The sequence below is a fragment of the Massilia sp. IC2-477 genome (assembly GCF_020707265.1).
Classification (GTDB): domain Bacteria; phylum Pseudomonadota; class Gammaproteobacteria; order Burkholderiales; family Burkholderiaceae_D; genus Telluria.
Map to the genome: position 1 here is coordinate 1 of NZ_JAJFEQ010000009.1, position 57,671 is coordinate 57,671.

42 protein-coding genes (1 of these 42 running past the window's edge) are annotated in these 57,671 nt (G+C 65.9%); 26 read left to right on the forward strand and 16 right to left on the reverse strand.

Features of this window, described 5'->3' with window-relative positions:
• Nucleotides 1-653 (reverse strand): hypothetical protein (locus LK542_RS18010; RefSeq protein ID WP_227812974.1); only part of this gene is annotated, 653 nt, incomplete at its 3' end.
• Between the two features lie 1,212 nt (nt 654-1,865).
• Between LK542_RS18010 and LK542_RS18015 the strand changes: the two genes are divergently transcribed.
• Nucleotides 1,866-4,712, forward strand: a complete 2,847-nt coding sequence (locus LK542_RS18015; RefSeq protein ID WP_227812975.1) for a TonB-dependent receptor domain-containing protein — start codon at nt 1,866-1,868, stop codon at nt 4,710-4,712.
• Nucleotides 4,713-4,790: 78 nt separating this feature from the next.
• Here the strand turns inward: LK542_RS18015 and LK542_RS18020 are convergent, their stop codons facing one another.
• Genes LK542_RS18020 through LK542_RS18035 form a run of 4 tightly spaced genes read right to left on the reverse strand, consistent with a single transcriptional unit; the run spans nt 4,791 to nt 7,748 of the window.
• Complete coding sequence (locus tag LK542_RS18020) at nt 4,791-5,144, reverse strand: DUF3325 domain-containing protein (protein ID WP_227802213.1); 354 nt, start codon at nt 5,142-5,144, stop codon at nt 4,791-4,793.
• Nucleotides 5,141-6,760 carry a PepSY domain-containing protein gene (locus tag LK542_RS18025; RefSeq protein ID WP_227812976.1) on the reverse strand — a complete coding sequence of 540 codons (1,620 nt, stop codon included), beginning with the start codon at nt 6,758-6,760 and terminating at the stop codon, nt 5,141-5,143. The genes LK542_RS18020 and LK542_RS18025 overlap by 4 nt, the downstream gene beginning before the upstream one ends.
• Nucleotides 6,757-7,035 (reverse strand): iron transporter, encoded by a 279-nt coding sequence (locus LK542_RS18030; RefSeq protein WP_227812977.1) that lies wholly within the window; start codon nt 7,033-7,035, stop codon nt 6,757-6,759. The genes LK542_RS18025 and LK542_RS18030 overlap by 4 nt, the downstream gene beginning before the upstream one ends.
• Nucleotides 7,032-7,748 (reverse strand): DUF4198 domain-containing protein, encoded by a 717-nt coding sequence (locus LK542_RS18035; RefSeq protein ID WP_227812978.1) that lies wholly within the window; start codon nt 7,746-7,748, stop codon nt 7,032-7,034. Before LK542_RS18035 ends, LK542_RS18030 begins: the two co-directional genes overlap by 4 nt.
• 227 nt (nt 7,749-7,975) lie before the next feature.
• On the opposite strand from LK542_RS18035, the gene LK542_RS18040 reads away from it, so the two are divergent.
• The 6 genes from LK542_RS18040 to LK542_RS18065 all read left to right on the forward strand — a co-directional run bounded on the left by LK542_RS18040 (nt 7,976) and on the right by LK542_RS18065 (nt 18,339).
• The gene (locus LK542_RS18040; protein WP_227812979.1) at nt 7,976-10,138 is read left to right on the forward strand and encodes a TonB-dependent siderophore receptor; all 2,163 of its coding nucleotides are present in this window, start codon (nt 7,976-7,978) and stop codon (nt 10,136-10,138) included.
• A gap of 457 nt (nt 10,139-10,595) precedes the next feature.
• Entirely contained in the window at nt 10,596-11,951 is a 1,356-nt protein-coding gene (locus LK542_RS18045) for a DUF1329 domain-containing protein (RefSeq protein ID WP_227802218.1), read from the forward strand.
• Nucleotides 11,952-11,953: 2 nt separating this feature from the next.
• Nucleotides 11,954-13,093: a YCF48-related protein gene (locus LK542_RS18050; protein ID WP_227812980.1), complete on the forward strand. Its 1,140-nt coding sequence runs from the start codon at nt 11,954-11,956 to the stop codon at nt 13,091-13,093.
• The gene (locus tag LK542_RS18055; protein WP_227812981.1) at nt 13,090-15,555 is read left to right on the forward strand and encodes an RND family transporter; all 2,466 of its coding nucleotides are present in this window, start codon (nt 13,090-13,092) and stop codon (nt 15,553-15,555) included. Before LK542_RS18050 ends, LK542_RS18055 begins: the two co-directional genes overlap by 4 nt.
• Nucleotides 15,552-17,141, forward strand: a complete 1,590-nt coding sequence (locus tag LK542_RS18060; protein ID WP_227812982.1) for a methyl-accepting chemotaxis protein — start codon at nt 15,552-15,554, stop codon at nt 17,139-17,141. The genes LK542_RS18055 and LK542_RS18060 overlap by 4 nt, the downstream gene beginning before the upstream one ends.
• Nucleotides 17,128-18,339, forward strand: coding sequence for an MFS transporter (locus LK542_RS18065; RefSeq protein ID WP_227812983.1), 1,212 nt, complete (start codon nt 17,128-17,130; stop codon nt 18,337-18,339). The genes LK542_RS18060 and LK542_RS18065 overlap by 14 nt, the downstream gene beginning before the upstream one ends.
• Before the next feature lie 3 nt (nt 18,340-18,342).
• Here the strand turns inward: LK542_RS18065 and LK542_RS18070 are convergent, their stop codons facing one another.
• Complete coding sequence (locus tag LK542_RS18070) at nt 18,343-19,239, reverse strand: helix-turn-helix domain-containing protein (protein ID WP_227812984.1); 897 nt, start codon at nt 19,237-19,239, stop codon at nt 18,343-18,345.
• A 180-nt stretch (nt 19,240-19,419) separates the two neighbouring features.
• Here LK542_RS18070 and LK542_RS18075 point away from each other — a divergent pair, with 180 nt between their 5' ends.
• The 10 genes from LK542_RS18075 (at nt 19,420) to LK542_RS18120 (ending at nt 30,956) form a co-directional block, all read left to right on the forward strand.
• Complete coding sequence (locus LK542_RS18075; protein ID WP_227812985.1) at nt 19,420-20,547, forward strand: lactonase family protein; 1,128 nt, start codon at nt 19,420-19,422, stop codon at nt 20,545-20,547.
• Nucleotides 20,548-20,633: 86 nt separating this feature from the next.
• Complete coding sequence (locus LK542_RS18080; RefSeq protein ID WP_227812986.1) at nt 20,634-22,214, forward strand: aldehyde dehydrogenase (NADP(+)); 1,581 nt, start codon at nt 20,634-20,636, stop codon at nt 22,212-22,214.
• Nucleotides 22,215-22,365: 151 nt separating this feature from the next.
• Nucleotides 22,366-23,337, forward strand: coding sequence for an ABC transporter substrate-binding protein (locus LK542_RS18085; RefSeq protein WP_227812987.1), 972 nt, complete (start codon nt 22,366-22,368; stop codon nt 23,335-23,337).
• A 22-nt stretch (nt 23,338-23,359) separates the two neighbouring features.
• Nucleotides 23,360-24,385: an amidohydrolase family protein gene (locus LK542_RS18090; RefSeq protein WP_227812988.1), complete on the forward strand. Its 1,026-nt coding sequence runs from the start codon at nt 23,360-23,362 to the stop codon at nt 24,383-24,385.
• A 10-nt stretch (nt 24,386-24,395) separates the two neighbouring features.
• Nucleotides 24,396-25,247 carry an amidohydrolase gene (locus tag LK542_RS18095; protein WP_227812989.1) on the forward strand — a complete coding sequence of 284 codons (852 nt, stop codon included), beginning with the start codon at nt 24,396-24,398 and terminating at the stop codon, nt 25,245-25,247.
• Nucleotides 25,248-25,284: 37 nt separating this feature from the next.
• Nucleotides 25,285-26,592, forward strand: a complete 1,308-nt coding sequence (locus LK542_RS18100; protein WP_227812990.1) for an MFS transporter — start codon at nt 25,285-25,287, stop codon at nt 26,590-26,592.
• Nucleotides 26,593-26,616: 24 nt separating this feature from the next.
• Nucleotides 26,617-27,603 (forward strand): protocatechuate 3,4-dioxygenase, encoded by a 987-nt coding sequence (locus LK542_RS18105; protein WP_227812991.1) that lies wholly within the window; start codon nt 26,617-26,619, stop codon nt 27,601-27,603.
• 26 nt (nt 27,604-27,629) lie between these two features.
• Nucleotides 27,630-28,487 carry an HpcH/HpaI aldolase/citrate lyase family protein gene (locus LK542_RS18110; protein WP_227802231.1) on the forward strand — a complete coding sequence of 286 codons (858 nt, stop codon included), beginning with the start codon at nt 27,630-27,632 and terminating at the stop codon, nt 28,485-28,487.
• A gap of 2 nt (nt 28,488-28,489) precedes the next feature.
• A complete protein-coding gene (locus LK542_RS18115; RefSeq protein ID WP_227812992.1) occupies nt 28,490-30,037 on the forward strand; it encodes an acetolactate synthase large subunit in 1,548 nt (515 codons plus the stop codon).
• Between the two features lie 22 nt (nt 30,038-30,059).
• A complete protein-coding gene (locus tag LK542_RS18120; RefSeq protein WP_227812993.1) occupies nt 30,060-30,956 on the forward strand; it encodes a phosphate ABC transporter substrate-binding protein in 897 nt (298 codons plus the stop codon).
• 130 nt (nt 30,957-31,086) lie between these two features.
• Here LK542_RS18120 and LK542_RS18125 read toward each other — a convergent pair whose 3' ends face one another.
• The 5 genes from LK542_RS18125 to LK542_RS18145 form a co-directional block, all read right to left on the reverse strand.
• Nucleotides 31,087-32,733 (reverse strand): DUF1302 domain-containing protein, encoded by a 1,647-nt coding sequence (locus LK542_RS18125; RefSeq protein WP_227812994.1) that lies wholly within the window; start codon nt 32,731-32,733, stop codon nt 31,087-31,089.
• Between the two features lie 265 nt (nt 32,734-32,998).
• A complete protein-coding gene (locus LK542_RS18130) occupies nt 32,999-34,879 on the reverse strand; it encodes a hypothetical protein (protein ID WP_227812995.1) in 1,881 nt (626 codons plus the stop codon).
• A gap of 493 nt (nt 34,880-35,372) precedes the next feature.
• Complete coding sequence (locus tag LK542_RS18135) at nt 35,373-38,414, reverse strand: sensor histidine kinase (RefSeq protein ID WP_227812996.1); 3,042 nt, start codon at nt 38,412-38,414, stop codon at nt 35,373-35,375.
• A 109-nt stretch (nt 38,415-38,523) separates the two neighbouring features.
• On the reverse strand, nt 38,524-38,994 hold the full coding sequence (locus LK542_RS18140) for a DUF2721 domain-containing protein (RefSeq protein ID WP_227812997.1): 471 nt from the start codon (nt 38,992-38,994) through the stop codon (nt 38,524-38,526).
• Nucleotides 38,995-39,070: 76 nt separating this feature from the next.
• Nucleotides 39,071-41,272 carry a bifunctional diguanylate cyclase/phosphodiesterase gene (locus LK542_RS18145; RefSeq protein WP_227812998.1) on the reverse strand — a complete coding sequence of 734 codons (2,202 nt, stop codon included), beginning with the start codon at nt 41,270-41,272 and terminating at the stop codon, nt 39,071-39,073.
• A 163-nt stretch (nt 41,273-41,435) separates the two neighbouring features.
• Here LK542_RS18145 and LK542_RS18150 point away from each other — a divergent pair, with 163 nt between their 5' ends.
• The 6 genes from LK542_RS18150 (at nt 41,436) to LK542_RS18175 (ending at nt 45,571) form a co-directional block, all read left to right on the forward strand.
• Nucleotides 41,436-42,089, forward strand: a complete 654-nt coding sequence (locus LK542_RS18150) for a MarR family winged helix-turn-helix transcriptional regulator (RefSeq protein ID WP_227812999.1) — start codon at nt 41,436-41,438, stop codon at nt 42,087-42,089.
• Between the two features lie 89 nt (nt 42,090-42,178).
• The gene (locus tag LK542_RS18155; protein WP_227813000.1) at nt 42,179-42,721 is read left to right on the forward strand and encodes a carboxymuconolactone decarboxylase family protein; all 543 of its coding nucleotides are present in this window, start codon (nt 42,179-42,181) and stop codon (nt 42,719-42,721) included.
• Nucleotides 42,718-43,245: a redoxin domain-containing protein gene (locus tag LK542_RS18160; RefSeq protein ID WP_227813001.1), complete on the forward strand. Its 528-nt coding sequence runs from the start codon at nt 42,718-42,720 to the stop codon at nt 43,243-43,245. Before LK542_RS18155 ends, LK542_RS18160 begins: the two co-directional genes overlap by 4 nt.
• 2 nt (nt 43,246-43,247) lie before the next feature.
• The gene (locus LK542_RS18165) at nt 43,248-44,066 is read left to right on the forward strand and encodes an MOSC domain-containing protein (RefSeq protein WP_227813002.1); all 819 of its coding nucleotides are present in this window, start codon (nt 43,248-43,250) and stop codon (nt 44,064-44,066) included.
• 451 nt (nt 44,067-44,517) lie between these two features.
• A complete protein-coding gene (locus LK542_RS18170) occupies nt 44,518-44,928 on the forward strand; it encodes a hypothetical protein (RefSeq protein WP_227813003.1) in 411 nt (136 codons plus the stop codon).
• Nucleotides 44,929-45,028: 100 nt separating this feature from the next.
• Nucleotides 45,029-45,571 (forward strand): carboxymuconolactone decarboxylase family protein, encoded by a 543-nt coding sequence (locus LK542_RS18175; protein ID WP_227813004.1) that lies wholly within the window; start codon nt 45,029-45,031, stop codon nt 45,569-45,571.
• Between the two features lie 103 nt (nt 45,572-45,674).
• On the opposite strand, the gene LK542_RS18180 is transcribed toward LK542_RS18175, so the two are convergent.
• The 4 genes from LK542_RS18180 to LK542_RS18195 all read right to left on the reverse strand — a co-directional run bounded on the left by LK542_RS18180 (nt 45,675) and on the right by LK542_RS18195 (nt 49,569).
• On the reverse strand, nt 45,675-46,544 hold the full coding sequence (locus tag LK542_RS18180) for an alpha/beta fold hydrolase (RefSeq protein ID WP_227813005.1): 870 nt from the start codon (nt 46,542-46,544) through the stop codon (nt 45,675-45,677).
• Between the two features lie 104 nt (nt 46,545-46,648).
• Nucleotides 46,649-48,103: a catalase gene (locus LK542_RS18185; RefSeq protein ID WP_227813006.1), complete on the reverse strand. Its 1,455-nt coding sequence runs from the start codon at nt 48,101-48,103 to the stop codon at nt 46,649-46,651.
• Nucleotides 48,104-48,172: 69 nt separating this feature from the next.
• Complete coding sequence (locus tag LK542_RS18190) at nt 48,173-49,051, reverse strand: alpha/beta fold hydrolase (protein ID WP_374040167.1); 879 nt, start codon at nt 49,049-49,051, stop codon at nt 48,173-48,175.
• Nucleotides 49,048-49,569 carry a hypothetical protein gene (locus LK542_RS18195; protein WP_227813008.1) on the reverse strand — a complete coding sequence of 174 codons (522 nt, stop codon included), beginning with the start codon at nt 49,567-49,569 and terminating at the stop codon, nt 49,048-49,050. The genes LK542_RS18190 and LK542_RS18195 overlap by 4 nt, the downstream gene beginning before the upstream one ends.
• A gap of 223 nt (nt 49,570-49,792) precedes the next feature.
• Here LK542_RS18195 and LK542_RS18200 point away from each other — a divergent pair, with 223 nt between their 5' ends.
• Together LK542_RS18200 and LK542_RS18205 are read left to right on the forward strand one after the other, a co-directional pair.
• On the forward strand, nt 49,793-50,488 hold the full coding sequence (locus LK542_RS18200; protein ID WP_227813009.1) for a dienelactone hydrolase family protein: 696 nt from the start codon (nt 49,793-49,795) through the stop codon (nt 50,486-50,488).
• Between the two features lie 227 nt (nt 50,489-50,715).
• Nucleotides 50,716-53,571: a winged helix-turn-helix domain-containing protein gene (locus LK542_RS18205; RefSeq protein WP_227813010.1), complete on the forward strand. Its 2,856-nt coding sequence runs from the start codon at nt 50,716-50,718 to the stop codon at nt 53,569-53,571.
• 34 nt (nt 53,572-53,605) lie between these two features.
• On the opposite strand, the gene LK542_RS18210 is transcribed toward LK542_RS18205, so the two are convergent.
• The gene (locus LK542_RS18210) at nt 53,606-54,931 is read right to left on the reverse strand and encodes an MFS transporter (protein ID WP_227813011.1); all 1,326 of its coding nucleotides are present in this window, start codon (nt 54,929-54,931) and stop codon (nt 53,606-53,608) included.
• A gap of 203 nt (nt 54,932-55,134) precedes the next feature.
• Between LK542_RS18210 and LK542_RS18215 the strand changes: the two genes are divergently transcribed.
• Nucleotides 55,135-57,671: the 5' portion of a winged helix-turn-helix domain-containing protein gene (locus LK542_RS18215; protein WP_227813012.1), read on the forward strand. Its footprint extends 295 nt past the window's final position; the window shows 2,537 of its 2,832 coding nt (coding positions 1-2,537); it begins with the start codon at nt 55,135-55,137; its stop codon lies beyond the right edge, outside the window.

Consider the following 57,671-nt stretch of genomic DNA (forward strand, 5'->3'; position numbering starts at 1 on the left):
CAGCAGCAGCAGCAACAGCCACCGCCATCATTTTCCCGTCCAAAACCAGCAATGAGCGTGGATACTACCGGGCTGAGCGATGCAGATGGTGTTTGCGAAAGTTGTCCCAACCGAGCAAATGAGACAGATATTTCAAACAGATGTGCACCAAGAACCTCATTGTTCTGCAATACGCTGTATATGGCCTCTCGCTGTTCGTCATCGATGTGCGCTGGAGAAGTCAAGTGTGCAAATAATTCTTGCGCATGCTCCATACTCATTTCCTTGCGGGGACGAAATGCTATCCCAGGTTCTAGCTTAAGGAAATTGTTCAAGGGCGATGACCCTGAAGTAGAAGATAAAGTGATAGCGATAGGATAATCTGGAGCTTCCCAACCACAGCAGCAGCAAGCAGGAACCATCTGTTTGGATCGGTCGGTCGCCATTGCCCACTCGTTGTGTGCGTCAACTAGACGGTCATAAACTTTCCGACTTACAACTGGATGAGAACGTAGGTATGGATAAAACTGCTTCAGTGACGAGCCAGCTAGCAAAAGCTTATCTAAGTTAGAAAAATATGAAACAACGGTCTCTATTTTTTCGTCTTCGCTCATGCTTTGATCAAAACGAATTTTTGTCAAATCCGATCGAACCGCATATTCACTATTCCGCATGCTAATCTCCTCTCTCAATGAAATTTAAGCAGCTAGAAAGCTATCTTTTCCAACTTAATATCCCGCCGCTTGAAGGATCTCGCTCAATGCAGTGAAAGTAGCATGAAATTACGAAACAAACAACATGCTAGTTATCGTAAAAAAGGGACGAAACTAATGCATCGTTATCCCTTTAGGCTCAAACTGATCCAAAAATTGCGTTCTTGCCACATTTTGATTTCCTGAGAGAAAATATGCTTTTTTGATCGGCCTCTGTCGTCCAGGCAGGGGACACACCAAAAATGAATGCATGATTAACATCCGATAACGTTCCTGTTTTGACTTGCCATTCTGTTGTGCGTACGCAAAGGTTTGAGACGTTGGCGGATCTGGGCACGAGCTTGCCTGTTAGGTCCGCTGCGTAAGCAGCCGTTAATGGTTGCCTCAACACCGTGAGTAGAGCTCACGATAGGTGCTGCTTGCGGAGATAGAAGGTTTTCAAGCGGAAAGTGAAGTGGCTATGAACCCTTATAAGTAGTAGACGCAACCAATCGTAGAATGTCCAATAGGTGTAAAACTGTGGTTTTTAGCTAAGCTGTTGATATTGTTGAGTTAAATACGCCCTGCAAAGCCGTCTAGACGGGTTCGACTCCCGTCCTCGCCTCCAAATTACATACGAACGGGCCTCAATTTGAGGCCCGTTTTGTTTTGCAATTGAGATCGCCGGCGGATTTTATTTGCTTGTGCTCATCCCACTGTCAAAGACATCGTTAACGGCCAAGCAGGCCGTTGCAACCCACGCACACAGGAATGGACTTGGTTCGCTGACCAGGATCCCGGTCCGGTAGGCGAGCGGGAAATCGAACCACGCAGTATTCTGCAAGTCATGCGCGGGAATGACGAGTGGATCGAACCCGACCGCATCCTGCCGCCGCGTACGCCGAGACGGACACCGGTCGATCGCCGGCTCTACCTTTTGCGCAAACCATCCGGCGGAAAGGTACAAGTTAACCTCATTTTTGTGTAAAGCCACACGCCCGCCGGTTCCCTACGATATTTCCATTGCAACGTTGGAGATCCCAACCGTCGGGCCTCGCACCCCCTTGGGAAGACTCGGCCCTGCATCAGGTTTCGCTTTGCGCATGCCGCATCCGGCAGCTGCGGCGGGATCAAGTTGACCATGCCGCCATCCGGCGTGCCAGCGCAGAACCGATAAAACCACAAGGAGACAATGTGAAACGATTCGAACGCGTCCTGCTTTGCGGCCTTGGACTATCGGCGGTCGCCGGTCCGGCCTGCGCGCAAAGCGACGCTGGAGTACCGGAAACCCCTGCTGAATTGAACGCAGCAGACCCGAAACCCGCGACCGTGACCGTCACCGGCTCGCGTGTCATCAAGAACGGCGACAGCAGCCCGTCGCCAGTGACCGTGATCCGCACAGACGAGCTGTTGACCGGCAAACCCGGCGCTACCCTGGCCGAGGCCCTGAATACGCTGCCGGTGTTCGCCGGCTCGCGCGGCTCCACCAGCAATCCAACCACTTCCGGCAGTGCGGCCGGCGGTAGCGGCTCAGCCAACCAGCTCAACCTGCGCAACATCGGCGCGACCCGCACCCTGGTCCTGATGGACGGCAAGCGCATTCCGCCGACCCTCTACAACGGCGTAGTCGACGTCGACCTGATCCCACAGCAGTTCGTTGAACGCGTCGACATCGTGACCGGCGGTGTGTCGGCGGTGTACGGCTCGGATGCCATGACCGGCGTCGTCAACTATGTCATCGACCGCAAGTTCAACGGCATCAAGGCGGATGCCAGCTACGGCAAATCGGCGCAGGGCGACGCTGCCCGTTCCAACGCTAGTGTGGCCTGGGGCGGCAACGTCGCGCCCGACCTGCACCTGGAAGCGGGCGTGGAACTGCGCAAGGAAGACGGGATCGACCGCCGATCCGACCGGGCCTGGCTGAACCAGGTCGGCGTCACCGGCGCCGGTACCGCCGCCAATCCCTACATCCTGCAGACCGACCTGCGCCAGAAGACCTTCCCATTCGGCGGCCTGATCACCAGCGGTGCGCTGGCCGGCCGCACCTTCCGGGAAAACGGTGTGCTCAGTCCCTTCGCGGCCGGCACGCCAACCGGCACTGCGGCAATTGAGCTTGGCGGGGAGGGAGGCTATTGGGATTCGGGACTGCTGGCGCGCCTGGAAGGAACGCAGCTGTTCGGGCGCCTCGACTATGAAGCATCGGCGACGACGCGCGCCTATCTGCAAGTGTCTGGCAACCTCAAGACCAATACTAGCTTCGCCGAGACGAACCAGCTGAACAACGTACAGCTGCGCCGAACCAACGCCTTCCTTCCCGCGCAGTATGCGGCGCTGATCCCGGTCAGCCAGACGACATTCGGCTTCAGCAAATTCATGGGCGATATCCCGCGCATCCAAGCCGACTCGGATTCGAAGCAATGGGTGCTCACGAGCGGACTGGAAGGCAAGGGCGGTGGACTGAACTGGAACCTCGATTACACCTATGGCAGATCCAGGCTTGACACGCGCCTGATGAATGCTCTCGACCGCCAGAAACTGGCGGCGGCGCTCGATGCAGTGAGCAGCGGCGGCCGTACCGTCTGCAACATCACGCTGACCAACCCGGGCCTGGCGGACGACTGCGTGCCGCTGAACGTGTTCGGGCCGAATGCTGCTTCCGCCGACGCCATCGGCTACGTGACCGACGATCTCCTGTACGATGCCACCACGACCATGCACGACATTGCGGGCCAGGTCGGCGGCAGTCCGTTTGCCACCTGGGCCGGCCCGGTGAACGCATCGCTGTCGGGCGAATGGCGCAAGCTGGGGTTCAAGTCGCACAGTGCGGCCCGCCCGACCGACCTGGTCAACTGCACCGGCCTCGCGCTGAACTGCGCCACCGGCACGCCGCGCACTGAATTCGTATTTGGCGAAAGCCCGCAAGGCGTCAGCCAGCGCGTCTGGGAAGTGGCGGGCGAGGTCGATGTGCCGCTTCTGAAGAACTCCCCCCTGGCGAGGAAACTGGATGCGAACGGGGCGGTCCGCTACACCTCCTACGACACCAGCGGACATTACGTGACCTGGAAGGCGGGTCTGGACTGGAGCGTGCTGGAGACCCTGCGCCTGCGCGCCACCCGTTCGCGCGACATCCGGGCGCCCACACTGTACGACCTGTACGCGCCGACCTCGATGGTGCAGGTGCGCCCGACCGACCTGCTGACGGGGCTCAGCCCGACTGTGCCGCAGATCGACGAGTCGAACGCGAACCTGACGGCTGAAATCGGGAACACGCTGACAGTCGGCGTGGTCTGGCAGCCCTTGCCCAAGCTGAGTTTCGCGGCAGACGCCTATCGGATCAAGATCTCGGACGCTATCACCTCGGTTTCGGGCGCGACCGCGGCCTTCCAGGCCGCCTGCTACGCCAGCGGCGGCACCTCGCCTTACTGCGCCTTGCAGCGCCGCCCCAATGGCTTCGCCGACCGCTCCGCGGCCAACGCGGTGACCAACTGGTACAACCGCAGCGTCAACATCTCCGAAATCGAAACCTTCGGCCTGGACCTGGAAGCCAATTACGCGGGCAGGCTGTTCGAGCGCCCGATGTCGCTGCGCCTCCTGACGGCCTGGCAGCCGCACGTGTATTACCGGCAGCCCGGGCTTGCGACCAGCGACCAGGGCGGCGTCGCCTTCGGTCCGCTGGGCATGGCCGCCACGCCGGCGGTGCGCGTCTCCGGCTTCCTGCGCTTCCAGCCGCTGGCGGGATTCACGGTCGACGTCACGCAGCGCTGGCGCAGCGCGATGCAGCTGAGCGGCGACCCCAACGAAGTCTGGGTCAACAATCACCTGGCCTCGTTCGCCACCACGGGCCTGAACCTGGCCTACAGGCTCGACCTGGGAACGGGGGATGCGCAGCTGTTCTTCAACATCGAGAACCTGTTCGACGCCACGCCGCCGCTGGGAGCCTTCTCGGGCAACGGCACGCGGGCCGGGCTGCGTGACGGTTTCGCCCTCGGCGACGATCCGCGCGGGCGTAGCTTCGCAGTGGGGATCCGGTCAATGTTCTAGACCCGAGGCGGGAGGACGGCATCCGCCTTCTTCCCGCCCTGCCAGGACAGCCATGTTGCTGGCCATCGATGGCCGTTTTCACCGGATGAGCATAGCGAGCGTACCGGCTGCGGCGGCGCCAAGAGCACAGAGCCGCGCGGCCTGCAAGGCGCGCCGCGGCGCATACTGCAGCCCGAGCGTCAACACGATCGCGCTGGCCGTCAGCAGGCCGCACCACAGGACCGGCCCAATGTGCCAGCCCATGGCGCATATGCAGGCCATGAAGGACAGCGCGAGCGCGAGCCACCCCGCCAGGGCGCAGCGCAGGCGATGGCGCGGGTCGGGCTCGGCGCCGCGTCCCACGATGTCGGCGTAGTGCCGGTCCATCGCGAAGCTCTTGGCCGCCAGGCCGCCATAGGCCAGCCCGGCACCCGTGAGAATCAGCAGGCTCATTTCGCCGCCTCCATGGCGTTCTGCATCGGCGCGATGCGCGGCGCCCGCGCCGCGTGGACCTTCGGCCGCATCCACCAGGCCGCACAGCCCAGCAGTGCGCCGACCGCGCACAAGACCAGGTCGACGCCGGCCAGCGCGCGCAGGCCGGGCGTGAACAAGCTGACGCCCAGGTGGGTGCCGGTCACCGCATTCAACAGCGGCACGCCTCCCAGCAGGACGGCGCCGAGCGCAAGCTGCAGTTGCCACATTCGGCGTGTGGGGCGCAGTTGCGCCAGCGCGGCGGCGCAGGCCCAGGCCGCGAAGAAGCAGTTGGCTTCCAGCGCGGCGCGGTTCTCCAGGCCGAGCGGCAACAGGCGGTTGCTCCAGAAATAGGCGCCGAGGGCGATCGGCAGGCCGGCGATGGTGCCGATGTTCAGCGCGTCGACCAGGCGCACCCCGAAGCCGGGTCGGCCGCCGCTGGCCAGCACCTTGGCACACTTCTGGCGTTCCTTCACGCCCCACAGCAGGGCGCCGGTGGCGACCATCGCGCAGCCCGCCAGGCCGCACAGGAAGAACAGCGCGCGCAGCAGCGGTTCGGCGAAGTGCGCCACGTGCAGGCCATAGAAGGCCCGGCGCATGGCCGAGACGCCGGACGGCTCGCCGCTCGCAGCGAGCAGCGCACCGCTTGCCCCGCTGAACGTGAGCGAGGGTTCAATGTTGGACAGCTGGGTGCCGGCTTGACGCACCAGCTGCACAGTGGCATTTAGGTCGTTCGGATGATTCACGATGATGCGCGCGGGAGCCTGCCCCCATGCGCCCTGCGCCTGTGCCAGCATCGGCGCCAGATCCGCCAGCGGCGTGTGGACCTTCGCGGACTTGATGCGCTCGTTGTCGGGGAAGACCTCGGCGAACATCGTCTTCTGGTCGTCGCCGTACAGGGCCTTGGTGGGTGCCGGCATGTACATGAACATCAGGGTCACGATGCCGGTGTAGGTGATCATCAGGTGGAAGGGCAGGGCCAGCACGGCGGTGGCGTTGTGTCCGTCGAGCCAGGAGCGCTGCCCCTTCTTCGGGCGGAAGGTGAAGAAGTCTTTGAAGATGCGCTTGTGGGTGATCACGCCGCTGACGATCGCCACCAGCATGAACATCGCGCAGATGCCGACGATCCAGCGGCCCCAGATGGCCGGCATGTAGTAGAGGTCGAAGTGCATCCGGTACAGGAACTCGCCGCCCCGGGTGTCGCGTGGGCCCGCCACTTCCGCGCCGGTGGACGGGTCGAGCATGACGGCCTGCCTGCGAAAGGCGGCGCGACGCTCGGCCATGCTCATGCCCTTCTTCGGCGGGTTGGTCCAGTTGGCGTTGACCAGCGGGGTACGCCCGTCCGGCAGGTCGATGATCCAGCGCGTCGCCTTGGGGGCGCGTTCCTGCAGCACCGTCACCGCATGGGCGACGGCGACGGCTGGCGCCGCGGCCGGCCGGGCGGCGGCCCCGTGCAGCTCGGGCTTCATCCACAGCGAGATTTCGTCGCGGTAATAGGCCGAGGTCCCGCAGACGAAGATCAGGAGCAGTACCCAGCATACCAGCAGGCCGGACCAGGTGTGCAGCCAGGCCATCGATTGGCGCAGTCCCTCCTTCATGCCATCCTCCCGGCCAGCCAGAACGCGGCGGACAGCAATCCGACGCCGGCACAGGCGCGCCGAGCGCTGCTGGCAGCGAACACCCACATCACCACGCAGGGATAGACCATGAAGGCCAGCATCGTGGCCAGGGTGACGGCGTCGGCGCGGTGCAGCGGCAGCAGCCTGGCCAGCAGGTAGCTTCCGGTGCTGGAGAGCAGGTAGCCGCCGCCGATAGCGGCGAGTGCGCGTGCGGCCACGCCGCCGCGGTAGCGCCAGTGCAGGGTTGCGTTCATGGCTTGCCGGCCGGGGTGACGGGACCGGCGGCCAGGGCCGGGGCGCCGTCCGGTTTATTGAAGGACAGCGAAGTCACGAAGCTGGCCGTGTCGTAGCGCTCGCCTTTGCGCTCGCCCGGCTGGCGGTCGAGGTGGCGGGCTTCCAGCACGTAGGTCCCGCGCCAGGGCAGGGCGAAACGGACCAGACCTTGCTCGTCGGTGGTCTCCTCGCGCTTCCAGCCGTTCGGGATAACCGCGCTGACCTTCGCGTTCGGCAGCGGCCGGTCCTTGTAATAGACGCGGAACTGGCCCGGCTGGCCGGTGGGCACGATGTCAAAGTCCAGTACCGGCTGCTGCGCCGCCAGGCCAGACACCCAGCGCGCGGCCGGGGTCCACATGCCGCGCACGGTCTTGCCCTCATGGGTGCTGTCGAACATCGGCCAGGCCGCATCCTCTGCCACGATCGACTCTCCCGGCGCCGCCGTCCGCGCCAGCACGAAGCCCTGCGCCGTCTTGCGCAAGGCCAGCGCTTGCACCCCATCCCTGCCGACCAGGCGCGCAGCAGGCGTCACGAATTTGTCGAGCAGTCCGGGCGTGGTCTCACGCAGGTTGTCGCCGAACTCGCCGAAATGCAGCACGGCGGCGGTCCCTCCTTGTTCGATCCAGATCTGGTGTGCGCTCGCCGGGAGGCTGGATACGAGGGCGAGGAGGGTGGTAAGGAGCAGCTTCTTCATATAGTGCTTTCGTCTTTCGATAGTGGATGGCGATCGGTCGGATTTATTTTCAACAATTTGGACATTGCAGCAATTCGTTAATGAGAATTATAATGCGAATCATTCTCATTTACAAACAGCAAAAGAAGGAGCAGTCGATGCCAGGTGCAGTTCCCCTCAATGAATTCATTCCTCTCGCACCACGCAGCCGACGTGGCCGCCGTGCCCAGGCCCTTTGCGCGGCCGCGATGCTGTTGGCTCCCGTGGCGGGGCTGGCCGCACCAGACGGCGTAGAGGCGGACGCAGCCGCGTTCGACGAGAAAGGCGAGGCGCCGGTGACGGCCGTGGTGAATGTGGTCGGCAAGAGCGATACGGCGACCGAAGGGACGAAGTCCTTCGGTGCGCGCGCGGCCACCCTGTTCAAAGGCGAGCAGGACTTGCGCGACATCCCGCAGCCGGTCACTGTGCTGACCCGCCAGCTGCTCGACGAGCGCCAGTTGCTCGACCTGCACGACGTGCTGCAGAACACCCCGGGCGTGGCGGTGGACTACACCGACAGCGAGCGGGTGTCGTACAACGCGCGCGGCTTTTCCATCGACGCGCTGCAGGTCGACGGCCTGACCATCAACCAGAGCGGTTCGTCCTTCGTCCAGCCCGACACTGCCGTGCTGGACCGGGTGGAAGTGCTGCGCGGCGCCTCCGGCATGCTGCGCGGCGCGGGCAATCCCTCCGCTACCGTCAACATGGTGCGCAAGCGTCCGGCACGCGAATTCCAGGCGTCCGCCGCCTTGAGCATTGGCTCATGGGAGCGGCGCCGGATCGAGGCCGACGTCTCGAGCCCCTTGAACAAGGCCGGCACGGTTCGTGGCCGTGTCGTCGCAGTGAAAGACAAGAAGGAGTTCTTCCAGGATGCCAAGCGCGAAGACCGCGAAGTGATGTATGCGGTGGTCGAGGCCGATCTCGGCCCCCGCACGCTGCTCGCGGCCAGCCTGCAGCACACCGACCTGGACGCCACCGGCGCCTGGGGCGGCATGCCCGGAAACCTTGACGGCACCGCGCTGAACCTGCCGCGCGAGACCTATCTTGGCTCGGACTGGAACCGCTGGAACCGCTACAACGACCAGGCCCTGGTGGAACTCACGCACCGTTTCGCCAACGACTGGACCGTGAAGGCCAAGGCCGCCTACACCCACCTGGCGCTCAAGGACAATGGCTTCAAGCAGACCTACATGGCGCGCCCGGCCGGCGCCACCAATCCCTACCTGATGACCGTCACAAGCGCCCAGTACACCGGCAACGAGAGTCACCAGCAGGCCATGTCGCTGGTCGCGGACGGCGCTTTCTCGCTGCTTAGCAGGAAACACGAACTGGTGGTCGGGATGGAGCGCGTGCGCGCCGCCACTACCGAGAGCTGGGGTGTCGGCAACCTCTATCCGCAGACGATCGACATCCGCAACTGGAATCCGTTCACCAGCTATCCGGAACAGGCGATCGCCATGCCGGCGACGCCGAACAAGCCGAACACCACGACCCAGCACGGCGCCTTTGCCACCGCACGCCTGTCGCTGGCGGCGCCGCTGACCGCCATCCTCGGCACGCGCCTGAGCTGGTGGAAGTACGATTCGGCAGGCAGCCCGGCAAGCAACTACGAGATCAGGCGCGAAGTGACGCCCTATGCCGGCCTGGTCTACGACATCAACGACGCCCTCAGCGCCTACGCCAGCTACACCGAGATCTTCACGCCGCAGAACGTGAAGGACGCGAACGGAAACATCCTCGCGCCGATCACCGGCGAAGACTACGAACTGGGCCTGAAAGGCGCATTCTACGGCGGGCGCCTGAACGCTTCGCTGGGTCTGTTCCAGATCGATAACGTCGGCCGCGCGATCGAAGATACCACCTCGCGCAATCCCTGCCTGCCTTACTTCACCAGCGGCTACTGCCGCGTGGCCGGCGGCGCCCAGCGCAGCGCGGGCTGGGAAGCGGAGCTGTCGGGCGAAGTGCTGCCGGGCTGGCAGGTGATGGGCGGCTATACCAACACGCGCACCAAGTACCTGCGTGACACGGCCGCCAACACCGGCCAGCCGCTGCGCAGCATCGATCCGCGCCACCAGCTGCGCATCTTCACCAGCTACAGCCCGGACCGTGCCGGCAAAGGCTGGACCGTGGGCGGCGGCGTGCAGGTCCAGAGCGATTCATATGTGCGCTCGGGTACCGTGACCTCCACCCAGGGCGGGTACACGGTCGCCAATGCTATGCTGGGCTACCGGTTCAGCGAGAAGCTGGGCATCCAGGTCAATGTCAACAATCTGTTCGATAAGGTGTACTACAAGAAGTTCGCGCCGACAGGAATCAGCTACTACTATGGCGATCCGCGCAACGTGACGCTGTCCCTGCGCGGCAGCCTGTAATTCGACGCCGGTCGCGCGTCCGCGCACCGTGCGCGGACGCCCGGCCTGCCGGCCACCGGGTGGCCGGCGCCAGCCTCTTCTCCCGCCGGCCCGGCTGCGGCCCTTTCCTTCGCCCCCGGAAGGAAAAATGCCAGTGAATCTCAGATTTGTGCAACGACACCTGGCCTTCCCCGAAATATTCTTGAAGCACTCAAATCGACGCTGCGCGTAGCAGGCCCCTGGGCGGAGCCTGACTGGGACGCGGCAACACCACTCGATAGAGGAGTGACGGAGACACGATGAAAGTGCTTGCTGGCGCAACCGCGTCCACACCCAATCTGGGCATTCGCCCCTGCGCCGGTCCGGCTGGGCAGCCGCTGCGCCGCCACGGCCGTCCGCATGCAGGTCCGTGGCCCGACATCTGACGCGGCTCCCACCCATCCCTTACATCCAAAAAAATACACATGGAGACAAGATAATGAAAGCGTTGTCACTCAAGAATACCAGCGCCTGCCTGGTTCTCGGCCTGGCGACTGGCCTCGGCTCTGTTGGCGCAGCCCTTGCACAGGACCTGAAATCCGGTGCACTCACTCCCTACGGCGCCGAGCGCGCCGGTAACAAGGAAGGCACAATTCCAGCCTGGGACGGGAAGCCGGTTAACACCCCGCCGGGCCCGGACAAGCGCCGCCCGGACCCGTTCGCGAACGAGAAGCCGGTAGTGTCGATCACGGCTGCCAACATGGCCCAGCATGCGGACAAGCTGAGCGACGGCACCAAAGCGCTGCTGGCCAAGCATCCAGGCATGCGCGTCGACGTCTACCCGAGCCACCGCACGGCGGTATTCTCGCAGGCGATCTACGATGCGGTCGCTGAAAACGCCAAGCGCGCCAAGCTGACCAACGGCGGCCTGACGGTGGAAGGCGCCTACGGCGGCATTCCCTTCCCGGTGCCGAAGAACGGCCATGAGGCGCTGTGGAACCACATGCTGAGCTACCGCGGCCAGCTTACCAGCTTCACTGCCGATAAATACGTGATGACCGCCAGCGGCGAACGGGTGCTGACCAACCGCCAGCGCACCAGCCTGGCCTATCCCTACTACGACCCCAAGGGCAAGCCGGAGGGTTTCAGCGGCGAGTGGGCGCGCGCCCGCCTGGACGTGACCGAGCCGCCGGCCAATGCTGGCCAGGCCCTGATGACCATCGACTACGTCGACAACTACAGCCGTCCGAAGGATGGCTGGCAGTACGTGCCGGGCCAGCGCCGGGTGCGCAAGTCGCCCTCGCTGGTGTACGACACCCCTGACGCGTCGGCCGCCGGCCTGGCCAACTTCGACGACGTGAACCTCTTCATCGGCGCCCAGGACCGCTATAACGTCAAACTGGTCGGCAAGAAGGAGTTGTACATCCCGTATAACAACAACGGCCTGTTCCGCAAGCCGATCAAGGACGTTATCGGCAAAGGAACGCTCAACCCGGATGCGGTACGCTGGGAGCTGCACCGGGTCTGGGTGCTGGAAGCCACGCTGCGCGATGGCAAGCGCAACGTGGCGGCCAAGCGCCGCCTCTACCTGGATGAGGACACCTGGCAAGCGGTGCTGGCCGACAGCTGGGACGCCCAGGGCAAGCTGTGGAAGACCGGCCAGGCCTACACGCTGCTGGCGGGTGACGAGCCGTCGGCGAGCACCCTGAGCTATACCTGGTTCGACCTGCTGTCGGGCGGCTGGGTCTACGCCGCCGCCATCAACGAGACCGGCGGCGTGAATTACGCCGACTACGACAGCAAGCAACTGAGCCGATTCACCTCGAGCGCCCTGGCCAGCGGCGGCGTGCGTTGATCATGGCACAGATGAAGTATGCGGCGGCTGCGCTGGCGGCCACCCTGGCCGCGGACGCGGCGCAGGCTGCTGCTGCGGTGCCGGCCGCGCTGCAGCGCCCGGCCCTGGCGGTGGCCCAGCCGGCACGCGCCAACCTGCAGGCGATCGAGCGCGTCGGCAAGCGGCTGGTGGCGGCCGGCGAACGCGGCCTCGTGATCTACTCGGACGATGGCGGCAATCACTGGAAGCAGGCCCGCGTGCCGGTCAGCGTGACGCTGGCCGCGCTGCGCTTTGCGAATGAACGCGAGGGCTGGGCGGTCGGGAACATGGGCGTAGTACTGCGCAGCAGCGACAGCGGAGCGTCCTGGCAGCGCGTGTTCGACGGCGAGACCGGCGCGAAGCTGGCGCTGCAGGCGGCCCAGCAGGCCTGGGATGCGGCCAGACCGAACCCGGACGACGCCGAGCACCCGCTGAACGTCCTGCTGGACGAAGCTCGGCGCCTGGTCGACGAGGGCGCCGACAAGCCCCTGCTGGGGATCGACCTGCGCGCCGACGGCTCGGTGATGGTCGCCGGGGCCTACGGCATCGCATTCTCGACGCTCGACGGCGGCCGGACCTGGCGCGCCCACATGGCGGAGTTGCCGAATCCCGAGGGCGCTACCTACTACGGCATCGCGCGCCGTGGCCAGGAACAGTACCTGTTCGGCGAGCAGGGCCTGATCCTGCGCGCCGGCGCTCCGGGCGCACCCTTTGCCGCCACCACATCGCCCGCATCCGGGAGCCTGTTCGGCGGACTCACGCTGAAGGACGACGCACTGCTCGTATTTGGCCTGCGCGGGAAGGTCTACCGCAGTGCCACGCCCGGCGCGCCATGGGTCGAAGTCCAGACCCCGGTCGACGCGTCGCTCATCAGTGGACTACAGGCCACCGACGGGACGGTGCTGCTGCTCGGTGCGGCAGGCCAGGTCGTCGCCAGCCGCGACGGCGGCCAGCGTTTCTCGGCACTGCCCCTGAAAGAGCGATTCCCCTTCACCGGCGCCGCCGTTGCGCCGGACGGAAGCCTGGTGCTGGTCGGCACGCGCGGCCTGCTGCGCATGCCCATGCCCGGCCGCGACGCCGCACCGAAGCTGCAGGCTTCCATCAAGTCACCCACGAAACCATGAACAAGCATCACGCATCATCCCAGGCAGACGCGATCTTCGAGCCCGCCAATTTCGATCCCGATTCCGGTAACCGCATCGAGCGCTTCGTGTTCGGCCAGCGCGGCTGGTTGCTGCTGTTGTGCCTCCTGACCACCTTGTTCCTCGGCTGGCAGGCGCTGCGCATCGTGCCCAACGCCAGTTTCGAGAGCATGCTGCCAATGACCCACCCCTACCTGGTCAACTACGAGACCGAACGCAAGAAGCTGGTCTCGCAGGCCAACAGCTTGCGCATCGTAGTCGAGCACAAGGGCGGCGCGGGCATCCTCGACAAGCGCTACCTCGAGACGCTACGCCGCGTCAATGACGACGTGTTCCTGCTGCCTGGGGTGGTGCGAGGCCAGATGCGCTCCCTCTGGACGCCGTCGACCCGCTGGACCGCCGTGACCGAGCGTGGCTTCGAGGGGGGCACCGTGATTCCCGACGACTACGACGGTTCTCATGCCGCGCTCCAGCGCGTGCGCCTGAACATTGAGCGCTCGGGCGAAGTAGGGCAGCTGGTGGCGCGCGATTTCCAGTCCAGCGCCCTGATCGTGCCCCTTGCCGAGCGCGACGAGAACGGCCGCGAACTTGACTACGCGGCGCTATCCGCAAGGCTGGAAGAGCTGCGCGCTAAGTACGACAGGCAGGGCGTCGCAATCCACGTCACCGGCTTCGCCAAGGTGGTGGGCGACCTGCTCGAAGGCTTGAGCCAGGTGCTGGCCTTCTTCGGCGTGGCCGCGCTGATCGTCACCGCGATCGTATTTTGGTACACCGGCTGCCTGCGCAGCACCTTGCTCGTGGTGGCCTGTTCGCTGGTGGCTGTGCTGTGGCAGCTCGGGATGCTGCCGCTGCTCGGATACGCGCTCGACCCCTATGCGGTGCTGGTGCCTTTCCTGGTGTTCGCCATTGGCATGAGCCACGGCGCCCAGAAGATGAACGGCATCATGCAGGACATCGGCCGTGGCATGCCGCGGCTAGTGGCGGCGCGTTTCACCTTCCGGCGCCTGTTCGTGGCCGGCTTCACGGCCCTGGCCTGCGACGCAGTCGGCTTCGCGGTGCTGATGATGCTCGATATCGAATCTATCCGGCGCCTGGCCATTACCGCCAGCCTGGGTGTGGCGATCCTGGTGCTGACCAACCTGATCCTGCTGCCGGTGCTGCTCAGCTACACCGGCGTCAGCGAACGGGCCGCGCGGCGCGCGGCGCAGTCGGACCGCGAAGCGGAGGGCCAGGCTACGTTCTGGACGGGCCTGGTCAAGTTCACGGAAACACGCTGGGCGGTGGGCGCCATCGTGGTCGGCGTCGTGCTCGGCGCGGTTAGCCTGCACGCCAGCCGCGACCTGCAGGTGGGCGACCTCGATGCCGGCGCGCCCGAACTGCGTCCGGATTCGCGCTACAACCGTGACAACGCCTATCTGACGCAGCACTACAGCACCAGCAGCGATGTGCTGGTGGTGATGGTGCGCACACCCGAGCAGGGCGCCATGAAGCATGCGGTGCTCGAGCGCGTCGACGAACTCGAATGGCGCTTGCGCCAGCTGCCCGGCGTCGAAACCACGCAATCGGTGGCCTCGCTGGCGCGTCAGACCGCCGTCGGCTTGAATGAAGGCAATCCGCGCTGGTACGAGCTGCAGCCGAACCAGGCCGCCCTGAATACCGCCAGCGCACGTGCTCCGCGCAACCTGGTCGACGCCAGCTTCTCGCTGCTCCAGGTGCAGGTCTACCTGCTTGATCACAAGGCCGACACCCTGCGCCGCGTCACCGCCGAAGTCGAGGCTTTCGCCCGCAAGAACGACAGCACCGACGCCAGATTCCTCCTGGCGGCCGGCAATGCCGGCTTTGAGGCGGCCACCAACGCGGTGGTTCAGAAGGCGAACCACGAGATGCTGCTGCTGGTGTATGCGGCGGTGGTAGTGCTGGCCTACGTCACCTTCCGCTCCTGGCGTGCGGTCGCCTGCGCCATCATCCCGCTGGCCCTCACCTCGGTGATGGCCGAGGCCTTGATGGTGTGGCTCGACATCGGCCTGAAGGTGGCGACGCTGCCGGTGGTGGCGCTGGGCGTTGGCATCGGGGTCGATTACGCGCTTTACGTGCTGAGCATCATGCTGGTACAGATGCGCGAAGGCTTGAGCCTGGGGCAGGCCTACCACCGCGCATTGCTCTTTACCGGCCGGGTCGTGATGCTGACCGGGGTCACGCTGGCGCTGGCCGTCGCGACCTGGGCTTTCTCCCCGATTAAGTTCCAGGCCGATATGGGCATCCTGTTGGCCTTCATGTTTATCGTGAACATGATCGGCGCGCTGGTCCTGCTGCCGGCCCTCGCGCGCTTCCTCATGAAGCCCAGGACGCAGAAGGTGACCTGGGGCCGTCGCCCGGGCGAGCAGGGCCGGCCTGCACCGGAACAGGCGCCGGCGGGCGCGGTGCTGAAGCGGTATCCGCAATGAAGACCTTCGCCGGCATGGGCATCGCGGCCCGTCTTTATATCGTCTCCGGCGCCTTGTCGCTGGCTTTCGTGGGCGTCGCCATCTTCGCCTGGTTCAACCTGAGCCACACCGGGGCGGTGCTCGAGCAGACTGCCAGCCTGCGGGTGCCGCAGCTGCAGCGGGTCTCCAGCACCGAGCTTGAAGTGACGCGGGTCTTGCTACTGCTACGCCATGCAATCCTGGCGCGCAGCACCCCGGAACTGGAGCGCGCGCTCGACGGCATCGAAGAAAAGCGTGCGCTGGTGGGCAAGACGCTGGCTACGTTCGAAGCAGGCCTGCTGACCGAGGCCGAACGCGCACGCCACGCCCGCGTGCAAGAGCTGTTCCGCACCTTCTGGGCGGTGGCGGCGGAGGACGTCGCACTGGTCAAGGCGGGCCGTCAGGACGAGGCCTTTGCCTTCCTGGTCGACAAGACCGTACCGGCACGCACTGCACTGCTCAAGGCCTTGCGCGAGACCGTACAGGCCGAGGAAGGCGCGCTGCGCGGCGAACTGGCCGATGCGGCCCGCGAGTCGCAACAGACGCTGCTCGCCCTGACCGCGCTGGCGGCGGTCGCGGTGGTAGGACTCGGCCTGCTGTCGTGGTATGCGGCTGCTGTTCTGGGCCGGCGGGTCGCGGTCTCGCGCGGTGTGGCCGAGCGGGTGCGCGACGGCGACCTGACGGTGCCGGTGCACGATGAAGCGGGCGACGAGTTCTCGCCGCTGCTCAGCGCGCTGGATGACATGCAGGGCGCGCTGTCACGGCTGGTTGCGGACGTGCGCAACAACTCCGAGCACGTCGCCACGGCCAGCGTCCAGATTGCGCAGGGCAACCGCGACCTGAGCGAGCGCACGGAGGCGCAGGCCAGCGCGCTGCAGCAGGCTGCCGCCACCATGGACTCGCTGGGAACGACGGTGCGCAACAATGCCGAGAACGCCCGGCTGGCGGAACAGCTGGCCCTGGGAGCGTCTTCCGTCGTCACCCGAGGGGGCGAACTGGTCGGGCAGGTGGTTGCGACCATGCGCGAGATCGACGGCAGCTCGAAGAAGATCGCCGACATCATCACGGTCATCGACGGTATCGCTTTCCAGACCAATATCCTTGCCCTGAACGCCGCGGTGGAAGCGGCGCGGGCCGGCGAGCAAGGGCGCGGCTTTGCGGTGGTCGCGGGCGAGGTGCGCAACCTGGCCCAGCGCAGCGCGGAAGCGGCCCGCCAGATCAAGAGCCTGATCGCCGACAGTCTGGACAAGGTCGGGCAGGGCAGTGCGCTAGTGGAACAGGCGGGCGGCACAATGGACGAGATCGTCGACGGCATCGGCCGCGTGGCAACGATCGTGGGCGAAATCAGTACGGCCAGCGCCGAACAGAGCGCGGGCGTGGGCCAGGTCGGGCAGTCGGTGTCGCAAATGGACCTGGCGACCCGGCAGAACGCCGCGCTGGTCGAGGAAAGCGCGGCTGCCGCCGACAGCCTGCGCGAGCAGGCGGCGCAACTGGTGCAGGCGGTGGCCGCCTTCAAGCTGGCGGGCCAGGCCGGCCGTGAACTGGTGGCCGTGCGTGGAGAAAGATAAAGCCCGCAGCTACCGCCACTACCTCGCTGCACGCTTCCTGGGCCTGCTCGGGAATAACATGCTTGCGGTGGCGCTTGGCTGGCAAATGTACGAGCTGACCGCCAGCGCCTGGGATCTCGGCCTGGTCGGCTTGGCGCAATTCTTGCCGGCGCTGTTGCTGACCGTCCCAGCCGGCCTGCTGGTCGACTCGCACGACCGGCGCCTGGTCTTCGCAACCAGCCTGGCGCTGCAGGGCGCGGCGGCGGTGCTGCTGTGCTGGGGCAGCACCGCCGGATGGGTCGAACGCGACGCGATCCTGCTGGTCTGCCTCGTGACCGGCGTCGGCCGTTCGCTGCAACTGCCCGCGCAACAGGCCATCGTGCCGGCGCTGGTAGCGCGCACCGAACTTCCGCGCGCCCTGGCGCAGAATGCGTCGCTCACCAAGATATCGACCATCGCCGGACCGGCCCTGGGAGGTTTCCTGTACGCCGGCGGCGCCGGTTTTGTCTACGGACTGTGCGCCGGCGTGTTCGCGCTGGGCACGGCCCTGGCGCTGCAGGTCCGGCTGGCGCCGCTCGCGCGTAGTGCCGAGCCGCTGTCCTGGACTGCGCTGTTTGCCGGAATCGCCTTCATTCGCACCAATCCGCTGGTGCTGGGCGCGATGTCGCTCGACCTCTTCGCGACCCTGGCCGGCACCAGCATGGCGCTGCTGCCGATGTTCGCGAAGGACATCCTGCACACTGGCGCGTGGGGACTGGGCCTGCTGCGCGCCGCGCCGGCGGTGGGCGGCCTGTTGGTCTCGGCATGGATTTCACGCCGTCCGATGGACCAGCAGGTGGGCCGTCGCATGTATGCGGCGGTCCTGGTGTACGGGTCGGCGACGATCGCTTTCTCGGTCTGCACCGATCTTGCCTGGGCCATGGCGGCGCTGGCAGTCGTCGGCGCCGCCGACATCGTCAGCACGGTGCTGCGCCATTCGGTGGTGCAGGTGGAAACGGCTGACGCGCTGCGCGGACGCGTCGGCGCGGCGCATGCCACCAGCATTGCCGCCAGCAACCAGCTGGGCCAGTTCCGCGCCGGGGTGGTGGCCGAATGGCTGGGCCCCGCAACGGCGGTGCTGATGGGCGGCTGTGCGACCGTGCTGGTCGTGGCGGCATGGACGCGCCTGTTCCCCGCGCTTTACCGCCGCAGCGCCCTGTTCAGTGAACAGGGCGTTTAGCTCCTATTGCTGGCGCGAGGTCGCGCGGAACTGGCTCGGCGCCTGGCCGACTTCCTTGCGGAAGAAACGCGTGAAGTAGGCCGCATTCGAGAATCCCAGTCCGAACGCGATCTGTTCCATCGACATGTCGCCGAAGATCAGGTTGCGCTTGGCTTCGGTGATGATGCGCGCATGGATCATCTTGGTGGGGCTCTGGCCCGCCGCCGAGGCGCATGCGGCGCGCAGCTGCACCAGCGACACGGCCAGCATCGACGCATAGTCTTGCAAAGGCAGGTTCTCGCGGTAGTGCTGCTCGATCAGGTCGCGGAAGCGCTCGGTCAGGCGGATATCGTTGCGGGTGGCGATCTCGCCGTCCACCGGGTCCAGGTCGACGTTGCGCACCAGGTTCAGGAGCAGGGAAGTCAGGAGCGCCTCGGTACCGGCAATATGGCCGACCGGCTTGTGCTCGACTTCGCGCGCAAGCTTCTGGATGACATCATGAAACTCGCCCGCCGTATCGTCGAGCGCAATGACGCGCGGGTGGGCCCAGAGCCGGTTGAATTCGCGCAGCTTGGCATTCACCTGCGACAGGTAGGTCACCTCGATGGTGATCACCCAGCGGTCGACGTCCATCTCGTAGTCGAGGCCATGCACGCTCTCGGTAGGCAGCAGCAACACGCAGGGGCCGGCAAACGGCACGGCGGCGCCCTCCAGGTTCATCACGCCGCAACCGCTGCGCACGAAAATTACCTGGCCATAGTCGGGATGGGCATGTGGCGCGGTACGCCAGCGGCCACGATCGGTTACGTGGCCCACGTTCACCAGCCAGCTATCCTCCTCGGGGCGCTCGACGTACAGGCGGACTTTCGGCACTGTCGTCAGGGTCACCGTGGGGTTCGCGAGGCGCTGATCCTTTGTCATCGCACTTCGTGTCATTGTCGTCTCCTCCGTACTGCTGTTCCATTCTAGGCCTGTCGCGCCCCAAGCTCAATCCCCGGCGCGCGCCGAAGAATAAAAATGCCAGCGAATCGCATTTTTGTGCAGAGACCCGCGACAATACATCCACTACGCTAGACCTGAAAATTGATCGGAGATCAGGAGATGACGCGGTTCTTCCAGCGCGTATTGACAATGATGGCGCTGTCGGCGGCGCTGCTCGACACATCGACCGTCGCGCAAGCGGCGCCGCCGGAGCTGATTTATGTGGGTACCCAGGCCGGCGAGATCCGCGCGCTGCGCTTCGACCCGGCAGACGGCCGCATGGCGCCGTTGGGCGCGGTGGCGCGCGACGGCGCGCCCACCTGGACCGCCGTCCATCCGCGTCTCCCGGTCCTGTACGCGGTCAATGACAACAAGGCGGGGGAGGGCAGCATCAATGCCTATGCCGTCGACCGGGCTACCGGTGGAATCAAGAAGATCGACGAGGCGCCCGCCGGCGGAGCCGGCACCACCTACCTGGCCCTGGACGCCGGCGCGACGACGCTGTTCGCGGCGAATTTCGGCGGCGGCTCCGCCTCCAGCATTGCGATCGAGCCGGACGGCAGCCTCGGCGCCCTGGTGTCGACGATCAAGGCCACCGGATCGGGTCCGCACCGGCGCCAGGCCAGTGCGCACGCGCATTCGGTCACGCTCGATCCTTCGGGCCGCTATGGGCTGGTGCCCGACCTTGGCGCCGACCGCGTCTTCGTGTATGCCTTTGACCGCGCCAGCCGCTCGCTGGCGCCGGATGACACCCGCACCCTGGCCCTGGCTCCGGGCAGCGGGCCGCGCCAGCTGGTGTTCGGCGCTGATGGCCGCCACGCCTACCTCATGAACGAGCTCACGGCGCAGGTGCAGGTCCTGCGCTGGGATGCGGAGCAGGGGCGGCTCGCCGCAGTGCAAGCCGTGCCGCTCAGCAGCCAGGCCTTCCAGGGCACCAGGAGCGGTTCCGCGATCGCGATCAGCCCTGACGGACGTTACCTGTATGCCGCCAACCGCGGCGAGCACGAGCTGCAGGTATTCCGTGTGCACCCGGACAGCGGCGAGCTGACGCTGGTGCAGCGCATCGCCTCGGGCGGTCAGACTCCCTGGGGCTTCGCCCTTCACCCTTCCGGCAAGTGGCTGGCGGTGGCGCACCAGCGCAGCAATACGGTCAACCTTTTCAGTATCGATCCGGCGTCCGGCCAGCTTGCGAATACCGGCCAGGCGGTGGAAGCGCCCACCCCGGTCAGCATCAGCTTCCTGAAGTAGCTCACGTCTTCGTCCACGCGGCCAGGCGGTCATTGCGACCCGCCTGCGGCCGCGCACGTCTCCACTTTTTCAATCCAGGAGTTCACATGTCCGTTTTCGGTCACCTGCTCATCGGCGCCCGCGCCATCCCTGGCGCCAACGGCGCAGTCCGCGCCACCAATCCCGCCACCGGCGAAACGCTCGAACCGGCGTTCGGCGGCGCCACCCTCGAAGACCTCGACCAGGCCTGCGCCCTCGCCGACCAGGCCTTTGACAGCTTTCGCGAGACTACGCCCGAGGCACGTGCGGCTTTCCTCGAACGGATCGCCGGCCACCTGCTGGCGCTGGGCGACGTTCTGGTAGAGCGCTGCATGCTGGAGACCGGGCTGCCGCGCGCGCGGATCGAGGGCGAACGCGGACGCACCGTGAACCAGCTGCGCCTGTTCGCGGCCACGGTGCGCGATGGCGATTACCTGGACGCGCGGATCGATCCAGCCCAGCCGGACCGCACGCCGCTGCCGCGTCCGGACCTGCGCCTGCGCCACATTCCGCTCGGCCCGGTCGCGGTGTTCGGCGCCAGCAACTTTCCGCTGGCGTTCTCGATAGCTGGCGGCGACACTGCCTCGGCGCTGGCGGCCGGTTGTCCCGTCGTGGCGAAAGCCCACTCGGCGCATCCGGGCACGTCGAGCCTGGCCGGCCTGGCGATCCAGCGCGCGGTACACGACTGCGGCATGCCGGAAGGGACCTTTTCGCTCCTCTTCGATAGTGGCCGCCAGGTGGGGCGGGGGCTGGTGGCGGACCACCGCATCAAGGCGGTCGGGTTCACCGGCTCGCGTGCAGGCGGCGCTGCGCTCATCGCCCTTGCCGCCGCCCGGCGCGAGCCGATTCCCGTCTATGCAGAAATGAGCAGCATTAACCCGGTCCTGCTGTTCCCGCGGGCACTGGCGGTCCGTGCGGAGAGCATCGGCCAGGCCTTCGCCGCTTCGCTGACCCTGGGCGCCGGCCAATTCTGCACCAATCCCGGCCTCGTGCTGGCGGTGGAAGGCCCAGACCTGGACCGCTTCATCGCCGCCGCCGGGACCGCGCTCGCCGCCATCCCGGCCTCGACCATGCTCACCCCCGGCATCCACGGCGGCTATGCCTGCTCGGTCGCGGCGATGGAAGCTCATGCCGCCGTCAAGCTCGAAGCGCGCGGCCAGGAGGGCGCCGGGCACCAGGGCCAGGCGGCGCTGTTCTCGACCACGGCGCAGGACTTCCTGCGTCACCCGGAGCTGCGCGAGGAAATGTTCGGTGCCGCCTCGCTCGTCGTGCGCTGCCCCGACCTGGCAGCGCTGCGTGATGTCGTCGCCAGCCTCGAAGGCCAGCTCACGGCCGCGCTGCACATCGACGAGGCCGACCACGTCCAGGCGGCAAGCATCCTGCCGCTGCTGGAGCGGCGCGTCGGCCGCATCCTGGTCAACGGATTCGGAACCGGCGTGGAGGTCTGCCACGCGATGGTCCATGGCGGGCCCTTTCCCTCGACTGCCGATGGGCGCTCGACTTCGGTGGGGAGCCTGGCCATCGCGCGCTTCCTGCGTCCGGTGTGCTACCAGGACCTTCCGGAAGCCCTGTTGCCGGAGGCGCTGAAGAGCGCCAATCCGCTCGGGCTGAACCGGCGCGTCGACGGCAGGCTGCAACTGGCTCGCTGAGCGCCAGGCGACACGAAAAATGCCAGCGAAACTGATTTTTGTGTAGAGACCAATACCCGCCCATCCCATATTCTGCTTGCCAGGGACAAGCAGGATGGCGCGCCCGGATCCGATCCGGCGCGCCACGAGAAGCACACACAAGGAGAACTAATTGGTCAACAAAGTCAAGCTCAAGATCGCTATCGCCGAGCACCCGCACACCTCCGCGATTCGCAACGGCTCGATCCCGATCGAGGGCGTGGAACCGGAATTCGTCACTATCAAGCCGCAGATCGGCGCCTTCCGCCGCATGGTGCGCGACGTCGAGTTCGACGTCTGCGAGATCGCGCCGACCACCTACATCATCGCCCGTGCTTACGGCGCCCCGTTCGTGGCGCTGCCGATTTTCGTAGTGCGCCGCTTCCACCACGGCGGCCTGCTGGTCAATCTGTCCGCCGGCATCAAGACTCCCAAGGACCTCGAAGGCAAGAAGGTCGGCGTGCGCGCCTATTCGGTGACCACGGGCGTGTGGAATCGCCAGGTGCTGATCGACGAGTTCGGCCTCGATGCCTCGAAAGTCACCTGGGTGGTCGACGACGAGGAGCATGTCACCCAGCTCCGGCTGCCGGAGAACGTCATCCATGCGCCGGAAGGCAGCTCGCTGGCCGACATGATGGCCAAGGGGGAGCTTGCAGCGGGCATGGAGGCGGCCGCCGGCATCGGCCGCACCGGCAACCCGACCGGCGGCTGGCAGGAAGTCGACGCTGATTATCCGGACCTGCTGCCGAACGCTGCGGAACTGGAAAAAGAGTACTACGGCCGCACCGGGGTGTACCCGATGCACGGCACCATCGTGGTCAAGGATGCCATCCTGGCGGAGCATCCCTGGATCGCGAAGTCGCTCTACGACGCGTTCGACCGTGCCAAGAAGGAGTGGCTGGCGCGCCTGGACGCGGGCGAAGCGACCAGCGCCACCGACAAGAAATACCTGGAACTGCGCAAGATCGTCGGCCACGACCCACTGCCATACGGCTTGCAGGAAAACCTGAAGACCATCGAAACCCTTGAGGCCACCGCCTTCAAACAGGGGCTGACGCCGCGCCGCATGGCCATCGGCGAGCTGTTCGTCGACCCTCAGGCATGACAACAATAACGGAGACACAAGCATGATCATCGATTGCCACGGCCACTTCACCACCGTTCCCGCATCCTTCCGCAACTGGCGCGCCAAGCAGGTCGAATCTGCCAACGACCCCGTCAACGCCCCCAGGCGCGAAGACGCCTTCGTCTCCGACGACGAGATCCGCGAAGCGATCGGCAACGGCCAGCTCAAGCTGCAGCGTGAACGCGGCAGCGACCTGACCCTGTTCTCGCCGATCGCCGGCCTGATGAGCCATCACCTCGGCAACGAGCGCACCAGCCTGGAATGGGCGGAAATATCGAATGACCTGGTGCACCGCGTGACCCAGCTCTACCCGGACAACTTCGCGCCCGTCTGCCAGCTGCCGCAGTCGCCTGGCGCCGCGCCGGCCAACAGCATTCCCGAACTGCGCCGCTGCGTCGAGGAACTCGGCTTCGTCGGCTGCAACCTGAACCCGGATCCGAGCGGCGGTTACTGGACCGGCAAGCCGATGACCGACCGCGAATGGTATCCGCTGTACGAGGCGATGGTCGAGCTGGACGTGCCGGCCATGATCCACGTGGCGGCCTCCTGCAACCCCTGCCACCACGGCACCGGGGCCCACTACCTGAACGCCGACACCTCGGTCTTCATGCAGCTGCTGCAGTCGAATCTGTTCAAGGATTTCCCGACCCTGCGCTTCGTCATTCCGCATGGCGGCGGCGCCGTTCCTTACCACTGGGGGCGCTACCGCGGCATGTCGCTCGAGATGATGGAGCGTCCGCTCGAGGGCCTGCTGGACAATGTGTTCTTCGACACCTGCGTCTACCACCATCCCGGCGTGGAGCTGCTGACCAAGGTGGTCCCGGCCGACAACGTGCTGTTCGGCTCGGAGATGATCGGCGCCGTGCGCGGCCGCGACCCGAACACCGGCGAATACTTCGACGACACCAAGAAGTACCTGGATGCCTGCACCGCGCTGAGCGGAGAAGACCGCTTCAAGATCTACGAAGGCAACGCGCGCCGCGTGTACCCGCGCCTGGATGCGCGCCTGAAAGCCCGCGGCAAATAAGGAGACTGGCATGAACCCGCAAATCATCGACATCCACCCGCACATCATCTCGGACGACGAGCGCCGCTATCCACCGGCACCGCTGTTCGGCAAGCGCTCGGAATGGTCGCAGGAGCGGCCGACGACGGTGGAAACCCTGATCGCCGCCATGAACGATGCCGGCGTGGCGAAGGCCGCCGTGGTGCATTCCTCGACCACTTACGGCTTCGACAACAGCTATGTGGTCGAGGGCTGCGCGCAATACCCGGACCGCCTGGTGGCGGTCGGCTCGGTCGACGTGCTGCAGCCGAACGCACCGGAAGTCATCCGCGGCTGGCATGACCGCGGCCTGGCCGGGCTGCGCCTGTTCACCGGCGGTAGTACCAAGGAATTTGACCCGAGCGAGTTGGATGATCCGCGCTCCTTCCCCGCCTGGGACCTGTGCGCCGAGCTGAAACTCCCGATGTGCATCCAGACCGGACCGATTGGCCTGCCTCAGGTGACGGCACTGGCCAAGCGCTTCCCGGGCGTGGACATCATCCTCGACCACCTGGGCCGTCCCGAGGTCGCGGACGGCGCGCCCTATGCCAAGGCCCAGAGCATGTTCGAGCTGGCAGCGCTTCCGAACATCTACCTGAAGCTCACGCCTCGTATCTTCGGCGACGTGCGCAAGGGCAGCGCCACTCCCGAGACCTTCTTCCCGAAAGTGGTGGCGGCCTTTGGCGCCCATCGCCTGGCCTGGGGCTCGAATTTCCCGACCTCGCCGGGTACCCTTGCGGAGATCCTGGCCACCGCCCAGGACAGCCTGGCCTGCCTGTCGACTGAAGACCGCGAGTGGATCTTCAGCAGGACCGCGCAGAAGTTGTATCCGGCACTGGCCTGAAGCACAGACAGTCCACCAAAAAGAAAAGAGGGGACAGATGGAGACAAGCAAGGACACCGGCCATCGGGCCGGGAACCCCTGGGGCATCCTGGCGCTGCTGGCGCTGGGACTGCTGATATCGTTCGTCGACCGTACCAGCCTGTCGTCGGCACTGGCCGACAAGAGCTTCGTCGAGCATTTCGCCCTGACCAGCGTGGAGCGAGGCTGGCTGAACTCGGCGTTCTTCTGGTCCTATGGCCTGTGCCAGCTCGCCATGGGCTGGATCGTCGACCGCTATGGCGTGAAGTGGCCATACACGGTGTGTTTCGCGATCTGGTGCCTTGCCACGGCGCTCACCGGAGCAGTGACGACCCTGGGCGCCCTGATCCTGATGCGCCTGCTGGTCGGCGCTGCCGAGGCGGTGGTGATCCCGGCAAGCTACCGCTGGATGGGCAACAACTTCAAGGAGAGCCAGAAGGGGCTGGCGGTCGGCATCTTCACCACCGGCGGCAAGATCGGCCCGGCCATTGGCGCGCCGATCGCGGCCTGGATCATCGTGCACCACTCGTGGCAAATGATGTTCGTCGTCACCGGCCTGGTTGGGCTGATCTGGCTCGCGCCCTGGCTGCTGGCAGTGCGCAGCGACTATCCGTCCAAGGCCGAACAGGCCGTTCGCAGGGACAGCACGCCTTCCATCACCATCGGGCGGTTGCTGGCCAGCCCGGTGGTGTGGGGCGGCATGATCAACAACTTCTGCTACGGCTACTTCACCTTCTACTGCATGAGCTGGATGCCGGCCTACCTGGTCGAGCAGCGCGGCCTGTCGCTCAAGGAGTCCGGGCTGTACACCTTCTTCAGCTTCATCGGCATTGCTATCGTGGCGACCATCGCCGGATGGGCGGCGGACCGCCTGATCGCCGGCGGCCGCGATGCGGTCCTGGTGCGCAAAAGCTTCGTGATCGCCGGCTTTATCGGCGGTACCACGGTGCTGCTCGGCGCCTACGCCCCGAGCCTGGAGATGGCGCTGTTCTGGAACGTGCTCTCGCTGTCGCTGCTGGGCCTGACCACGGCCAACAACACGACGCTGTGCAAGCTGACGCTGATCCCAAAGCAGGCCATCGGCCTGAATACCGGCCTTCAGCAGGTCGCCACGAGCCTGGCCGGCGGTATCTCGGCCAGCTTCTCGGGCTGGCTGCTGCATGTCAGCGGCAGCTACCACGCTCCGATGCTGGCGATCTTCGTTTTCCTGCTCATCGGCGCCGGCAGCTCGGTCGTCCTGTTGCAGCGAAAGTGGGCGCCGAAGGTGGCGGATGCACGGCCCGAAGCAGGCGCGGCCGGACCGGTGGCCGGCGCAGCAAAACCATAACACTTAGAAAATCGAGGTATACAGATGGCAAAGATCGTATTCGGGATGGCGGTGCCCCACAGCGGCATGCTTGGCCAGAAGCCCGAAGACTGGCTGATCAACGGGGAACGCGACCGCAACAACCCGGAACTATGGTTCCGTAACCGCACCTGGACCTATCCGGAGCTCGAAGCGCATCGCGGCGCCGCATTCGAGAAGTACCTGACGCTGGAAGAGCGGACCGTGCGTGCAGGGCGCTGCCGCGCCGCGCTGGATGAAATGGCGCGGGTCTACCGCGAGGCGAAGATCGACGTCGCCATCATCCTGGGCAAGGACCAGAAGGAGATTTTTACTGACTTCTCGCCATCGATCGCGATCTACAGCGGTGAAGAAGTGCACAACGGCCCGCCGCAGCGTTCGGTTTATGCGCCGGACCGCCATGTGACCCATCCCTGCCACCCGGAGCTGGCGAAGTACCTGATCCAGGCCTTCCAGCGCGAGAACTTCGACCTGACCGACCTGTTCCAGTGGCCGGACAACGTCTGGATGAAGCCCCTGCCCGAGTATCCGGTAGCCCCGCATGCCTACAGCTTCGTCTACCACCAGATCATGGGTGACGAGGTGCCGCCGCACGTGCCGGTCATCATGAACTGCTTCTACCCGCCGACCCAACCGTCGATGGCGCGCTGCATCGAGTTCGGGCGCGTTCTGCGCGACGCAATTGAAGCCTGGCCGGCCAACGTCCGGGTCGGCATCTTCGCCTCCGGCGGCCTGTCGCACTTCGTCAACGACGAGGAATTCGACCACCGCATCATGAAGATGCTGGGCGAGTACAACTACGACGGCCTGGCCGCGGTGGACGACGGTTACTACCAGTCCGGTACCTCGGAGATCAAGCTCTACGTCAGCGTGATGAAGGCGCTCGAGGGCACCGGCGCCCGGATGACCGTGGTCGACTACGTGCCGTGCTGGCGCACCGCCGCCGGCACTGGCGAAGGCATGGGCTTCATGTACTGGAAGCCGGAAGAATAAACCCCTGAAATGACACGAGGAAGAACATGAGCAATACCCGACTGAACGGCATCATCCGCGCCTGGGAGCAGGGCAAGCCGGCATTTGGCGCCTTTTCCAAGATCGACAAGCAAAGCGCCATCGACATGAGCGACGCCCCGTACGACGGCATCGTCTTCGAGATGGAGCACAATCCCTATGACGTGTCGGCCCTGGGCGACGCCATGCAGTACCTGCTGAACCGCAAGCAGATCCTGGCCGCCGGCTCGCTGGCGCCGACGGTGACGCCGCTGGCGCGCATTCCCGCCAACGGCGTCGAGATGAACCAGTCCTTCGCCAAGCAGGTGCTGGACCGCGGCGTCTACGGCGTGATCACGCCGCACGTGGCGACCGTGGAGCAGGCCTGGAACGCCGTGGCCTCGTGCCGCTACGCCCGTCCCAAGAACGCGCCGCTGTACGAGCCGAAAGGTGTGCGCGGCGACGGTCCGATGAATGCTGCCCGCTATTGGGGCCTGACGCAGTCGGAATACTATGCCAAGGCCGACGTCTGGCCGCTGGCGCCGCAGGGCGAGATCCTGGTCGGCCTGATGATCGAGAGTACCCAGGCGATCGAGAACCTGGACGACATGCTGAAAAACGTGCCGGGTATCGGCTTCGTGCTGATCGGCGAGGGTGACCTGAGCCAGGAACTGGGCCTTGCGCGCAAGTACGAGCACCCCGAGGTGCTGGCCGCCATGGGCCAGATCGTGGCCACCTGCCACAAGCACAAGATGCGGGTCGGTAATCCGCACGTCACCGCCGCCAACTACGAACGCCTGCTGAACGAGGGTTACAGCTTCCTGATGTCGGCGCCGCAGCGGACATATGGCGTGATCGGCAAGGCGCGCGAGATGGCGGGGTACTGAGCATGAACGGCGCCGAAACCCTGGTCCATACCCTGGTCGAACAGGGCGTGGACCTCTGCTTCGCCAATCCCGGCACGTCGGAGATGCACTTCCTGCGCGCGCTGGAAAACCCGCGCATGCGCAGCGTGCTGTGCCTGTTCGAGGGCATCTGCACCGGCGCGGCCGATGGCTACTACCGCATGAAGGACCGGCCGGCATCGACCCTGCTGCACCTAGGGCCGGGCCTGGCCAATGGCCTGGCCAACATCCACAACGCCAAGCGCGCTTCTTCCGGCATGCTCAACATCGTGGGGGAGCACTCGGCCGCGCACCTCAAGTACGACCCGCCCCTGATGTCGGACATCGAGGGCCTGGCGCGGCCCCTGAGCCACTGGATCCGCCGGGTCGAATCGCCGGCCGCGATGGCCTGGGACGCCGCGAGCGCCGTGGCCAAGGCCAGCGAAGTGCCGGGACAGATTGCTACTTTGATCCTGCCGGGAGATACCGCCTGGCAGGAAGCCGGCGCACCCGTCGTGCCGCGCCAGGTGGCGGCAGCCCCGAAGGCACCCGCCGCGGCGCGCGTCGAACACGTGGCGCGCATCCTGAAGTCGGGCGAGCCGGCACTGATCATCCTGGCGGGACGGGCGACGCGTGGCCGCGCGCTGGAACTGGCTGGCAAGATCAAGGCCGCCACCGGCTGCCGGCTGGGGACACAGTTCTTCACCGCGCGTATCGAACGCGGGGCAGGGCGGGTCCCGCTCGAGCGCATCCCTTATGCGGTGGGACAGGCGACCGAGTTCCTCGCCAATTTCAAGCACATTATCACCGTCGAAACCACGGAGCCGATCGCCTTTTTCAGCTATCCCGGCAAGCCGAGCCTGCTCAAGGCGGAGGGCACCAGCGTCCATACGCTGATCGAAAGTGGCGAGGACAGCATCGAAGGCCTGGACATGCTGGTCGAGGCGCTCGGCGCGGCCGCGACGCCGGCCGTGCTGCAGATGCCGGGCGACGCGACGCCGCCGACCGGGGCGCTCAACCCCGGCAGCATCGCTCGCGCGCTGGCGGCCGCACTGCCGGAAGACTGCATCCTGGTCGACGAATCGCTCACTACCGGACGCGAGACCATGGGCCTGACGGTCGCCGCCGCGCGCCATGACCTGATCAACAACATGGGCGGCTCGATCGGCTACGGCACCCCGGTGGCGGTAGGGGCCGCGCTGGCCTGCCCGGACCGCCGTGTGTTCTGCATGGTCGGCGACGGCAGCGCGATGTACACCATCCAGTCCCTGTGGACGATGGCGCGCGAAGGCCTGAACGTCACCACCATCATCTTCGCCAACAACAGTTACGCGATCCTCAAGGCCGAGTACGCCAACATGGGCGCCGGCGCCCCGGGCCAGCAGGCCCTGAACATGATCGACATCGACCGTCCCAGCATCGACTGGCGCGCGATGGCGACCAGCATGGGCGTGCCGGCGGTGTCGGTCGATACCGCGGAAGGCTTCCACAAGGCGATGGCCGATTCCGTCCATGCGCAGGGGCCGCTCCTGATCGAAGTCCGGCTGTATTAACAAGACGAGAGGAATCCACTGCATGATAACGATTGAAAACGGGGTGCCGGTCCTGCGCACCAACCTGTCCGAATACAAGCAGACCAAGGCGATCCTGGACGGGCGCGTGGCGTCAAGCAAGGTCAAGCTTGACCTGTGCGGCCCGACGCCGGCCCACAACGGCTTCAAGGCGATGGTGCGCGAAAACGCTTTCGATGCCGGCGAGATGGCCATCGTGACCTTCCTGCAGGCGAAAGCCTACGGCAAGCCCTGGGTGCTGCTGCCGGCGCCGATCTCGGGCCGCTTCCAGCATCACTGCGCGGGCTTCAACAGCGATTTCGGCCACCTCGACCCCAAGGACATCGAGGGCAAGCGGGTCGGCGTGCGCACCTATACCCAGACCACCGCCCTATGGATCCGCGGCATCCTGCGCCATGAATACGGCGTCGACCTCGACAAGGTCACCTGGATGACGCTGAACGACGGCCACCTTGCGGAATACAGCGATCCGGCCAACTGCGAGCGCCTGCCGAAGGGTGCGTCGATCCCCGACATGATGATGCGTGGCGAGCTGGCCGCGGCCCTGCTGGGCGAGGACATGCCCAAAGACGAACGCGTGCGCACTCTGGTGCCGGACGCCCAGGCAGCGGCCAAGGACTGGTTCGCGCGCGAGGGCGTGGTGCCGGTGAACCACTTCTTCGTGGTGCAGCAGGACGTGTCGAAGCAGCATCCGGAAGCCGTGCGCGAGATCTACCGCATGATCAAGGAAAGCCGCGAGTTGACCGAAGGCGGCCTGCCCGCGATCTTCCCGCCGATGGGGCTGGAGGCGAACCGCAAGGGCATCCAGCTGGCGATCGACTGGGCGCTGGACCAGAAGATCCTGCCGCGCCGGCTGTCGGTGGACGAGCTGTTTGACGACGTGACCGGCAGCCTGGGCTAAGAAAGAGTTGTGCATGTTTGGCAGGCGCGATGCGCCTGCTTTTTTTGCGCCGGCGCTTCAGCTTGCAACAGCCTGGCAGAAAAAGAAAGGCCGCACATGTGCGGCCTTTCGTCTTGCTGCTACCACGCGGTCAGAAGCTCGTCTGCAGGCTGAAGCGCAGGTAATCGCGGTCCAGAAGGCTCTGGGTGTCGGGCTTGCCGACGTAATGAATCGCCGAGACGTTGCCGATCCACTTGTTGAGGTAGGTGCCGGTCAGGCCCACGATCACTTCACCGCCCTTGTCCGGGCTGCCGCCGAAGGGGAAGGAGTTGTCGACCATCGACTTGCCCTTGAAAGCCCAGCCGACGTTGACCGGAACGCTCAGGTCTAGGCCTGACAGCGCCTGGTAGAACGTCGGGGTCCAGATCACGCGCATGCCGTAGCTGGTCTTGTTGCGGTCCGTATTGACCTTGGGGGTGCCGACCGGGAAGCGGCCGCCGACCCTGGTGCGAACGTCGTCGATGTCCATCACGTGGTTGGCCGCCAGTTCGCCCACGAGGCTGGAACCGCTCCAGAGCGAGGTCGCGCCCATGATCGCGGTCCAGGACAGGTTCAGGTGCGCGGTACGGCCGGTGACGTAGGTGGGGTCGGCGCCGGTGATGACGGCTTCCTTGACTGCAAGTTGCTGGTTGTTGCGCACCGACACTTCGAGGCCGACGTTGGTGATGCCAACCAGGCGCGAAATGCTGGCGCCGATCGCGGTGACCGGCTTGGTGGGCACGACCAGCCTGTAAGTGCCGGCTGCGGTATTGGTTTCGATGTACTGCGAGCTGTCGACGTAGCGCACCGCATAGAAACCGATGTCGGAATCGAGCGCCGCGCTGCGGGTGTTCAGGGCCAGGCCGGCGCTATTGGTGCCAGGTGCTTCGCTCACGCCGGTGAAGTTCAGGTAGCAGTTGGCGAAGCGCTGCGCCGGCGCGACCGCAGTGCTGCCGCACTGGCGGCCGTTCAGCGCGGGATCGCCGATGAAGAAGCGCTCGGCGCCGTCGCCCAGCATGTCGGTGCTGCTCAGGTAGCTGCCCGAGGGGTGCAGGCGGGTGCGGCGGTACTTCGTCTGGACGAAGGCTTCGACACTGGTGTCGTCGGTGAACTGCAGCGTGCCCGAGATGCGCGGCACGGGCAGGGTGGTCTCCTTGGCCTGCGTGCCCGGGATGCTGAGCTTGTACACGTCGATCGGCGACATGCCCTTTGCGATGCCGTTCATGCCGAAGAACAGGCTGGTGCCCCAGATTAGCGAATGCTGGCCGACGCGATACGACAGGGTCGTGTTGCCGATCTGGTTACTGCCGAAGACGAACAGGTCGAGGAGTTCGCCGTCGCGTCCCGCAACCTCGCGCGTGCCCGGCGTGAATTCGTTGTAGGCGACGGTGCGCCGGTTCGCGGTGCCCGGCGAGTTGTGGTCGTTGCTGCGGTTGTAGACGCCGTCATACCACGCGGCGGCGCTGGCGCGCAGGCCGAAGCCGTCCTTCTGCACGTCGAATTCGGACAGGATGTCGAAGCGGTTCGACACAATGCCCTTCTGCAGGCTGCGGTTGCCATCGTCGAGATTCGGTCCCAGCAGATCGGGGCGCATCGACTCGACGCGGTAGCCGAGGCTGTAACGAAGCGTATTATCCCAGCGGACCGTCCAGTCGCCGCCCGGGTTCAGGTCACCCGCACAGGCCATCGGACTGGCAAAAGTAGCCGCAATCAATATGCCAAGCCGGGCGCGCCGCGCCAGCTCGAAGTTGTAGTTCATATCTCCATCCTTTTTTGGTTTGTTTTGGCGTTCTATGTCATGCCGCAGACCGAACATCGTGTCCTAGCGCAAACGATCTTATTGGAGGAAAGTCGCCATGCCTTTACACAGAAATGAGATTCGCTGGCATTTTTGTGCGGTGCTGGGCGCGAGCGCGAGTGGTGGCTGCGGTCTGCGCCGGTGCCGCGCCGCGCCTGGAAGAGGAAGGGGATGGAAGGGGGAAATACGCGATGGAGCGGACGCCGCCACCGCGTGTGATACGTAGTTAAGGCAGGTACAGCGGCATGGAGTCTTCCCAGCGGCTGTCGGTGAGGAGGCGCTTGTTGGAGCCGTCGGCGTTCATGATGTAGATCTGGCCGTACTGCTGGAAGGTCTGCTCGTACAGCGCGGCCTCGTCCCGGAAGCCGTGCTGCGAGCCGCTCCACATGATGCGGCCGTCGGCACTCCAGACCGCGTGACCGTCGCTCGATGGATGGTCGGTGCAACGGAACAGATTGCTGCCGTCCGGATGGATCGTGTAGACGTCGAAGTTGCCGTCCTCGCGCTTGCGGGTGAAGACGATGCGCTTGCCGTCGGGAGACCAGCCGGGCAGGTTGTCGTAGCCTTCGGTCAGCACGCGCGTCTGGCGGGTCTCCAGGTTGAGGATGCGCAGGCCTTTCTCCTTGGCGCTCCAGACCCGGAACACCACTTCCTTGCCATCAGCCGAATAGCTCGGGAAGCCGGAGTGGATGCTGCCGTCGGTGAGCTGCTCGGCGCCACTGCCGTCGCGCCGTACGCGCCACAGCGCGGCGGTCGCGGTGTTGCGCTCCCCGAACCAATAGCCGAGGCCGAAGACGATCCATTCGCCGTCGGGTGACCAGCACGGCTGGAAGGCGCCGGCCAGGCCCATGCGCACCTTGGCAAGATCGAGGCCGCGGCCTTCGGAATCGAAAACCTTGCGGCGCTCGGAGCCGTCCGGACGCATGATGAACACCGAGCTGTTCCCCAGCTGCTTTTCGGTGTACACGATCCAGCCGTCGCGCGACATCAAGGGGAAGACGTCGATGTGACGGTACTCGAACTTCTTGTCCCAGCTGAACAGCGGCTTGAACAGCGGGCGTACCGGCTTGAACGCCACCTTCTCGTAAATTACCTTGTCGCCAGCTACGAAGCTTGGCGAACGGATGAAGGCCTGTTTCAGGGGAGCACGGCCCGAAGTGTAGTGCAGGCCTTCGTTAGAACCGTACTTGATCAGGTAGCCGATCTCGCTGTTGCTGATGTACTGAGGCTGCAGCTTGAGATCGGTGCCGGTGGTGTGCTCTTCGCGCTTGCCGCTGGCGACGTCCACCGACACGATCTGGGAGTAGGCCTTGTTGATGTAGTTGGGGCGGCGCGCGCCCCAGGTGGCTTCCACGGTCATCTCGTAGAACACGACGCGCTTGCCGTCGGGCGACCACGCGGGCGAGCCGAGGCAGTGGCCGGCTTTCGAGGCCAGCTTGCGCAGACCGCTGCCGTCGGGTCGAATGATGTAGACGCTCAGCTCCTGGGTGTGCTCCCAGCCGTGGCCTTCATCGTGGCCGGTCCACTGCGTGTTGCGGTCGCTGGAAAAAGCGATCCATTTGCCGTCCGGCGACCAGGCCGGGCGGAAGTAACCGTCGGGCATGCCTTCCTTGCCCTTGATTGCGCCAATGCCAGTCAGCTGGCGCGTGCGGCCGGTCTTCATGTCGCGCAGCCAGATGTTGGCCCGATAGCCGTTGGCGGTGGAGACGTAGGCCAGGGTCTTGCCGTCGGGGGAGAGCACGGCCGCATCCTCCATAGCGTCGTTCGCCAGCAGAGGCTCGATGCCGGTTCCGTCGGCGCGTGCCCGGTAGATGTCGGATTGGCCGTCACCGCGGCGCTCGGACGTGAAGAACAGCCATTTGCCATCCTTCGACAGGCTGGCGTTGTATTCGAAGGCGGTATCGGCCAGCAGCTTGCGTTCGTTCGAGCCGTCCAGGTTCGCGATGTATAGCTCCGACACGGATGGGGCGATGCGGTTCATCAGCATCGTGCCCTTCTTGCTAGCCGTCGTGGTGGCTGCGCCTTGTGCGCGAGCCGCGCCGGTCATCGGCAATTGCGTCATGACGGTGGCCGAACCCAACAGACGGAGGACTTTTCTTCGCTCCATTTGATCTCCTAATAATAATTATGAACCCTGCATGGGTCGATAGACGACCTCAGAGAACAGTATGGCTGTTGGGCAAAGGCATGTCCTTAGATAAAAGTGAATTTCGCTGGCACTTTTGCTTGCAAAGGCAGTTTCCGTTGGCCTCCTGCAGTGCACTCAGTAAGCGGGGGCACGCTGTGGTGAGCGCTTTCTTGGAGCGGCAGCGATGTCGGCGCGTCTGGTGTCGGACGCCATGGCGCTGGGCGCAGTATGGCCGCCTGTCGTCTGCCGCGCCCTGCATAAGCATATGGGAGCGAAGCTTGTAAGCATATGCAGCCACGCCAGATATCGTTATGCCAACTTCTTCGTGGCCTATGCAGCATCTGCTTTGTATGATGTTTCGTATCCACAATACACACCAGCGTGGATGAGCGACTGCTGACAGGAGGCATTTTTTTTGGCATTGGTGGCTCGACCGTTTCGCTGGGAAGCAGAGAAGGCTGTGCGTATTCCTTCAAGCGCGCAACCATGACCAGCGATGAGGCCATCGACGCGTGGTATAGGCAAGCCTTGCGCTGAGTTCGATCCGCCACAAGCTGCCCTCGCCAGGGGCGGTATGCAAGCCGGCTTCGGCATGAATTAGTCGGGCACGCTCTTCGATGCCACGCAGGCCCCAGTGGCCCAGCTTGTCGCGAGCCCCCGCTGCTATGCCGATGCCGTCGTCGCGCACGCTCAACACAAGGCTGCGGGTACCATATGCGACCAGTACCTCGTGCCGGCTTGCCCCGGCATGTCGAAATGCGTTGCGCAAGGCTTCACGGCCGATCGCGCACAGCTCCTGTTCGACCACCGGCTGCAGCGGGCGTACCTGTCCCTCCACCCTCAGCGAGAAAACCTGGTGCGGCCCCGCTTCGCGCTCGCCGACCTGGCGCAGGTAGTCAGGCAGGCTGGGTCGGCCGGCCCCAGCGTCGCGCAATGCCACGACCTTGTCGCGCCCTTCGGCGATAGCGGCGTTCGCTTCAAGCACGCTCGTCTGCAGCCGCGTGTGCAGCGGCGAGCCGGCATCCAGGCCGCCCAACGCAGCCCTGAACTCCAGGACAGCACCCTGGAAGTCCTGGAGCAGGCTGTCGTGCAATTCGCGTGCGATGCGCGCCCGCTCTTCCAGCTGCACCTGGTGGTGGCGGTTGAAGCTGCGGATCAGGTAGCGCACACGCAGGCGATACCCAAGCCACAGCAGCGCCAGAGCGGCCAACCCGCAGGCCAGCTTGAACGACCAGGTCTGGCTGAACGTGGGCGCCACGTCGAAAGCGAGCATGCGTTCGCGTTCGCTCCATATCCCGTGCTCATTCATGGCCCGTACCCGGAACCGGTACGCGCCCGGCGCCAGCCCGGTATAGGTAGCGCTTCGCTCGGTACCTGTTTGCCAGGCATCGTCGACCCCGTCGAGCCGGTAACTGAACACGACGCGTTCGGGCTTGCGCAGGGCAGGCGCCGTGAAGTCGATGCGCACCCGTGTCGTCCCGGGGGCGATCCGCGGGGCCGACAAGGGATAGCCGGTCCCGTCACCCACCAGTCCCAGCACCACCACCTGGGGCGCGATCAGGTTCTGCTCACGCCTTGCAGGATCGATCTCGAGGATGCCGCCACTGGTGGCCACCCATAGTTGGTTTCCCACCATCGTCAAGGATGGCTGGTCGGCCGCCGAGCCCACATAGCCGTCCAGCGCATCGAGCAGGGTGGCGCGTAGCGGCGCTCCGTTCTCGCGCGCGCGGCGCCAGTCGGCCGCTTCGACCCGCAACAGGCCGGCGGCGCCGTTCAGCCAGCGGCTACCATCGGCAGCAACCAGTACGCCACTGACATTGCGCAGAGATCCGGGGTTGCCTGAATGTAGTCGGCGAAAGCGCTGTCCGTCCCACACACTCACCCCAGCTTCGCCGCAGACGACCAGTTCCGGGACTGCCGACAGGCAGGTCGGCTGGCCGATCCCGGCCAGTGCGGCCTGGTCGAACTCGATGGTCTTGCGTCCGTTTTCGAACAGGAGCAGGCGGCCGTCGACCAGTCCGCGCCACATCTGTCCCTGCCGGCCTGCGGCACTGAAGGTGAATTCGTCGAACCTCGGCTTGCTCAGGGTTTCCCAGTCGCGCCCATCCCAGACCCGAACCGGCGTGCTGATGCCGCCGAGCCAAAGACGTTCGCCGTCGGTGCGCAGCCAGGCGCCGGGAGGCAGTACGGGCAGGGCGATCCGGTCTTCGCGCCCCGCGCGCCGCCGCCGGATGCCATTTTCCGTCAGCAGCACGACCGTGCCGTCTGCGCTGCGCGCCGCGCCGCGGTATTTGCCCGCCAATTCAGTCATGCGCTGGCTGGCCGGATCGTAATGCCAGGCGCGTTTGCTTTCCGGAGCCACGATCCAGACGCTGCCGTCGGCCTCAGGGGCGATATGGTAGGTGCCGGTGGTAGGCGGCAGCGCTACCGGCATCAAGGCATTCTTGCGAAAACGTTCGAGACCGTTCGGAGTGCCAAGCCAGATATTTCCTTCCCGGTCTTCCAGCACCACGTTCGGAGCGAGCGAGCCGAGCTGCCAGGCTTGGTCAAGGCGGCTGGTCGTGGCGACTTCCACCTCGATGCGCCCTGTACTGCCGGTCCCCGCTTTGGCGGCAAGGCAGACTCCCGCAGGACAGCGCAAGGCCCACAAATTGCCGTCCCGATCGAACAAGCCATAGAAACTTGCCTCGCGTGCAGTGGCATTCGCCGGCCGTTTGATCGTCGGCGCCGGCGTCGGCACCAGGTTGAAGCGGCCGTCTTCGATGGTCCACAGCCTGCCGTCGGGCGACATGGACAGTTTCAGGATCCGAGGCGCTGCCTCGCCATGGCCGGGCGCGGGCAGGGCTGCCCGGACGAAGCGGTGCGTGGTGCGATCGTACCGGAACAGCTCGGTATAGGTCGCGGCCCACAATTGGCCGCCGCCGTCCAGCGCGAGTGCGGGTGTGAACTCGTCGGGATAGCCGTGTGCCGCACCGATGCGCGTCCAGCGCCCCTGTTCCAGCCGCATCAATCCGTTCGAGGTCCCGACCCAGAGCGCACCGTCGATATCGCGCGTCACTGCGTGCACGCGGGTGATCGGGCTGCCCTCGCTGAATTGCGCGAGGTGTTCGAGACGCCCGTCGGCGCGCAGCACGCTCAGGCCCTGGTCTTCGTAGCCGATGTACAGATCGCCGTTGCTTTCCGCCGTGAGCGTGTAGATCCGGTTACTCAGCAGGCGCTCGCCGTTGGCTGCCGAAAACGCATGGAAACGCAGGCCATCGAAACGGTAAAGGCCGTTTGGCGTGCCGAGCCAGAGCCAGCCGTCCGGCGTCTGCGCCAGCTTCTTGACTGGGCCCGGTATGCCGTCCTTGGTGCCCCACACGCTGTGGTGATAGTGTTCCAGCGCCGGAGCGAATGCGGCAGCGCCCTGACTGAACGCCAGTCCTGCCAGCGCAACAACGAAGGCCCGCAGCAAGCAGCGCAGGAGGGCGCTTGCCGCAATAGTGTCGAGGGTGTGCGTCAGGACCTGTCTCATTCATTGCCGCCGGAGTCGATGAGGCATGGATGCAGGCAGCAAGGGCCGCCCCGTATTGACGATAGCAGCAAAATTGCGTTAGTGGAAGTTTTCGCGGGTCTGGCCCGGCTCATCCGCTGCAAGCGCCGCAGCCTGCCGCGCCACGGCTCAAGGACTTCATCTGCTGTATCCGCATGTAGCGCGAGCCGATCAGCACCTCGCGCAAGAAGTAGATGTAGCTGCCGATCAGACAGCCCATGGCGAGCACGAAGCAGCTGGCGATGGTATGGTCCAGCGGTAGGTTGGCAGTATCGCCCAGGAACAGCATGCCGATCACGAGACAGACGAGCAGGCCGCAGGCGGTATTCAGCGTGATCGCGAAGTTGATGAGATGGCCGCGCTGGTGCAGGACCTGGAGCTCGAGCATGCATGTTTCGTCGGGGCCGGGCAGCAGCCTGGCTTCCAGCACCCGCGTCCGGTCGATGATGCGAGCGAGCCGGTTGGTCAGCACCACGAGCATGGTTCCGACACCGGTCAGCAGGAACACCGGCGCAATCGCCAGCTGGATGATGAGGCCGATATCCGCGAGCTGGATGTTCACCTTGCAGCGCCCATGGAGTCGGTATTGCCGCGTGACGGCAGACGGAATCGGGGAGGCATCGCGTTTCTCATGTTTCTCATGTCAGCAATCGTGGCCGTGTATCGGCGGTCGGGAGCTGCATCTCGTGCATGCGCACCCACTGTGCGAACTCACGGGCGGGCAGGGGAGGTGCGACGTAGTAGCCCTGCGCCTCGTCGCAGCCGAAGGCGAGCAGTGCGTCCCAGATCTCGCGGCTGGCCGTTCCTTCCGCCACGACCGCCATGCCGAGATCATGGGCGAGGTCGATCGTCGCCTTGACGATCGCCGCGGCGCGCTTGTCGGACAACATGTTGCTGGTGAATCCGTGGTCGATCTTGATCACGTTCACCGGCAGCATCGTGAGATAGTTGAGGGACGAGTAACCGGTGCCGAAGTCGTCGATGTAGAGCTGAAAGCCCAGGCGGCTGAGCGTGTTCAGTTCCGCGATCGAGGCGCCGGGATTGACGATCAGGCTGCTTTCGGTGATCTCCAGTCCGATCCAGTCGGGCGTACCGCCGCAATCCGCCAGCAGTGCCTGCAAGTCGTCGGCCAGCCCGCCTCCGGTGAGGTTGCGGGTGGACAGGTTGACCGCGATCGGCAGCGACAATCCTTCGCGTCTCCAGGCCTGCGCCTGGCGCACGGATTCCTGCAGCATGTGCCTAGTCAACGCGTGAATCAGTTCGCTCGATTCGATGAGGGGCACGAACTCCGACGGCGGCACCATGCCCCGCTCCGGATGCCGCCAGCGGACCAGCGCTTCGGCGCCAAGTACCGCGCCGGTCGTCATCGATACCTTGGGCTGGCAGTACAACTCGATCTGGCCGTCGCTGATCGCATTGCGGAACTGTCCGAGCAGGGCCAGGCGGGCCGGATCGTAGGGGTCTTCGGCCGGCGAGTAGACCATGCAGTTCAGCCCGTTCTGGCGCGCCTGGTACACCGCGACGTCGGCCTTGCGCAGCAGTTCGGTGAGCTCGCGTGCGTGGAGGGGCGCCACGGCCGTGCCGACGGTTGCGCCGATGTCGTACTGTACGCCGGCGATCGCAAAGGTCGTCTCGAAGGCGCCGGCAATGATGCTCGCGATCCGTGCGGCATCCTGTGCCTGCCTGCCCTGCAGGATGACACTGAACTGGGCATTGCCGGTGCGGGACAGGTGGGCATCCGTGTCGAGCAGGCCGGCAATGCGACGTGCCACATCGCGCAGCAGGGTGTCCGCATTCACGTGCCCGAGGGTCAGGTTGATCTGCCGGAAGTAGGGCAGTTCGACGATCAGGAGTGCAAGCGGCATGGCTGGACCTCCGTCGCCGAGCAGGGTCGCGAGCCGCTTTCGCATCGCGACCCGATTCGGCAGGCCGGTCGTGTCGTCGAAGAAGGCCAGGCGCTGGATTTCCTGCTGCGCGCGGCGGATCTCGGTAATGTCCTGGATGACGCCGACCATGCGCTGCGGCCGGCCGGCTGCGTCGGTCGTCACATCGGCCAGCGAATGGACATGGCGGACGTCGTCCTCGCCGTGGACCACCCGGTACTGGCAGTTGTAGCGTTCGCCCGGCACGCTGAATGCCCGGTCGCGCGCCGCGACGACGCGCGCGAGGTCGTCGGGGTGGATGCGCCGGTTCAGATCGTCAAGCCGGATCGGGAGGCTGTCCTGGTGCATGCTGAAGATGCGATAGGCTTCGGGCGAGCTGGTCTCGACGATGCCGGTATGGACGTCCGCAACCCAGGTGCCGAGATGGGCGATTTCTTGCGCGTGTTCGAGGTCGCAACGTGCCTGCAGCAGCTGGTCGTGCAGGCGGCGCTGCTCGGTAATGTCGACGGTCGCGCAGGCGAACCAGGTGCGCTCGTAACTGTCGCCGGCCACCCGGTGTCCACACACGCGCAGCACATGGCTGCTGCCGTCCTGCCAGGGTGTCCTGAGTTCGAGTGCGAAGCTGGTGCCGGACAGTACGCATCGCTCGAAGGCATCGAGCAGAAGCTCGCGTTCGTCGGGGTGGATGCGCTCGACCAGCGCAGCGATCGAAGGCTCGACCGCGCCATCTTGCAGCCCGAGGTTGCGATATTGCTGCGCCGACCAGCTGACCTTGCCGTCTGTCAGGTTGAGGATGGTGCATCCGAGGCCGGTGATCTCCTGCGAGATCGCCAGGATGTCCTGCAGGTGCGCCAGGCGGGCTGCGGCATCGCAGGGTGCCTTCTCGATCCCTGGAGCGCTGATCGCCTCGCGTTTAGCGGCGACCTCATGTCTTGTTGCTGACGGTGGATGCAGCATGATCGTTCCCCTGCAGTTGACGGTCTCGGCGACTTCACTATTGTTCTTCCGAGCAGCTGTGTCGAGTAAATATGTGTGAGGACTCGTTTCCCTTCCCTTGATCGCTTCTCAAAATTCATTAGGACTCCTTGACATTTTTCGGAGCTGTGCTATCCTGTCGTTCATGGACATCAAACCTGAAACTCCCTGGGACAGCACGCCGGACATTTCGGCGCGCATCGTGACCGCCATCGGCCGCATCGCCACCGTGCTGCGTTCGGGGATGTGGGAGGTGTCGACCGGCGAAGGTCTGAATCCGGCGCAGGCGGAGATCCTGCAACTGCTGCAGCACCGGACCCGCGGCGTGCGCCTGACCTGGCTTGCCAGGCAGCTGTCGATCTCGGCCGCGAGCGCCAGCGATTCGGTTGCAGCGCTGGTGTCGAAAGGACTGATACGCAAGGCCCGGGCCGAAGACGACGGCCGCGCCACCGCCTTGCACCTGACCCCGGAAGGCGAACAGGTCGTCCAGCGCCTGGCGCATGCATTGTCGTTTGCCGATTCGGCCGCCTCCAGGCTGGCGCCGGCGCAGCAGGTACAGATGCTCACCGGCCTGTTCAAATTGATTGCAGAATTGCAGAAGACAGATCGCTTCCCGGAATTGCGTGCCTGCCTGTCGTGCCGGCATTTTGAGCCGAACAAATATCCGGCCCAGGAGGTGCCGCATCATTGTGCGCTGGTGAATGCGCCGCTGCCGATCTCCTTCCTGCGCATCGATTGCGCCGAACACGAGCCGACCGACCCGGTTAGCCAGCGTCGCAATTGGGAGGCATTTGCATGAGCATTTTTTTTGGCAGTAATAGTTAGGCCTCCTATTTTTGGGTGACGCGGCCGCACCCTTGACCGGCCGCAAAACTGAAGGAGCACACCATGTCCCGTATCGAACTCGTCAATCCTGCCACCACCCAAGGCGAAGCCGCCAAGCTGCTGGACCAGATCCACGGCGCCTTCGGCGGCGTCCCGAACATGTTCCGCGCCGTGGCCAATTCCCCGGCCGCGCTGAAGAGCATGTGGGGCGCGTTCGGCGCGCTGGGCGGCGGCACGCTGGATGCGCGCCTCGGCGAACAGATCGCCGTGGCGATCGCCGACCGCAACGACTGCGAATACTGCCTCGCCGCGCACACGGCGCTTGGCCGCAAGGCTGGCGCTACCGCCCAGGAAATGGCTGCGGCACAAGCCGGTGAGTCGAGCGATCCCAAAACCGCGGCAGCCCTGCAATTCGCCGTCGCGGTGGTGGAGAAGCGTGCCCAGCTTGCCGATACCGACCTTGCCGCACTGCGGGCCGCCGGCTTCGACGACGGCGAGATCGTCGAGATCATGGCGCACGTGGCGCTAAACCTGTTCACCAATTACGTGAACGTGGCCTTCGCCGTGCCGGTCGATTTCCCCGGCGTGAAGTTGCGCGCAAAATGAACGCCCCGACCCTGCATCCCGCTCCGGAATTCGAGGTCTCGGGTTGGCTGAATGCGGCCGGCCCGGTGAGCCTGGCTTCGCTGCGTGGCCGCGTGGTGGCCGTCTACGCTTTCCAGATGCTGTGTCCTGGCTGCGTCGCCCATGCGCTGCCACAGGCCAAGCAGCTTGGGCAGCACTTCGGACGCAATGAACTGGCGGTGCTCGGCCTGCATACCGTGTTCGAGCACCACGAGGCCATGAACGAAGCTGCGCTGGCCGCGTTCCTCCACGAGTACCGGATCGAGTTTCCGGTCGGTGTGGATCGTCCCGGGGAAGACGGCCCGATTCCGCGGACGATGGAGCGCTACCGGATGCGCGGTACGCCGACACTGCTCCTGTTCGACCGCCAGGGCGTGCTGCGTCACAGCCTGTTCGGGCACCTGCCGGACCTGCAGGTGGGCGCCCTGATCGGGCGCCTGCTGGCCGAGCCGGAGCCGGGCGAAGCATGCGATGACGGCGGCTGCCGCATCCCGGGCGGGAGCTGAGCATGCACGGCTCCCGATTGCATTGGAGCCCTGCCGGAGACGCCACCGCCGGCGCCACCGGCGCCGGCGCGGCGCCCCAGGTCCTGGCGCGCCGCATCGATGCGCTGTTGACGGGGCGCGCGCGACCCGTGGCCAGTATCGGCGACGCCCCCGTCCTCAGCGCCATCGGCAAGCGCGCCCGCCAGGGTGCGCTCTGGCTCTCGCGCGACGGGCTGGAAGGAGACGAGCAGGGCGACCGGACCTATCATGGCGGACCGGACAAGGCGCTGCACCATTACCCGGCCGGCCACTACGCGCTGTGGCGCTTGTGGTTCCCGGACGCCCCCGTGGCGCTGGCGGCCGGCGCCTTCGGTGAAAACATCTCCACGCACGGCTTGACGGAACGGGACGTCCACATCGGCGACGTGTTCCGGGCCGGCACCACGCTGCTGCAGGTGAGCCAGGCGCGCCAGCCCTGCTTCAAGCTGAACCTGCGCCTCGGGCACGAGAACGCCGCACTGACCATGCAGACTTCCGGCCGCACCGGCTGGTACTACCGCGTGCTCCACGAAGGCTGGCTGGCATCGGGGGATCGACTGGAACTGGTGGCGCGGCCGCAGCCCGGCTGGCCGCTGGCGCGCCTGATCGCGGCGCTGTATCCGGCCAATCCGGATGCCGCCTGGCTGGCCGAGGAATGGCGGCTGGCGGCCGCGCTGCCGGAACTGGCCGTGCGCTGGCGCTCGGCTTTCGAGCGGCGCCTGCACACCGGCGCGATCGAAGACTGGCGCATGCGCCTGTATGGGCCCGACGGCCTGAGTGGCTTGCCGGCCGGGCCGAACTGAGTTAGTCACCTCATTGTTGGGCGCCGGTGCGGAGGGGCGGCGGCCGCGATCCAGCATGGTCCATGTCTGTTGTGGACGCCGCGCTGCACGGGACCAGTTCCGGGAGCGCCACCGGCGCTTGCGCAGCCGTGAGGCCGTCCTGTAGATAGATGGACAGGCCAAGCATCGCGGCGGAGACGCCTGTCGCGTACAGCAATTGGTTGGATGTCTTCACTGGATACTCCCGCTGTTCTGTCGCCGCAGGCTCCGGTGCCCGGCGTACTGCTCCAGTATAGGAAGGCCTGCCCGGCAACCCGCATTAACTTCGGTGAACCGGCATGCGGCCCGCGCGGCGCGACAGTTCTTCACATCGATTCACGCACGGGCCCGGCTACCCCTGTCTACACTGGTGTCATGGCCCGGCAGCCCGCCGTACCGGCGCGGGGTCTTTCCCTATCTTGGTGGAGACGACATGAAAAGCCATCAGCTGTCCGACCCGGCACCCGTCCTGCCCGGTCTGCTTATCCCAGGGTCCGAAAAGATCGGCGTGCGGCTCATCAGGGTGACCGAAGGCCGCTGGCGCATCTCCGCCATCGTGCGCTCGTTCTCGGCGGTCGACCGGGTGCTCATGGAATGGTCGAACCGCAGCGGCGGCCAGCTGGAGTGCCAGTTCGAAATCACCTATAGCGATGGCTATCAGATCAGCGGCGACTACCGTTTCAAGCGCAAGGGCACGCGGCGGCCGGCACTGACACGCCATGTGCAGGCAAGCGCACGTGCCCTGTGCCAGGGGAACGGCGACATCAACAAGGTACGCGGCCTGACAGCGCGCGCGCTGGATTTCCTGGAACGCTACGAAACCGATGACGCCTGCGCGGCTTGAACGATCCGCCTCAGGCCAGCCTCCGGAAGAGGCAGGGGTTCCCGCTTCGAGGGTGACGCGGCCGCACCCATCCACCGGCCGCAGACTGAAGGAGCACGCCATGTCCCGTATCGAACTCGTCAATCCCGCCAGCATCCAGGGCGAAACCGGCAAGCTGCTGGAGCAGATCCATGGCGCCTTCGGCGCCGTGCCGAACATGTTCCGCGCGGTCGCCAGCTCGCCCGCCGCACTGCAAAGCATGTGGGGCAGCTTCGGTGCCCTCGGTAGCGGCACGCTGGGTGCGCGCCTGGGCGAGCAGATTGCCGTGGCGATTGCCGACCGCAACGATTGCGCATACTGCCTGGCCGCGCATACCGCATTGGGCCGCAAGGCTGGCGCCAGCGCCCAGGAAATGGCGGCCGCGCAGTCCGGGGAGTCGAGTGATCCGAAGACGGCTGCAGCATTGAAGTTCGCGATCGCGGTCGTCGAGAAGCGGGCTCACGTGGGTGAGGCCGACGTGGCGGCCCTGCGCGCCGCTGGCTTCGGCGACGGCGAGATCGTCGAGATCATGGCGCACATCGCCCTGAACCTGTTCACGAACTACGTCAACGTGGCCTTCGCAGTGCCGGTCGACTTCCCCGGCGTGAAACTGCGCGCAAAATGAACGCTTCCGGCTCGCATGTCGCGCCGGTATTAAATGGAAAATAGAAAATGCGCCACTTGAAGAGTGGCGCATTCGGTCTTGTGTCCGATGACCAGGACAGCGATTACCCCAGCGGCGTTGAGCGTACGAACAGGGCGATATGCGCCGCCGACGCTTCCGGATACTGGTGCTGCGGACCATGCCCCGCGCTCGGGAAGGTGAGCAGTTGTACTGTCGGAAGTTGTCCGTTCAACGCATACCAGTTTTCAACCGGGAAGATAATGTCGTGATCGCCACCGATGTGGAGAATCGGCACCGAGGTGGTCTTCAGCAGATCCAGGATCTCGTCGGATGGAAAAGGCGCGATCTTCGGTTCTGTACCCAGGTTTTGCGCGGCCCAGGCGACCGGCACCCGAGGGCTGAGGCCTTCGCTCCGGGCAGCGATGCGTTGCGCCGAGCGCCGTGCCGCTGCACGGCTGGCCTCGGATTTCGGCTCGAAGAACAGGATCTCTTCATGCGCCAGCGTGTAATCCGGGATGACCGCAGTCTCGTAGAAGAGGCGTTCGGCGATCTTGACGTTCTGCCCCGGCGGCGTGGTGCCGATCAGCACGGCGTGGCTCACGCGCTCCGGACGCATGGCCAGTACGATCTGGGCCACGATGCCGCCGAGCGACCAGCCGCCGATGACGACGTCGTGAAGGTCGAGCGCGTCGATCAGGTCGCAGGGATCCTGCGCCATGAAGCCGGGATGCATCGTTTTGTCGCCGGTGGAAAGCCCCAGTCCGCTGTAGTCGAAGGTGATGACCCGGAAACCTTCGTCGGCCAGCGCATCCAGGAAGGCCGGATCCCAGCTGTCGAGGTTCCCGCGAAAGCGGGTGCATAAGAGGATCGGCCGGCCGCTGCCGAGCGACCGGTAGGCCAGGGTGCGGCCCTTGACGTCGACGCTCTGGTTGGGCGTCGTGCTTGCGCGGAGTTGCGTGACTGCTTGGTCCATGATGGCTCCTTGAATGTCGTGGATCGATGGTCGATGCGGCCTTCCCGTGAAGGCGTGTGGATTGGATGGCAGCGCGCCCGGCGCGACGGACGCGCGACGGGCGGCTAGCCGAGTTCTTCCAGCTGGGCGATGGCACGGGCGACGCCGTCCCCATATTCCGGATCGCACTGCAGGCAGTTGCGAATGTGCCGCTCCTTGACCTGGCTCGACGCGCCGGCGATGGCGCGCGCCGTGTTCTGGAACAGGGTTTCGCGCTGCTGTGGCGTCATCTTCATGAAGAGCAGGCGCGGCTGGGTGAAGTAGTCGTCGTCGACGCGCTGGTTCCAGTGGTCGGCGGCCCCTTCCAGAGACAGTGGCGGTTCGCGAAAGTCCGGCTGCTCGGCCCATTCGCCATGGCGGTTGGGCTCGTACGAAGTGGTGCCGCCCAGGTTGCCGTCGACCCGCATGGCGCCGTCGCGGTGGTAGCTGTGCACCGGGCAACGCGGCGCGTTCACCGGGATCTGGTGGTGGTTGACGCCCAGCCGGTAGCGCAGCGAATCGCCGTAGGAAAACAGGCGGCCCTGCAGCATCTTGTCCGGAGAGAATCCGATGCCCGGCACCACGTGGGCGGGACTGAAGCCCGCCTGCTCGACTTCAGCGAAATGGTTGTCCGGATTGCGATTCAGTTCCAGCACGCCTACTTCCATCAGTGGATAGTCGTCGTGCAGCCAGACCTTGGTCAGGTCGAAGGGATTGAAGCGATAGCTGGCCGCATCCTTCTCCGGCATGATCTGGACGTACATGGTCCAGCGCGGGTAGTCGCCGGCCTCGATGCTGTCGTAGAGGTCGCGCAGGTGGCTTTCGCGGTCGCGCCCGATCAGCGCCGCTGCTTCGGCATCGCTCAGGTTCTCGATGCCCTGCTGGGTCTTGAAGGTGAACTTGACCCAGTGGCGCTCGTTATCGGCATTGATGAAGCTGAACGTATGGCTGCCGAAGCCATGCATGTGGCGATAGCTGCGCGGAATACCGCGCTCGCTCATGACGATCGTCACCTGGTGCAGGGCTTCCGGGAGGCCAGTCCAGAAATCCCAGTTGTTGTCGGCATTGCGCAGGCCGGTGCGCGGATCGCGCTTGACGGCGTGGTTCAGGTCCGGGAACTTGAGCGGGTCGCGCAGGAAGAAGACCGGCGTGTTGTTGCCTACCAGGTCCCAGTTGCCCTGCCCGGTATAGAACTTGATGGCGAAGCCACGGATGTCGCGCTCGGCATCGGCTGCCCCGCGCTCGCCGGCAACGGTCGAGAAACGCATGAACAGATCGGTCTTCTTGCCGACTTCCGCGAACAGGCTGGCGCGGGTATAGCGGGTGATGTCGCGGGTGACGGTGAAACTGCCGTAAGCGCCGGCGCCCTTGGCGTGCATGCGGCGCTCCGGAATGACCTCGCGGTCGAAGTGCGCCAGCTTTTCGAGAAACCAGATGTCCTCGAGCAGGGCAGGGCCGCGCGGCCCGGCGCTGCGTATGTTCTGGTTGTCGACGACGGGCGCGCCGGCGGCAGTGGTCAGCTTCTGATTCAGCTTGTCCATCGAACTGCTCCTTCGGTAATGCTGCGGAAAATGGTGGACGGCGGCGCCGGGCCCGGCGCCGCGCGGGCCTCAGCCCCTGACGAAAGCCAGCATGTCGGCGTTGACCTTGTCCTTGTGGGTGTCGGTCAGGCCGTGCGGGGCGCCCGGATAGACGATCAGCTTCGCATGCGGGATCAGCTTGGCCGAAGCACGGCCGGCCGCATCGATCGGCACGATCTGGTCGTCGTCGCCATGGATGATCAGGGTCGGGACCGTGAACTTCTTCAGGTCGTCGCGAAAGTCGGTCTCGGAAAAAGCCTTGATCGAGTCGTAGGTATTCTTGTGCCCGCCCATCATGCCCTGCATCCACCAGGACTGGATCAGGCCCTGCGAGACCTTGGCGCCGGGGCGGTTGAAGCCGAAGAAGGGGCCGCTGGGGATGTCGAGGTAGAGCTGGGAGCGGTCGGCGATCTGGCCCGCGCGGATGCCGTCGAAGACCGAAATCGGCAGGCCGCCCGGGTTGCTCTCGGTCTTGACCATGAGCGGCGGCACCGCCGAGATCAGGCCGGCCTTGGCCACCCGCTTGGTGCCGTGACGCCCGATGTAGCGCGCCACCTCTCCGCCGCCGGTGGAAAAGCCGAACAGCACGGCGTTCTTGACGTCCAGGTGCTCGAGCAGCTGGGCCAGGTCGTCGGCGTAGTGGTCCATGTCGTTGCCGTCCCAGGGCTGGCTGGAGCGCCCATGGCCGCGCCGGTCGTGGGCGATGCAGCGGTAGCCCTGGTTGGCGAAGAAGATCATCTGCGATTCCCAGCTGTCGGAACTGAGCGGCCAGCCATGGCAGAACACGATCGGCTGGCCGCTGCCCCAGTCCTTGTAATACAGTTGCACGCCTTCCTTGGTGGTAAAGATTGACATGGCATTTTCTCCTTTGGTTGACATCGCTCGGTGGATCGTTGCGGCCTGCTTCATACGGCGGGGATGCGGGGCCGTACGCGCGGCAGGGCATCGTCGACCGTGCGCAGGTGGCGCACCTGCAGGACGGCGCCGATGACGAACAGGACGAAGACCACGCCGATGGTCATGACCAGCGCCGGGTCTTCCTGGCTGCTGTACAGCGGTGCGCCGGCCGGAAGCCGGGTACCGGTTTCGGTGAAGCCGGGGATCATGTGGAAAAAGAAGGTCAGCGAATACGCCACCGCCACCACCGGATGGCCGTGCCTGCCGAACCAGCGCTTGCGTCGGGCGACCGCCGCGGCGCCCAGTACCAACAGGGTCAGCACGCCCAGCGCGTGCGCCGGGCTCGGGCCGCCATGGTTGAAGATGAAGAAGCCGGTGAGACAGGTCAGTACGGTCGTGACGATGTAGAGGGCGCCCGCAGCCGTGGTCGGCGCGATTTCCTTGTAGCGAACGAAGGCACGGATGCCTGCGCCGAGTGCGACCAGGCTGATGGCGGTGTGGATGATGCCGATGGTGGACAGTGCGGCCATGATGACTCCTCAGGACTGTTGAAGGATCCGTACCGGACGGTTCGGGTTCCCGTCCGGAAGGTGCGCACCAGTGTAAGAAGCGCGTCGCTCGCCCCGATAGTGAATGATCGTGAAGACCTGTCGCAAGACCGCGAGGTCGCGCCGCTTCACGACATTTCACGGGCCTGTGTGGAATGGCTGCGTACACTCGGTGCTCCCGAAACCCTCTCGCGAAGGAGCGGAAGTGAACTCGACAATCGATATCGCCGTGGCGGACGGCAGCTTTTCCGCGTATGTCGCACGCCCGGCACAGGACATCGCGCCTGCCGTCGTCATCATCCAGGAAATTTTCGGCGTCAACGAAGGCATCCGCAGCATTGCCGCCGACATGGCGGAGCAGGGCTTCATCGCCGTGTGCCCGGACCTGTTCTGGCGCAGTGAACGCAATTTGTCCATGTCCGAGAGCAACCCGTCGCACCAGGAGCGGGGATTCGCGCTCTATCGCGCCTATGACTTCGACCAGGGCGTGGGCGACATCGCGGCGACCATCGCCGCGGCGCGCCAGCTGCCGCAGTGTTCCGGCAAGGTCGGCGTGATGGGATACTGCCTGGGAGGCTTGCTGACCTTCCTGACCGCGGCCACCGGCACCGCCGACGCCGCGGTCGCCTATTACGGCGGCGGCACCGACCGTTTCCTCGACCGCGCGCCGGGGATCAAGACGCCGCTCCTGATGCACCTGGCCGGCGACGACGAGTACATCGGACCGGATGCGCAGGCGGCCATCCGCCAGGCGGTGGCGAACCGTCCCGAAGTGCAGGTGCACCTGTATCCTGGCCGCCAGCATGCGTTTGCCCGTCCCGGCGGCGTCCATTACGACCGGGAAGCCGCCGAGCTCGCCAACGGGCGCACCCGGGAATTCATGCGCCGGCATCTGGGGTGAAGGTCCTCGCCGCGGCGGCGGCGCGAACCCGTGTAAGCTTCATGTAAATATGCCGGTTCATAATCAAAATGCAAGCTGCCGCTGCTCCGGTGGCGGCCTTCGATGGCGCCGGATGTGCTTGTTCCGGCGGAGCGTGCACAGGCCCGCCCCAGAGCGGAAGGTTCTGCACGGAACACCTTGTCATCGTCTGCGTCCCAGGCATGCACACCGATAGCTCCCCTGTTGAGTTGGACTCAAGCACCCGCGCGGCGAGGCGAGCTGACCTTTCCCCCCTCACCACCGAGTACGTCTTCGGCGATTTCCGTCTTTATCCGGCGCGCAAGCTGCTGTTGCTCGGCGAGCGCCAGGTGCCGCTGGGCGGTCGCGCTTTCGACTTGCTGGTTGCACTGGTGATCCGGGCAGGCGAAGTGCTCAGCCACCACGAACTGCTCACTGCTGTCTGGCCGAGCTCGGTCGTCGAGGAAAATGGCCTGCGCGTCCAACTGTCGGCACTGCGCAAGATACTTGGCGAAAGCAAGGACGAGCCCTGGATCGTCACGCTTCCCGGCCGCGGCTACAGTTTCGTCCGGCCGGTGGAACTCAGGGTATCCGTCCCGGCCAGGGACAGCGGCCAGCCATGGTCGCTTCCCGGCCGGGCAGGAAGCGGCGGCAGGATCACGCGACTCCTGGGGCGCGAGGCGCTGCTCGCCGAGCTCGCCGGGCAAACGGCCGGCCTGCTTACCCTGACGGGGCCGGGCGGGATCGGCAAGAGTGCGCTGGCGCTGGCGCATGCGGACGAGCGGCGTGGCCGCCATGCCGACGGCGTCTATTGCGTCGATTTCGCCAGCATCCGCGACCCTGCGTTGGCGACGGCCGCCGTCGGCACGGCGCTGGGCGTGTCGCTGCAGGCGGGAGAACCGCTGGCCGGCATCTGCCGCGCCCTGCAGGGCATGCGCGCCTTGCTGGTGTTCGACAATTGCGAACACGTGCTGCAGGCCGTCGCCGAGATCGCGGCGCGCATCGGCGCGTCCAGCAAGGACGTCCGGATCCTGGCGACCAGCCGCGAGCCGCTCGGCATCGCCGGCGAACTGGTCAAGCGGGTGACGCCGCTGGCGCTGCCCGAACATACCGACAGCCTTGGCATCGAAGAGGCGCTGGCGGCGCCCGCCATCGCACTATTCGTCGAACGCGCAGTGGCCAATTCGCATCGCTTCGTGCTCACCAGGGAGAATTTGCCCACTGTGCTCGAATTGTGCCGGCAACTGGACGGCTTGCCGCTTGCAATCGAACTGGCGGCCGCGCGCATCGAGGCTCTGGGCGTCGACGGCCTGATGGCGCGCCTGAACGACATGTTCGGCCTTCTGACGCGCAGCCGCCGCCTGGCCGACGCGCGTCACGCGGCCCTGGACGCCATGCTCGACTGCAGTTTTCGCCTGCTTGACGACGTGGAGCGCGCCGTCCTGCTTCGGGCTTCGGTGTTCCACGCGCCGTTTTCCCTGGAGGCAGCGGTCGTCGTCTGCGAGTCAGCAACGCTCGCGCCGTCCGCGGTGGTCGACGCGGTGCTGGCGCTGGAAGAAAAGTCGCTGCTCGCGCGCGAATCCGAGCATGGCGTGGCGCGCTACCGCTGCCCCAACATCACGCGCCGCTACGCCGCTGCGCGCCTGCTGGAAAGCGGCGCAGCGGGCGATGCGGCGCACCGCCATGCCCGCCACCTGCACGCAGTGTTCGTGGGCGCCAGCGACGGGATCATCGGGCGCAGCCTCCCGCAATGGCAGCGCCAGTACGGTGGACTGAGCGCCGACCTGATGGCCGCACTCGACTGGTCCTTCGGTCCTGGGGGCGACGCCATGCTCGGTGTCGAGCTGTGCGCCTCGGTCCCGCTCCAGGTGATCGAACTGGGCATGATCGGGGCCTTCTGTGCCCGCATCGAGACCGCGCTGGGGCTGCTCGACGGCATGGCGGGCGGCGCTACGCAGCGTATCGAGGCGCGCCTGGCCTGCATGTGGGCGCTTGCCACCACCCATGTCAGCCTGCCGCGCGAACGGCGCACGCCCATCGATGCGCGCCTGGCCCGTATCCGCGACGAAGACGTGGCGCCGGACGAGCGGCCGCTGATCTTTGCCGCCATGTGCGTGTCGGCGTTCTCGGTCGGCGATTACGCGCGCGTCGTCCGTCTCGCCGAGCGCGCCAGGAGCGAAGGACAGCAAGGCGCTTACCGCGCCGGCCTGTCGGGGCAGCTGTTGCAGTTGCTGGCGGACCGCTGGAGCGCACTCGGCCTGCACTACCGCGGCCTGCACCGCCAGGCGCGCGAGTACGCCATCAAGACGCTCGAGTCCGGCCTGCCGAGCGGCTCCACCCAGGCGCTGGGACCGATCTCGCTGCGGGTGGCGATCGGCGTGCTGCTGGCTCGGATCGACTGGTTCGAAGGGGCCGCCGACGCGGCCATGGCGCGCGCGCTGCAGGTGGCGTCGGTCGCGGAAGACGAGCATCCGCTAGGCCTGGCCATGGCCCTTGGCCTGGGTGTGGCGCCGATCGCCCTTTGGCGCGGCGACGAATCGCTGGCGCGCGAGACGGTCGAGAGACTCGACAGCCTGGCGCGCCGTCACGCCCTGAGTTTCTGGTGCGAGTGGGCGCGCTATCTGCGGGCGCTCGTGCCCGCGGGCGACGCTGCTAGCGAGCGGCAGGACGATGGCCTGGATATCGATGCCGCGCCCCCGATGATGCTGGAACTGTTTGCCAGCGTTCGCCCCGATCTGCTGTCCGATGCGCTGCTCGCTGGCGCCGCTGAAGGCCTCTGGTGCGGCCCAGAGGCGGCCCGGGCCATGGCTGAACGTGCGCATGCAAAAGGGACCGCGCCGATCGAGGTCGAATCCGGCCTGGCCCGTGCCTTTGTCCAGGCACAAGCGCAAGGCGCTCTTGCCTGGGAACTGCGCTGCGCGACCAGTCTCGCGCGCCTGTGGGAGGCAAACGCCCGCGCGGACGAAGCCGGATCCCTGCTGCATCATGTCCTGATCCGTTTCCACCAGGGCTACGAGAGCGCCGACCTTCGCGCGGCGCGCGCGCTGCAGGAACACCTGGCAGGCGTGCGGGGCGGCAACGCTTGATGCGGCGCCAGCACGGCGGCTGCGCCGGGCTCCGCTACCGGAGGGCGCAGCCGGGCCGGCCGAGGGGCGCCAGGCACAGCAAGACAAGGCTCGCCGCAATGCTGACCGCGATCACGCCGTACATGGCGTGCGCGCCGCCGCTCGCCAGCAGCGGCAGCAACAACATGGGGGCGCAGGCGGCGCCCACCCGGTTGCATGCCCAGGCACTCGAGATCGCACTGGCGCGTATCTCGGTGGGGAAAAGTTCCGACGCGTAGAGCGTCAGCACCGATACCGAGATCATCGAGCACATCAGGAAGCCGAAACTGCTGGCAGCCAGCAAAACCGGCGAACCGGTGGCGATGAACAGGTAACCCAGGCCACCGGTGGCGATTCCGCAAACGGCGAGCGCGGTCCTGCGGCCGGTGCGGTCGATGACGAAGGAACCGAGCAGGTTGCCGACCAGGGCGCCCATGGTGGACAGGCCCACGTAGAACAAGGTGTCGGCAAGGGCGAATCCGCGCTGGGCGAGAATGGTCCCGGTCAGCAGCGGAAAGGCGATGGCCGACCAGGGAGACAGGAAGAACAGGACCGCGACCAGCGGCCAGCGCCGCCAGCCGGCCGGCGCGGCGGCATTGGCGGCCGGCGCCTCGGGCTGCCGCTGCGGCGCGGCGGCGATCACCGGCGCGGCCGCGGCCAGGCGCTCGCATTGCTCCCATGCTTCGGCAGCGCGGCCGCGCACCGCCAGCCAGCGTGGCGACTCCGGCAGCCGCAGGAACAGCGCGCCGACCGCGGCACTGGCCACGGCGCCGACGATGAAGCCCCAGCGCCAGGCCTCGATCGAGAGCGGCTGGAGCGGGACCAGCGCCCGTACCATGAAGGTGCCGAGCAGCGGCCCGAGCGAGGAAATGGCCACGGTCACGAACAGCATGCGCCCACGGTGGGCGGCCGGCAACAGGTCGGTCAGGTAGGCCACCATCAGCGGCGGATAGGCTCCCAGCGCCACACCGGACAGCGCGCGCCACGCGGTCAGGTCGCCGACGTCGCGGCTGGCGGCGGCGCCGACCGAGGTGAGCGCCAGGTAGAGCATCAGCGCGATCAGCATCTTGCGGCGGCCATGGCGGTCGGCCAGCCAACCCGACAGCGGCGCCCCGATGGCGGCGCCCACGAACACGGCTGCCAGCAGGAGGGACAATCCTCCCGGTGGGGTGGAGTAGGGCGGCGAGGCGAACACGGCGGAAAGCATGTTTCCCATCGTGATTTCGAAGGCGTCGACGGCAAAGCCGGTGGCGCACAAGGCCACTGCCAGGCAGTGCAAGCGTGTCACCGGCATGCCGTCGAGCTGTTGACCGACCATCGCGTCGGTCCGGGCGCGTTCCATGGGATCTCCTTGTCGTGATTCGCCCATGGTAGCGCCGGACGCGTCCAGCCACGCATGCAGCTGGTGGATTTCACAACATTTAACGAGCCTGCAAACCCGTCCGCCGGATTTGCCGGCGCATACTCCTACCGTTGGTATCAATGGCGAAGATGCGGTGCGCTACCGCGCGCCGTCGCATGGAGGAGAATGTGGCAGGAAGCAGCATGGACGGCAAGCAGCAGGTCATCGTTTTCGGGCCTTTCCGCCTGCACCGTCATACCCGACAACTGTGCCATGGCACGACGCCCGTCCGGCTTGGGGGACGCGCGATCGACCTGCTGTTCGTCCTGGTCGAGCGCGCCGGTCAGGTTGTCAGCCGCGCCGAGCTCGAGCGGCTGGTCTGGCCAGGCAGCTTGATTGAGGATAGCTGCCTGCGGGTACATATTGCTTCGCTGCGCAGGGCGCTCGGCGACGACGCTGGTGAGTCGCGCTATATCGCCAACGTTCCCGGCCGCGGCTACAGCTTCGTAGCGACGCTGACCAGCGTCGGCGAGGACGAGTGGGATGCGCCGGCGGACCGCCCGAACACCCCGCGCCCCTTGCCGGTCCGGATGACCAGCACCATCGGCCGTGACGAAGTCATGCGCCAGCTGTGCCAGCAGTTGGCACGCTGCCGGCTGACGACCATTGTCGGCCATGGCGGCATCGGCAAGACCACGCTGGCACTGGCGATTGCCGCCGAGCTGCAGCAGGACTATGCGGACGGCGCCTGCTTCGTCGACCTTGCCCAGCTCGGCGGAGGTGGCCTGGTGCCCGATGCCCTGGCGTCCACCCTGCGCATCGCCGTGCCCGGCGAAAGCGTGATGCTGACGCTGGAACGGTGGCTGGCCCCGCGCCGCATGCTGATCGTGTTCGACAACTGCGAACACCTGATCGAGGCGGCCACGCGCCTGGTCGAATGGATACTGCAGACCGCGCCGGGCGTCGATGTGGTAGCGACCAGCCGCGAACCCCTCGATGCGGACGGAGAATGGGTGCACCGGCTCGAACCGCTCGAATGCCCGCCGGACGACCCTGCCCTGAGCGTCGAGCGAGCGATGGACTATCCAGCCTTGCGGCTGCTGGCGGAACGCGCCGCGGCCAGTATGGATTCCTTCCACCTTCGCGCAGCCGAGCTGCCGGCTGCGGTCCAGCTGTGCCGGCGGCTGGACGGCGTACCGCTCGCACTGGAGTTTGCCGCCGCACGCATCGGCCTGCTGGGCGTGCACGGTGTCGTCGAGCAGCTCGACGACCGCCTGCGCCTGCTGGGCAGCGGGCGCCGCACGGTGCTGCCGCGCCACCGCACACTGCGCGCGCTGCTTGACTGGAGCTATGACCTGCTCGGTCCCGCCGAGCAGGCGGTATTTCGCGCCTGCTCCGTCTTCACCGGGCCGTTCACGCTGGATTCTGCGGTGGCGGTGGCTACCGGTCCGGAGAACGATGCCGCCGAGGTGGCCCGCTGCGTGCTGAGCCTGGTGGCGAAATCGCTGTTCATGGCCGACACCCGCGGGCCGGATGGCTATTTCGCCGTGCTCGGGATCACCCGCGCCTATGCGATCGAACGCCTCGACGACGATCCGATGCGTGCGGAGGTGGCGCGCCGCCACGCCTGCCATACGGTGGCGCTGATGGACGACTGCGAGGCATCCTGGGAAACCCTGGACCAGTCCACCTGGCTCGAGCGCGCCAGCTATGTTGTCGGCAACGTCAGGTCGGCCCTCGACTGGGCTTTCGGACCGGACGGCGACCGCGAGATCGGCGTGCGCCTGACCGCCACGTCCACCTTGTTGCTGTCGGGGATCGTCAGCGAGCCCGAAATGTGCCGTCATGCGACACGCGCACTGGACGCAGCCGCGGCGGGAGTGGCCATCGACCCGCTCGACGAAGTGCGGCTGCAGTCGGTACTCGCGATCGCCGCCATTCCCGGCGACGAAACCGGCCGTGGACCCGGCTCGGTGACTGACTGGACCAGCTTCGAACGCGCCATCGAACACGGCGAGCGCAGCGGAGCGCCGATCGTCCTGATCGAAGCGCTCTACAACACCTTCGCACGCTGCTTCGGCGCCGCCCACTACCGGCAGGCCGACGCCCACGCTGCCCGCATGTTCGATGTTGCCGGCCAGGCCGGCAATCCGCGCGCCCTGCTGGTCGCCAGGCGGATGCGCGCGCTGACCAGCCACATGCTGGGCATGCACGGACAGGCGCGTACCCTGGCCGAGGAGGTGCTTGGCGCACGGCTCTGGAAGCTTCCGCTGCGCTTGACCAGCCCGATGGACCGGGGCGTCTCGATGCGCATCGTGCTGGCGCGCACGATGTGGATCCAGGGGCACGGCGAGAAAGCCGCGGCCATTGCCCAGGAATGTATCGAGCGCGCCGCCAAGGACCGGGCGGCGTTCTCGCAGGCCAACGCCCTCGCCGTGTGCGCGATTCCGGTCGCGCTGTGGCGCGGCGATGACGGGGGCGCCCGTGCGCTTGTCGAGCAGCTCACGGCGCACACGGACCGGCACGCGATGAGCTACTGGAGCGCCTGGGCCCAGCTCTACCGGCGGGTCCTGATTGCCCGCTCCAGCCAGCCCGAGGACCTGTCGGGGATCGCGCTGGGCCTGGACGCCAAGCAGGCCGACCATTTCGCCACCTTTGCGACCAGCCTCGTCACCGAACGCGCGATGCTGCGCTGCCAGCAGGGGATGGTCGGCTGGTGCGCGCCCGAGGTGCTGCGCGC

Excerpts from the sequence above, each read along its gene's own strand:
- LK542_RS18025 (WP_227812976.1), bottom strand. The coding sequence starts at position 6,760 with ATGAAGGAGGGACTGCGCCAATCGATGGCCTGGCTGCACACCTGGTCC.
- LK542_RS18185 (WP_227813006.1), bottom strand. The coding sequence starts at position 48,103 with ATGGACAAGCTGAATCAGAAGCTGACCACTGCCGCCGGCGCGCCCGTC.
- LK542_RS18035 (WP_227812978.1), bottom strand. The coding sequence starts at position 7,748 with ATGAAGAAGCTGCTCCTTACCACCCTCCTCGCCCTCGTATCCAGCCTC.
- LK542_RS18180 (WP_227813005.1), bottom strand. The coding sequence starts at position 46,544 with ATGGACCAAGCAGTCACGCAACTCCGCGCAAGCACGACGCCCAACCAG.
- LK542_RS18120 (WP_227812993.1), top strand. The coding sequence starts at position 30,060 with ATGATAACGATTGAAAACGGGGTGCCGGTCCTGCGCACCAACCTGTCC.
- LK542_RS18135 (WP_227812996.1), bottom strand. The coding sequence starts at position 38,414 with ATGAGACAGGTCCTGACGCACACCCTCGACACTATTGCGGCAAGCGCC.
- LK542_RS18195 (WP_227813008.1), bottom strand. The coding sequence starts at position 49,569 with ATGGCCGCACTGTCCACCATCGGCATCATCCACACCGCCATCAGCCTG.
- LK542_RS18020 (WP_227802213.1), bottom strand. The coding sequence starts at position 5,144 with ATGAGCCTGCTGATTCTCACGGGTGCCGGGCTGGCCTATGGCGGCCTG.
- LK542_RS18165 (WP_227813002.1), top strand. The coding sequence starts at position 43,248 with ATGCACGGCTCCCGATTGCATTGGAGCCCTGCCGGAGACGCCACCGCC.
- LK542_RS18045 (WP_227802218.1), top strand. The coding sequence starts at position 10,596 with ATGAAAGCGTTGTCACTCAAGAATACCAGCGCCTGCCTGGTTCTCGGC.
- LK542_RS18125 (WP_227812994.1), bottom strand. The coding sequence starts at position 32,733 with ATGAACTACAACTTCGAGCTGGCGCGGCGCGCCCGGCTTGGCATATTG.
- LK542_RS18040 (WP_227812979.1), top strand. The coding sequence starts at position 7,976 with ATGCTGTTGGCTCCCGTGGCGGGGCTGGCCGCACCAGACGGCGTAGAG.
- LK542_RS18100 (WP_227812990.1), top strand. The coding sequence starts at position 25,285 with ATGGAGACAAGCAAGGACACCGGCCATCGGGCCGGGAACCCCTGGGGC.
- LK542_RS18095 (WP_227812989.1), top strand. The coding sequence starts at position 24,396 with ATGAACCCGCAAATCATCGACATCCACCCGCACATCATCTCGGACGAC.
- LK542_RS18030 (WP_227812977.1), bottom strand. The coding sequence starts at position 7,035 with ATGAACGCAACCCTGCACTGGCGCTACCGCGGCGGCGTGGCCGCACGC.
- LK542_RS18060 (WP_227812982.1), top strand. The coding sequence starts at position 15,552 with ATGAAGACCTTCGCCGGCATGGGCATCGCGGCCCGTCTTTATATCGTC.
- LK542_RS18175 (WP_227813004.1), top strand. The coding sequence starts at position 45,029 with ATGTCCCGTATCGAACTCGTCAATCCCGCCAGCATCCAGGGCGAAACC.
- LK542_RS18115 (WP_227812992.1), top strand. The coding sequence starts at position 28,490 with ATGAACGGCGCCGAAACCCTGGTCCATACCCTGGTCGAACAGGGCGTG.
- LK542_RS18075 (WP_227812985.1), top strand. The coding sequence starts at position 19,420 with ATGACGCGGTTCTTCCAGCGCGTATTGACAATGATGGCGCTGTCGGCG.
- LK542_RS18170 (WP_227813003.1), top strand. The coding sequence starts at position 44,518 with ATGAAAAGCCATCAGCTGTCCGACCCGGCACCCGTCCTGCCCGGTCTG.
- LK542_RS18105 (WP_227812991.1), top strand. The coding sequence starts at position 26,617 with ATGGCAAAGATCGTATTCGGGATGGCGGTGCCCCACAGCGGCATGCTT.
- LK542_RS18055 (WP_227812981.1), top strand. The coding sequence starts at position 13,090 with ATGAACAAGCATCACGCATCATCCCAGGCAGACGCGATCTTCGAGCCC.
- LK542_RS18080 (WP_227812986.1), top strand. The coding sequence starts at position 20,634 with ATGTCCGTTTTCGGTCACCTGCTCATCGGCGCCCGCGCCATCCCTGGC.
- LK542_RS18050 (WP_227812980.1), top strand. The coding sequence starts at position 11,954 with ATGGCACAGATGAAGTATGCGGCGGCTGCGCTGGCGGCCACCCTGGCC.
- LK542_RS18110 (WP_227802231.1), top strand. The coding sequence starts at position 27,630 with ATGAGCAATACCCGACTGAACGGCATCATCCGCGCCTGGGAGCAGGGC.
- LK542_RS18160 (WP_227813001.1), top strand. The coding sequence starts at position 42,718 with ATGAACGCCCCGACCCTGCATCCCGCTCCGGAATTCGAGGTCTCGGGT.
- LK542_RS18130 (WP_227812995.1), bottom strand. The coding sequence starts at position 34,879 with ATGGAGCGAAGAAAAGTCCTCCGTCTGTTGGGTTCGGCCACCGTCATG.
- LK542_RS18155 (WP_227813000.1), top strand. The coding sequence starts at position 42,179 with ATGTCCCGTATCGAACTCGTCAATCCTGCCACCACCCAAGGCGAAGCC.
- LK542_RS18150 (WP_227812999.1), top strand. The coding sequence starts at position 41,436 with ATGGACATCAAACCTGAAACTCCCTGGGACAGCACGCCGGACATTTCG.
- LK542_RS18190 (WP_374040167.1), bottom strand. The coding sequence starts at position 49,051 with ATGAAGCAGGCCGCAACGATCCACCGAGCGATGTCAACCAAAGGAGAA.
- LK542_RS18070 (WP_227812984.1), bottom strand. The coding sequence starts at position 19,239 with ATGACAAAGGATCAGCGCCTCGCGAACCCCACGGTGACCCTGACGACA.
- LK542_RS18210 (WP_227813011.1), bottom strand. The coding sequence starts at position 54,931 with ATGGAACGCGCCCGGACCGACGCGATGGTCGGTCAACAGCTCGACGGC.
- LK542_RS18090 (WP_227812988.1), top strand. The coding sequence starts at position 23,360 with ATGATCATCGATTGCCACGGCCACTTCACCACCGTTCCCGCATCCTTC.
- LK542_RS18145 (WP_227812998.1), bottom strand. The coding sequence starts at position 41,272 with ATGCTGCATCCACCGTCAGCAACAAGACATGAGGTCGCCGCTAAACGC.